The following is a 57,671-nucleotide window of genomic DNA, read 5'->3' on the forward strand; positions in this document are numbered from 1 at the left end:
GGTGAGTTCGCAATCGGCGTAAACCCATACATCTTACATCCAATGGGAGACATTCTATTCGATGAAAAAATCGATGGCAGCTTCCACTTCACACCTGGACAAGCTTATGATGATGCATGGAACGGCAACAATTCTAACATCCACTGGGATTTAGTATGCATTCAGCGCCCTGAATACGGCGGCGGTGAAATTTACTTCGACGACGTATTAATCCGTAAAGACGGACGATTCGTTGTAACTGAACTAGAAGCTTTAAACCCAGAGAACTTAAAATAATATGAAAAGCGCTCGGAATTCTATCCGAGCGCTTTTTCATTCATACTCTAATAATTTTTTAGCTACATCTTCTGGTACTTTAAAGCTATTTTTATTTTTTATTTTATTAATTTTCAATTCAACCTCAACATAAGGGACATCTTTATATACTGTCATAGTACCAATTTCATATAACTCTTTTTTATCTTTACCCGATTCCAATAATTTTGGTGTATCCTCTTGATACATTTTAAACGTTTTCCCTTGCGGAGTATCCACAGAAGCCGATTCCATTTCCCACGTATCCATTTTCATTGCTTCAAACAACTTTTTAATTTCTTTCTTATCAGTAATTGTTTTTTTATCACTCGAATCAGTAAGCGATTCAATCTCAATTTTTTGTGCTTTTTCTAAGTTCATATCTGCCTTTTCCTTCTTCGTACTACATCCTATTAAAAGAATAGATGTGGTTAGCAGAAATAAAAACAACATACAAATTTTTTTCATTTCTAATCCCCCTGCACTATATAGAGCTATTTTTCTCGCTTTTTGTTTGCCGAAAATGAAAATAAAATAAAAGCGTCACTGCGATAGTACCTATTAATATTGGAACATATACGGGCAGATCCCATTTAATATATACTCTAGTGCAACCAACAAGCACAAACAAAATAAAGGTTTTACATATTTCATCTCTTACCTACCATTTCTATTTTCACATGTGGATTTTCTCTCTCAACAAGCGATAAAAACTGATCCATATCTTGCGGCATCGCAACCATATGTACTTTATATGCATTCGTCGTAATTTCAAGAGACTTCCCAACTTGACGAATTATTCTTATCTCTTTCAATACGATATCATCATTTAAAACACCGTACTTTAATACACCATTTTCTACTTTATGTTTTTTTATAAATATTTCCCAAACGAGAGGAACATTTACAATGAGACATAATCCCATTCCAATTAGAGCTGAAACCCAATCCCCTTTTCTTGTAAAAAACATTACAATTGGATATACAACCATAAAAGCTAACGTTATACTAACGAAAATTATTCCTGACTTACTTCTTTGAATTGGAAAGTTCATACCTACACCACCTAACCAAATTATACCACAATTTCCATTTTAACTCATAAAAAAGACCATTTATGAATGGCCTTTTAAACAATGTACCTATAAAACTTCTTATCTACCTCTAACACTGGAAAACTTTTTGGCAACCCTTCTATACTCACGCTTTGAAAACCGTTCTTTTCATAGAAACGGTGTGCTGCTAGAAATTTAACTGTTGTTCCTAAATAAATGTCTTCTAAGTTCTGTTCCTTCGCCCAAGAAATCGCTGTTTGAAGTAGCATACTTGATGCACCCCATTCTTTTCCGCGGAACTCTTTCTTCACGAACATTTTTCTTAGCGCTACTTGATGCTTCCCTATATCTAATAAAGCTATCGTTCCAACTACTTTACCATCATAAGTTGCTACCCAAAAGCTTCCGTGATCCCTTTGATAGAACGTTTCTATTTCTAGTAAGTCCGGCTGCTCTTCTTTCGTAATGGGGACATTGTACTCTTTTTGCTGAATATGAACAATGAGCTCTACTACTTCATCTTGAAACTTACTTTCATATGGAATGATACAAATCTTCTCGTTCATCGAATCTCCTTCCATTCTGAAGCTAGTAAACTATAGACAGCGATATCTTGAAAATGATCATATAACCATTCATCATCTCTTAAAATACCATCTAACTTAAACCCTAAGCGTTCTGGAATTGCACGGCTTTTCGCATTTTCAACACCGCAACGAATTTCAATTTTATTCAGTTTCAAATTATCAAATGCATATTGAAGCACAGCCTTCACACTACGCGTCATAACACCTTTTCCTCCAGCATCTTCTGCAAGATAATATCCAAGACTCGTCGCTTTCTTCCCCCAGCTCACCGGATGAATGCCCACCATTCCAACCAGTTTTCCTTTATAACGTATACCACTTTCAAAACCGTCTCCCTCTGCAAATTTCTTTAACCACATCGGAAAAATCTCATCATAAGCATTAGCAGATTTCGTCCCGTCTACCCAAGGAAGCCATCTTCTTAAATGATTACGGTTTTGATCTAATAATTCATATAGTTCCTCTTTATGATGTTTTTCTAATAGTTGTAGTTCGATTTCATCATCTACTCGGAGTGTGAACATGTTTTTAGCTCCTTTTATTTTTCTTATTATTCTAACATTTTTAGATAGAAAATGTTAAATATTCACACTTTCTTTCGAATTTATCTTAATAAGGCCAGAAGAATATAGTACTCCCGTAATCACTAATATCATACCTACACATTGTGCGACAGTTATATTTACTCCTTCTATAAAAGAAATAATTATAGTAACAACAGGCACTAAATTAAAAAACAATGATGTTCTCGCTGCACCAATTTGAGCGATTCCATTATTCCACCATAAGTAACCAAGCACACTCATTCCAATTGCCATAAAGATGATAGATATCCAAGCTAATAGAGGAATTTCTAACACTGGTACTACACTCCTTTGCGTGAAAGATATCATAATAAAAGCAAGTGCCCCAATAGTCATCGTATATGTCGTCGTTTGTATTGGACTACCAGTTTTAATAAATCTTCTACTTAATACGCCGTATAGCGCCCAGCAAATATTCCCTAACAAAATATAAAAATCTCCTTTTGAAAATGATAAATTTTGCAGTATCGCAAACGAACCTTGTGTAAGAACGAAAACAACACCAAGTAGTGCAAGTAGCATTCCGATTGCTTGGCGTTTCACTATTTTCTCTCGCAAAATTACGCTTGCTAATAGCGTCGTAACAAGTGGATTTGTCGCCATAATAAGTGATCCATTAATAGCCTCCGTATTTTTCATTCCTAAAAAGAAAAATACATTAAAGCCGAACACACCAACTATGCCAAGCAAGAGATAATAAACAAAATTTTGTTTCCATACTTCTTTCTCGAAATCTTTTCGTATTTTCAAAAGACATAACATCACAAGTGCAGCAATTCCAAAACGCCATGCCGCTATATGAATCACTTCGAAATATTGTACAGCATATTTCGAAGCGTTAAATGTTCCACCAGTGAAAATCGCAAACCCTAATAACTGAGCATACACTTTATTTTTCATTGGCACCCTCCACATCTTTTCCTTCCAGAAAACCGTAATAAATTTCTAATTTCTCCTCTGTTAATTCGACGACTTTTTGCAATTGCTCCTGCTGTTCCCTTAAACGATCTAAGTGTGTTGTTAAAATTGAAATCCTCTTTTTTACTTTTGCAGGTACTTCCTCTTTCCGCTGTCTAATCTCCTCTATAATACATCCGTCACTTGCAAACTCAGCCATCTCTTCTAAAGACATTCCTGTTTGCTTTAATGAATATAAAAATTTTAATAGGCGCACATCACCTTCTGTATACTGACGAATACCACTATTTCGCGTTGGTGGTGGTAATAAGCCTAATTTCTCATAATAGCGCAAAGTGTGAATACCCATCCCCGTTAATTCTGCTACTTCACCGATTTTATACATATTCTCTCCCCCTTGTTTTTACATTTTCATCTTACAACCTAGAGTTAACTCTAGGTCAATACATAAATAAAAATCGAGCACAACAAAAAGACGCACAGCCATAGCTATGCGTCTTTCTTCTTACTTCTCTGCAACTTGAACTTCTTTTACGTAAGCTGCTTCGAATTTTTGGATGTCACCTGCGCCCATGAAAATAAGAACGCCGTTTTTATGTTTCTTTAATACCTCTGTTGTTGTATCTGTAATTAGTTCTGCACCGTCAATACGCTTTTGCAGATCTTCAATTGTTAATTCACCTTTGTTTTCACGTGCTGATCCGAAAATATCACATAAGTATACTTGGTCAGCTTTACTTAGGCTTTCTGCGAACTCATTTAAAAATTTCTCTGTGCGTGAAAATGTATGCGGCTGGAATACAGCGACAACTTCACGCTCTGGATGTTTTTGACGAGCTGCTTCAATCGTTGCATTAATTTCTGTCGGATGGTGTGCATAGTCATCAATGATAACTTGCTCTCCCATCGGTTTTTCATTAAAGCGACGTTTAACACCTTCAAATGTTGTTAGTTGATGTTTAACTGCTTCTACATCAACGTTTTCGTAGTGGCAAAGCGCGATAACTGCTAATGCATTTAATACGCTGTGATCGCCGTATCCTGTAATTTTGAACGTGTCATAATACGTATTACGAACGAATACATCGAATATAGTACCATCAGTTCTCTTTTGAATGTTACGTGCTTGGAAATCATTATCTTCTCCAAATCCATAGAAAATAACAGGTACTTTCGCTTGAATTTTTTGGAGTTCTTCATCATCACCACATGCAATAATACCTTTTTTCACTTGCAATGCCATCTCTTGGAATGCATTAAATACATCATTGATGTCTGTAAAATAATCTGGATGATCGAAATCGATATTTGTCATAATTGCATAGTCTGGATAGTAAGACAAGAAATGACGACGATACTCACAAGCTTCAAATACAAAATACTTACTATTTTCTACCCCATGCCCAGTTCCATCTCCAATAAGGTAAGATGTTGGGTGTGCACCTTGCATTACATGGGCTAACAAACCTGTAGTTGATGTTTTTCCATGTGCACCAGTTACAGCAACACTTGTGTACTGATTCATAAGGTCACCTAAGAAGTGATGATAACGATGTACTGGGATATTTAATTCTTTTGCTGCTACGATTTCTTCATGCGTATCAGGAAATGCGTTTCCCGCGATAATCACTTGTCCTTCTTTAATATTATTTTTATCAAAAGGAAGGATGGAAATACCACGCTTTTCCAATGCTGTTTGTGTAAAGAAACGCTTTTCATAATCAGACCCTTGAACAGTATGCTTCATGTCATGAAGAATTTGTGCTAATGAACTCATTCCTGTTCCTTTAATTCCTACAAAATGGTAAACTGTCATCTTAAAGAACCTCCAACATTTCGAACTAATACAACGGCCTATCTATAAAGACAGTATATGAATCTTTTCTTATTTTGGTAATCATCATACATTCCTGATGCAGTGAATTTCTTTTTATATTCACTTATCAGTGATAAACTCGTACGTACTTCTTTTATGTCCATAACACATTTATTATAGCAAAAAACAAGCCGCTATACTATGATAACAGAAAAACTGATAGGGTCAATCACCTATCAGTTTTTCTCACTTTTACATATCTTCTTTTGTTTCTAATTGAACACGCTCTAGATGTGGATTTGGACGGTATTTACGACCAGCTTTTGCTTCTGGTTTTCCATTTAATTCTACGTTATCACCAGTAAAACCAATATTCATTTTTAATAAGCTACTTCCTACTCCGTATATATCGACAGGAACATTTTGAGCTTCAAATTCACGAATACGCTTCTCATCAAACCCACCAGTCACAACGATATCTACATGTTGGAACCCTTCCTGATCAAGAGCCTTACGAAGTGCAAATACAAGTGATGGATTTACACCACGTGGATCGAATGTTCCAAGTACTTCTGGGTGACGAATGAAGTATTGATCAATCATTGTACGAGACGTATCGACACGTACACCTTTTAATGTTGATCCAAATTCACGCGCTACGCGAAGTGCATCTGTAATGACATCATTGTTATAATCAATTAGTACGACTAATTCATCTTTTGGGAATTTTTTATGATATGCTTTTGCTGCTTCAACAACATCACCATTAAACATTTGAATTAAAGCGTGAGGCATCGTCCCCATACCACTTCTGCCCCACCATTCATTCATTGCATGCGTCGCTTGCGCGCTCATACCTCCGATGTATGCCGCATAACCGTCACCAGCTTGTTGAGTATAATGATCGTCACGATCTCCCATGAAAATAACCGGTTTTTCTTTATCTACACTACGTGCAGCTTGGACAACGTTATATACGTTTGTCGCAACTGATGTACGACGAGCTAAAATCCCATCAATTACACCTTCTAAAAAGCCGAAGTATTCATAAGGACCATGAATTGTTAAAACTGTTTCAAACGGACTAATATTATCGCCATCCTTTAAAGAATGAATTTCTAATTCCTCAGGATTTTTGGCGAATGTTTGTAGCAATGCGATTACCTCATCTGCTCCGCAAAGAACTGCATGTTCTTTTTGAAAAAACTGCATTGTTACAACACTTTTCGGGCGAAATTCTTCAATGATTTCTCTAGTTTTCAAAAAGTAAACGGCAGAGAACCAGCCTTCTCCAACACGTTCATCAAATTTAAATGTTTTATTTGTTAGTCGATTTATTTCACCTTTTAATTTTAATTCAATTTCTTTCATGTCGCTTTACTCCCTACTTTACTATCCAACATTTTCTCTTAGTATACAGCAAAACCGTTTACTATACATTTGTTTCCTGCATAGCAGCGAATTCATCCTCAGAAATAAGGACATCTCTCGGTTTCGTTCCTCTTCCTTCAGAAATAATCCCTTGCGATTCCATCTCTTCAATTAGACGTGCCGCGCGATTATAGCCAATGCGGAATTTTCTCTGTACAGAAGATGTGGACGCTCCCCCTTGCTCTACAACAAATTGACATGCATCAAAAAACAGTTCATCTTCCGACTCAGCCTGCTCTGATTTTGCTAATAAATCCTCTTGCTTAAATAAGTAGTTTGGCTTCATTTGCTTTTTCACATGATCCACTGTTCTTTCAATCTCATCATCTGATACGTATACACCTTGTACACGAACTGGTTTAGACGTGCCGTTTCCTAGAAATAGCATATCACCACGGCCAAGTAATTTCTCCGCGCCCCCAATATCGATAATCGTACGCGAATCAACTTGAGATGATACAGTAAACGCAATACGCGTTGGAATGTTTGATTTAATTAAACCTGTAATAACGTCTACAGATGGACGCTGCGTCGCAACTAATAAGTGAATACCACAAGCACGAGCTTTTTGTGCAATACGACAAATCGCTTCCTCAACATCACCAGGAGCAACCATCATTAAGTCCGCTAACTCGTCAATGACGATTACAATATAAGGTAATGTCTCACCTGGGATTTCTCTCCCACTTACAATCGTATTGTAACGAGTTAAATCACGAGCGCCAGCATGAGCAAACAATTCATAACGACGTTCCATCTCTTCAACCGCCCACTTTAACGCAGCTGTAGCTGCTTTTACGTCAGTAATAACAGGTGCTACAAGATGTGGAACAGAATTATATGGTGCCAGCTCAACCATCTTCGGATCAATTAGTATCAACTTCACTTCATGCGGCTTCGCTTTATATAAAATACTCGTTAAAATCGCGTTAATGCACACACTTTTCCCTGAACCAGTGGCACCCGCAATAAGTCCATGTGGCATTTTTCGAATATCCGTTACAATTGGATCACCTGAAATATCAAGCCCCAGCGCAACTGTAAGCGGTGATTCACTCTTTGTAAATACAGGACTTCTTAAAATTTCACGCAGGAATACTGCTTTACTCTCTTTATTTGGCACTTCAATTCCGATTGCGCTCTTCCCTGGAATTGGCGCTTCAATTCGAATATCTTTCGCAGCTAAACTTAGCTTAATATCATCACTTAAATTTGTAATTTTATTTACTTTCACACCTGGGTCTGGTTGCACTTCAAAACGAGTTACCGCCGGCCCTTGTGACACATTAATAACATGTGCTCCAACATGGAAATTATTAAATGTCGTATTTAATAATTCTTCCTGTTCTTCTAGCCACTCTCTATTATCTAATGCTGCCTGTTGTGGAATCGACAACAACGTTAATGACGGAAGTTCATACTTCGGTGGCGTTTGTAGTACGTTGCGCACATCGTTCTCTCTTTGATTTACAACATATGCTTTCTCTTGTACTTCCTTACTTGAAATTGGCTCTTGTACTTGTTCAGCCACCACTACTTGCTGCATCGGCTTTTCTTCCACTCGCGGTTCTACCACTACTTGCTGCATTGGTTTTTCTTCCACTCGCGGTTCTACCACTACTTGCTGCATTGGTTTTTCTTCCACTCGCGGTTCTACCACTACTTGCTGCATTGGTTTTTCTTCCACTCGCGGTTCTACCACTACTTGCTGCATTGATTTTTCTTCCACTCGCGGTTCTACCACCACTTGCTGCATTGGTTTTTCTTCCACTCGCGGTTCTACCACTACTTGCTGCATTGGTTTTTCCGTTACTCGTTCACCGACAGTAGATTGCGTTACGTTCGTTCTTACCGCATGTCTTTCCATTAACTTCTTTCTGTCTTGTTTTAACATGACAACGTTAAATGGGACATGACGCTTTTTCTCACGTTTCGGCTCTTCTTTTTGTGCAGCAGGCTGTTCTTCAACAACTTGTTTCTTTTCTTCAACTTCTTCAATTAAAACATTCGCAAAGCTTTGAACATCTTTCTTCGTTTGCTCATCTGCTTCTGAAACTGGTACGAATACTTCACTTTCTTCCATGAACTCAATTGTTTCTTGCTGAGAAATCACTGGTTGCTCTTCAACTGCTATATTTTCTAACGACTCTGTATTCATCGTTTCTTCAATTACTTCTTCTTGCGGAGTTTCCTCTAATGCGAATTCCGTAACTGATTCTATTCCCTTAGATTCCTCTAATTCCACAACCTCTTCTGCTTCCTTAGATTCCTCTAATTCCACAACTTCTTCCGCTTCCTTAGATTCTTCTAATTCCACAACCTCTGCTACTTCCTCAGATTCTTCTAACTCCGCAACTTCTTCTGCTTCCTCAGATTCTTCTAATTCCACAACCTCTTCTGCTTCCTTAGATTCCTCTAATTCCACAACTTCTTCCGCTTCCTTAGATTCTTCTAATTCCACAACCTCTGCTACTTCCTCAGATTCTTCTAACTCCACAACTTCTTCTGCTTCCTCAGATTCTTCTAATTCCACAACTTCTTCTGCTTCCTTAGATTCCTCTAATTCCACAACTTCTTCCGCTTCCTTAGATTCTTCTAATTCCACAACCTCTGCTACTTCCTCAGATTCCTCTAACTCCGCAACTTCTTCTGCTTCCTCAGATTCTTCTAATTCCGCAACTTCTTCCGCTTCCTCAGATTCTTCTAACTCCACAACTTCTTCTGCTTCCTTAGATTCCTCTAATTCCACAACCTCTTCCGCTTCCTTAGATTCTTCTAATTCCACAACCTCTGCTACTTCCTCAGATTCTTCTAACTCCGCAACCTCTTCTGCTTCCTCAGATTCTTCTAACTCCACAACTTCTTCTGCTTCCTCAGATTCTTCTAACTCCGCAACTTCTGCTACTTCCTCAGATTCTTCTAATTCCACAACCTCTTCTGCTTCCTCAGATTCTTCTAACTCCGCAACTCCTGCTTCTTCCTTAGATTCTTCTTCAAAAGCATCTGGTATTTCTATAGTAATTGTTTCTTCAAGCTTTTCATCTGCTTCTACAATCACTACATCTTCTAAGGATTCTTCTTCGACTTGATTTGCTGCAACTTCAGCAACAGTTTCTTCTATTTCTGTATTACATTCATTTTCTTCTGTTAATATCGAATACACGTGCTCTACTTTAGAATCTATTGACTCTTCTTGTAAAGTTTCTTCGTTATCTTCTGTAGATGATAACGCCACTACATCTTGCTCCTGCTTCAAGGCTTGTACAATTGTAGCCTCTTCTTCCACATGCTGTCCTACTGTTTTATGAAGCAAATCATCACTTAGGCTTTCTTCTAATGAAGGGGCTTGACGTTCAACTTCGTAACCGTTTTTCTCTAACCATGCATCCACAACCGATTTTTCTTCTACTTTATTACTTCGTTCGTTCACTCCGTTCTTAACAGATGAACTTCCTTGTAGAACTCCCGAAAAGTCAGATAATGTATATCCCTTTTTCTCTAACCATGCGTCAACAACAGCTTTTCCTTCAACAGATATTTCAAGATCGTCTCTTTCCTTTTCTTCCTCCTGCACAACCTTCGTTTCTACTGAAGGACGGTTATATCCATAAATCGGAGAAATCATTTCTGTTGGACGAAATGGTCTACGGTTACTTTCTTGCGACGGTACGAATGCTTTTTTTACGACAGGCTCTGGTTCCGGTTCATATTGCAATTCCGGTTCCTCATATGTAGGTGCTTCTGTTTCCACATACGGTCGTCTGCTTCTTTCCACTTTTATTCCTCTTTGAGTAGGCTGTTCTTCATATGCTCTTCTTTGAATAGGTTGTTCTTCAAAGTTAGGCAGTTCTCTTACATCCTCCTCATCGAAGCCATTATCTGGTATTAATGGAAAACGACATTTCCCTGCATTCCGACTTACCATTTGTGCTTCTCTTGCTTCAGTATAGTGGTTTACACGAGGAATTTTCGGCTGACTTGCAATTTGCTTTGGTACTTCTTTATTCATCGCTGTTTTTTCTTCCTCTTTGTTAAACAGCTTTTTCATCCAATCTAACATGCTTACCACTCTTTCTACTAAATAGTAACAACCTTTATTGTATCAGCATTCGGCAAAAAGTGCAGGTAAAATTAAGCATATTAACTTTATCCATAATATTCTAATTTACGAGTGTTTTGTATATAGAAAAAAGCAGCCTTCCATATAAGACTGCTTTTTAAGCTTTATTTTTCCGATATTCATCTACACTATCCGTCACGCTTTGTAATAAAGAATTTACATACTGTGGATCAGATAATTTTATGTCTTCTTCTGGGTTTGACATAAATCCGAGTTCTAATAGTACTCCAGGTACTTTCGACCAATTAAATCCAGAAAGGTCATCTCGAAATTTAATTCCATTTACTTTCACCTGATGATTTCCCCTCATTTTGTTTACAATTGTTTGGGAGACTTGAAGACTTTCAGCATAGATTTCTTTCGTATATTGATTTCCTTCTGCTGGCGTCAATACAGCGAACCCACTTTGGTTTGGATTTTCAGAACCGTCCGCGTGAAGACGTAAAAATAAATTCGCCTTATGATCATTCGCGAATGTCGCTCGTTCCTTATTACTTATATCAACCTCATGTGACGTTCTCGTCATCAATACTTGTATACCTTTTGCTTCCAGTTTTTCTTTCAATATAAAAGCCATCTCTAATACAAGAACTGATTCCCTCTTTTTCGTTACAACTCCCGCTGTTCCGTCTGTTACTTTATATTTTTGCGTAGTTGCTCCTGGACCAATTGGCTCTAAATTTAAATTCGCTTTTTGTTGATGCCCTGGATCAATAACGACGAGAAACTTTTCTTGTTTCTCCTTACTCTCTACTTTTTGTTCATTATTTTGTACAGGCTGTTCAGTTGTCTGCGCCGGCGGGATTTCCTCTGTCTTTTCTTTGGCCGACACTTCCTCCTGCTTAAGTTCAGCTTGCTCACTCGTTTGAATTGCTTGCGGTTCTTCTTTCTTTTCTTGTTCTTCTTGCTGCTTTTCTACCGGTGCGTTTTCTTTTTTATCGTTGTTTTTTTCTTGTACAGAAGATGTTGTTTCTTTTTTCGGTTGTTCTTGTGAACAACCTCCCATATATATCCCAATGGCTGCAATAGCGCTCATTATTTTTATATACTTCATTTTTCTCTCCTATCACTTTGCACCGGACTCAAAGCATTTTCTTATAGTATTTTTATAATATCATCCATATTCCCGATATAAATCGGTTGCCACGTTTCCGTACCGCGCTCAGCTGTATAAACAGGGTAAGTATCTTCATCTACATTAACGAAAACAGGATCTCCCATATCCGTTTCATATCCAATAACAATCCATCCTTCTTGCCATTTTCCGCTTTCATTGCTTATTAATGAATTTTTATGTTTATCATATCGGTAACCGATTTGCCCTTTTTCTAATTCACTTTCACTAAACACATATATTTCATAGGAACCTAACTCGATATCTTGCTGTTTTGAAGTTTCAATTCGTTTCAGAAGTTCTGCAATTTTTGGTTGTTGTTTCATACGTCTATCCCCTTCTTTTTTCTAAATTTTACCTAATCTATTTTTAAAATACAATATAGGTTTTGAGAGGAAACGTTACAATCCTAGGAATTTCGCACAAAAAAATAGCCTCACGTATGCGAGACTACTTTTCTAATATCAATTAAAATTTAAATTCTTGTCCAACTTCAAAGCTGTCTTCTAATACAAGAATGCCTTTTTCTTGTGGAGCATCTGGAAGCTCTAACTCACGTGCAGAGCAAATCATTCCAGAAGAAGGAACACCGCGAAGTTCAGCTGGTTTAATTAACATACCGCTTGGCATTACAGCACCGATTTTTGCAACAACAACTTTTTGTCCTGCATCAACGTTTGGTGCACCACATACGATTTGTAATGTTTCTGTACCGATTTCTACTGTACAAATGTTTAATTTATCAGCATTTGGATGCTTTTCTTTCTCAGCAACATAGCCTACAACAAATTTCGGCGTGAAATCAGCTTCTACTTTTTCTTCAAAGCCGTTCTTCGCTAAAATCCCGTTAATTTTTTCAACAAATTCTTTCGTTAATGTAACGTTTCCGTTGTCTGTTACTTCTACATAAGAAGACGCATTAAAGATGTTGAATCCTCCTGTTACGTTGCTTTCACGATCATAAACGCGAGCAACATCTCCTTTGCGGTCAAATGTACGGTTTTCTAAAGTAATATCTTGTAAGGTAACAATTAAAGTGTCACCAATTCCTTCAAGGTTGTAAAAAACGTTCACTTCGTTCATCCTTTCTCTTTTCCATCTGTCTTCTTCCGATTCTTCGCTAAAATAAAGATTGGTTCAAAGTCCCCATCTTCATATACGAATGAAAGTGATGTAATCGGAACATGCCCTTCGGCAAAAAATTTCATTGTCATTTGTGCAATAATATCATAACCGATTTCGTTGACGATATCAGCAATAATTAATACATCTTGGTGAGGAACAGCAACAACCATGTCACCAGAAATCTTTTCACGCATCGATTGTAGTAACGATTCGTTTAAAATACGAGTCGCATCATACCCATCATTTGTGTTTAAAAAGTAGAATGTATTACCTGCTACTGTTTCTTGTTTAAATTCATAACCTAATGAGCGAGCGTTGAATAATGCCATTTCACGCACTTGCTGCTCTGTAAGCTCTAATTTTTGCAATAAGCGCTCATCAATCAATCGATACGTTTTATTAGAATCTAGCGCATAGTAAATACGTGTTTCCGCCGTATGGTCCGTCATAATAAACGGATTTCCTTCTTCTGATTGTTTCGGGAAAGAAGTAGAGCGAATAACAGGTAAAATTTTCGCCGTGCTATTTTCTTCTTTATGCATTGCAATTAACGCTTCTTGTACGTAATAAGCGACCTCTTCAATCGCTTTTTCTTTGTTTACTTCCCATTTTGCCACTACCCCTGGAAGTGATACGTTAATACCTTTTTTCGAGTCTGTTTGTTCAATACGTAGAACTTCTTTCTCGCTATCATAATGAAAGTCCCATTCTGGTCGAGATAATTTCTTCATTAACTCGTCTTTCATTTTTTTACTTGTCATCTTCATCTCTTTTTCCTCCCTTCCAAAAAAATAACCTCCCCCGCGAAGGTAGAGGTTGTTTTACAATTCAATTGGCAAATTGCCTTATTTTAAACCTTCAATAAACTCTTCGATTTGCTCTTGTGTTTTACGATCTTTATTTACATAGCGACCTGTTTCTTCACCTTTATTGTACGCTACAAAGCTTGGAATGCCAAATACGTCTACTTTCACGCATAGATCAATAAATTCATCACGATCTACATAGTAAAATGAAAAATCACTATATTTCTCTTCTACTTCTGGCATAAACGGATCAATAAAACGGCAGTCTGGGCACCATTCTGCTGAGAACATGAAGACTACATTCTCTTCATTTTTTAATTCTTGGAATTGTTCCATGCTTTCTAATGATTTCATCTATATTTCCTCCTCTAACGAGTGCACTTTTTCACACTATAATCTTTTCTTTATACTACCATACATCGCGCATGGTGCAAGGTTTATGCTTGCTTTTCATCATACTTATATTGCCCAACAAGTAACTTAACAACGTGTACAAATAATTCCGTTCGGTCGACATAATCATCTGTAAAAATACCGATAGCACCTTCGTGACTACGAATATCTTTTCGCTCTACAAACTCTTCCATCACTTCACTTAGCTCTTTTCCTTCTTCAAGTGGTGCTAAAAAATCGTCTGGTAACTTAATACGTGCCCCGCCTGCAACAAATGTTTTACCGTCAATCGTCGCTAAAGCACCCCAGTTACACATAAATAACCCATGTTCCGTTTTCATAACGCCGCCTTCTAGCCCAATACCGATATGAGCTGCACCTTCCTGCAATGCTCTCTTCGCTCTATTTACTGCTCCTTGCATCGTCTCTTCATCTGAGAAAGGCTGGTTTGCCACTCCTGACGGAACAGAAAGAGATGTAATTTCAGCATCTTTCCAAACCTTCTCCACAGCCCCAACTTTCGTTTTATTCTTCGATCCAACTACTACCTTCATTTCATTCACCTCTATGTAAATTCACACTCATATTCCTTCTACATTCAAACTTTTCACTTTCACAACTTCGGGCCTCGAACGTTAAAATAGATCATACTCACTATCTATTCGGAGTGAGCAACAATTAAGCACTAACCGCTACGACTCATCGCTGGGCCATCTCTCCTACCTAAAAAAAGAAAAGGTTTTCCAAAAACAGGCTTCTCTCTTCCTATCCGGGGTTTAAATACATCGCTCGAGCACCAATTAAGCACTGACCGCTACGACTCATCGCTGGGCCATCTCTCCCACCTAAAAAAAGAAAGGCTCTTCAGCCCTTCTTCCTCTCTACGCGTTATTCTTAATCGTCTCTAACGTCGTTTTGTCCGTCGCTCTCACAAGCTTCGTAATTAATTCCTTCGCTGCCGCATAATCATCAACATGTAAAATTGAAGCATGTGTATGAATGTAGCGTGCACAAACACCAATTACTGCTGATGGAATACCAGAGTTACTTGTATGTACACGGCCCGCATCTGTACCACCTTGTGAAATAAAGTATTGGTACGGAATGTTATGTGTTTCTGCTGTATCTAAAATAAATTCGCGCATTCCTCTATGAGTTACCATTGTGCGGTCATAAATACGAAGAAGAGCGCCTTTTCCTAATTGACCGAACTGCGTCGTATCACCAGATGCGTCATTTGCCGGACTTGCATCAAGCGCATAGAAAATATCTGGTTGAATCATATTTGCAGCAGTTTGTGCTCCGCGAAGACCTACTTCTTCTTGTACAGTCGCACCAGAGTATAATGTATTTGGCAATGTTTCATCTTTTAATTCTTTTAGTAATTCAATAGCAAGGCCACATCCATAGCGGTTGTCCCAAGCCTTCGCCATAATTTTCTTTTCGTTTGCCATCGGTGTAAACGGGCAAATTGGAACAATCTGTTGTCCTGGTTTTACACCAATTTCAAGTGCTTGTTCATAACTATCTGCACCTATATCAATTAACATATTTTTTATATCCATCGGTTTTGCACGTTGCGCATCACTTAATAAATGAGGAGGAATAGAGCCAACAACCCCAACAACAGGACCATTCTTCGTCATAACTTGTACACGCTGAGCTAATAGCACTTGGCTCCACCAGCCACCTAACGTTTGAAAACGAATCATTCCGTTTTTCGTAATTTGCGTAACCATGAAACCTACTTCATCCATATGACCTGCTACAAGAACGCGTGGTCCAGTTTCGTCCCCTTTTTTCAGACCAAATACACTACCTAAACCATCTTGCACAATCTCATCAGCATATTTACTTAATTCTTGCTTCATAAAACGGCGCACATCATGTTCAAAACCTGATGCACCTTGTAATTCTGTTAACGTACGAAATAATTGTAATGTCTCTTTATTCACGAAGTCCCCTTCTTTCAAACCTTAGTAGAATACCTCTTTTATTGTAACGAAATTTTCGAAATGTTTCTAGTTTCTTCTTTTTTAGTTGCATTTGCATTATAATTATTATTGGTACACTATTTTTATTTTACAGAATTGAGGTGAATATATGAGCTGGAAAGGTTTAGTCACAGGTCTTGGCGTTGGGTTCGCAGCTGGTTATTTCGTTGCAAACAAAGTACAAGAACAATCCCATATTTCTTCAGAAAAAGCATTGAAAATGGTGAAACAAGCATTAAGTCATAAAGGTGAAATTACTGGCTCTTGGGTACATATGGTTCCAGAGACGTTTGAAAAATACGATGTCGCATATGAAGTTTATCGCGGTGGTCTTACAACAATGTTAGATGATATACAAGAACGATTTGAATTTTTGGTTGATGCTAAAACAGGTACTGTTTTAGAAGTTATAGCAGCATAAAAAAAAGCTAGTAATTACTAGCTTTTTTACGCTTCTACAATCGTTTTTCTCTCTATCTTTTCCACTATATGCCCTTCCTCATTCCACTTTACTGCACGGTAATATGCATCATGATAAAAAGTAAACCACGCCTCTTTTTCAGCACCATACTTCATCCACCTTTGTTTATGTTCAATCGATGTCATCGGATAATCATCGTATGCCATTACCCATAATACATTTTGATGTGCATGCGTTGGTAAAATGTCCGCTAAATGAAGCATCGTTTCACCCTGACTTTCAAGACTGACAACGGCATGTCCATCGCTATGACCACCCGTATGCACCATCTTTATTTCATCCGTAATTTCTATTTCTTGCTGAAAGGTAACAACTTTATCTATAATTGGCTCCCAATTTCCCTTCCAATATGTATTACGCGACCTAATATTCGGATTTCTCATTTCATTCCACTCGGTTTCACTTACGTAAACTTTCGCATTCGGAAACGCCGGAACAAGGTGATCTCCCTCCCACTTTGTTAAACCAGATGCATGGTCAAAGTGAAGATGTGTCATTAAGACATAATGAATATCTTCAGTACGCAGTCCCAGTTTTTCTAAAGATTCCTCAACTGATGATTCTTCTGTTACACCTTGATTCCGCTTCATTTTCTCATTCAATTTACCATTCCCTATCCCTGAATCAATAAGCATGTTTCCTTCTTTCGTTTGCAAGAGTAACGGATCTGTTCGTAAATAAATATGATTTGTATCATTATGTTTATATTTGCGTGACCAAAGTACTTTCGGCACAACTCCAAACATTGCCCCTCCATCTAAATGCGTGTTCCCGCCTTTTAGCCACGTCACTTTTATATCACCAATTTGTAACTGTTCCATATCCCAGCCCCCTTTTCCATTTAATTTTAACACAAAATTCTGATTATTTTACATATAAAAAACCTATACATTACTGCATAGGCTCCGTACGATATTTTGCTTCAACACGGTAAATACGATGACCTTTACTAGAGAATTTCTCTTCATATTCTGTCATAATATTCCCTTCAAAATCACTGTTATGAAGATCTAAGCTAAGGTAAGTTAATAACATACCATACTCAGCCATACTCATAATAGAGTATTCAAATAAGCCTTGGTTATCAGTTTTGAAGTGAATTTCTCCGCCCTCTACTAACACTTCTTCATAATTACGTAAAAATGTTTTATACGTTAAACGACGCTTTATATGACGATTCTTTGGCCATGGATCTGAGAAGTTTAAATAAACGCGGTCAATTTCACCTTTCGCAAAGAAAACTGTTAAATCTTCAGCATCTTTATTAATTAACTTTAAGTTCGGTACTTCTTCTTCAATTAATTTATCAAGTGCATCCACAACAACACTTGTGAATTTTTCAATTCCAATATAGTTTATATGCGGATTTGCTTTTGCCATATCATACATAAAGCGGCCACGTCCTGTACCTACTTCAATATGAATTGGCTGTTCATTCCCAAATACTTCTTTCCAGTTACCAGCGCGCTCCTCTGGGTTCCCAATTACGATATGTGAATACTCATTAATTCGATCCATTGCATAAGGCTTATGTCTTAAACGCATAGATGTCTCCCTCTCTTTACAAAACTATTTTAAAGGAAAAATTCCTTCTTTCTGTTTTAATCAATCTATCAAACAAAAAACCAAGTACGTACGAGCACTCGGTCCGTTTCTTTCAAGTATAAGATGTACCATTTTGATAAAAACTACATAAAGCATTAAACATTCCATGACGAAACAGCTTTTTCTCTTACATTTCCAGAGCGAGAAAAACACTCGAAAGGATGATCCGTTCATGCCAATTAATCAACAGCATCAATTAGAAGTGTTAAAAGATATTTTAATCAATCATCAAAGTGATTGCTGCGGGACAGTTTCTGAATGCGAGCAATTAGAGCGCCTCATTCAATCGTTACTCGCAAACGATAGTATAAGTAGTGACGCTAAAGCAATGCTAAACGATGTATATTATTATAGTCAATCGGGTAAATCTTCCTCTAATTTGGACAACCATATTTCCAATAATCAAGAACAACTTACTCAGTGGATTGCTGGAATGGACAATTTTTCTTAAGTATTACTCTGAAGCAAGTAGTTGCTGTAAATATTGATGCCAATATTCAGCTTCTGCTTGCTGCTTTTTTGTTGTGTGCCATTGAATAGATAAAATCGTTTGTGCTATCACATACCATCTCATACGCCTAAGCAATGATTCATCTAGTTCAACCTCATAATATCCGAGCCACTCACTCCATTCATGGCGCGGAACATACCAATATAATAACATACCAAGATCTAAAGCTGGGTCAGCAATAACAGCTCCATCCCAATCAATTAAAAACAATTCGTCTTCATCCGACAATATCCAATTGTTATGGTTTACATCACAATGGCATACAACGAATTCATCGTACTCAATATCTTTTAATGACTCAGTTAAATATTGAAGACCTTGCTGAATTGTTTCATCAACTCTTATATCTCCTCTTAAAACGAGCTGTAATTGTTGTAATAACTCTTGCGCATGAAGCGGCTGCTTTCCTAACCTTTGAATCATCTGCACAAGCGCTTTAGAGGAGTGTATTTTCTTCAAAAGTTTTGCAACACGTTCTAGTTTCATATCCTCTTGCTCTAACTTCTGTCCCGGAAGCCATTTTTGAGCAGAAATTACATCACCGTTCGTTACCCTTCTTGTCCAAAGTAATTTTGGAACAATTCCTTCTGCTGACAATACCGCTAAAAAGGGCGATGTATTCCGCTTTAAAAATAACTTTTGTTGTCCGTTTTGCGCAATATATGCATCGCCCGTTACTCCACCAGCCGGTATAAGACTCCACTCTTTTCCTAATAATTGTTCCAACCATTCCATATTCATTACCCGTTAACAAATCCTTATCTTTTATAGTTATGAAAAGAAAAACCGCAACATTTCTACACATGTTGTGGATTCATATATTTTACTGTATTTGAATGAAAAAACTTGGCATACGCCGAAAACAGGACAAATCACCTGTTCTTCTAGTTTATTTTACAAAATCACTCATAGAATGACAACTTATCAAAATCGTCACCTTTGTCAATTCTACATTTATTACATTCTCATCGTCAAGTAGCGATTTGTCACATTATCGTCAATATATACGTGCTAGTTGGAGCCAATTGAAGTTCCTTTCCTCTAAATGAAGAAATTGGCTGTGTTTTTGCTTGCTTTTCGTTTACTAGTACATGCCACGTTTCTTCTTTTGGGAGCTGAACTATTTCATTTTGCAAACCGCTATTGAATAGCACAACAATCTCTTTCCATGGTCCGAAAGATTCTACATTTCGCAAATGGTATGCAAGTGCTTCTTTTGATGTTTGCAAAAAAGTTATATGCTTTTTTATAAGGTCAGCGCTTTTTAACCGGAATGCCCCATGCTCCTTCCGAATCGCAATTAAACCTTTTATATAGTTAACTGTCTCCATCTCTTTTTCTTTTTGATCCCAATCTAATCGATTGATTTCATCATTTGCATTATAACTGTTTTCATTTCCTTGCTTCGTACGATAAAACTCTTGCCCCGCATGTAAGAAAGGAATCCCTTGTGAAAGAATAACCATTGCAGTTGCTAAACGATGACGCCTTTTCAGAATTTCTTCTGATTCTGGATTACTTTGCACTAGTTTATCCCACATCGTCATATTGTCATGACATTCTACATAGTTGATGCTTTGTACTGGCTCTAGGAACAATCCTGTTTCTTTCATACTTAAAAGGCTACCAGCTACTATATACTGCAAATGATTACAGTCTACATGCCCACCAAATGCAAAGCCACGTTTATTTATATTAAAAGTACTTCCTTTTATTCCATCACGAAATTGATCATTAAACTGTGCGATACATGGCATTTTATTCGCATTATTTAACGTCGCTTTCTCTTCAAGAGGAAGCGGTGTTTGTAAATCCCATCCTTCACCTAGTAACAGCGCATCCTGCTTTATTTTTCGCACTTTTTTTTCTAACGCATTCATCGTTTCAACATCTAAAATTCCCATTAAATCAAATCGGAATCCATCAACATTGTATTCAGTAAGCCAATATAAAACAGATTCTATAATAAATTTCCTCATCATTTTCCGTTCAGATGCTATATCATTTCCAACTCCCGTCCCATTAGACGGCATGCCATCCTTACCGTGTCGGAAATAATATCCAGGAACCAATTTTTCAAATGACGATGTTTCTCTTTCAAATACGTGGTTATACACAACATCTACAACAACTCGGATGCCCTGCGCATGAAATGTTTCAATAAGCTGTTTACACTCTGATATGCTGTTATACGGGTCAGAAAGGTTTGTAGCATAAAATCCTGTTGGCGCATTGTAATATAATGGATTGTAACCCCAATTATATGCGGAGGAAGGATTCGCCTCATCTATGCCACCGAAACAAAATAAAGGCAATAGTTCAACATGTGTAACACCTAAATCTTTTATATGAGACAATCCCGTTAACGTCCCATTTCGTCCCGTTGTCTCCTCTTCCATCAATCCTTTATATGTTCCCTTTTTATTCACTCCACTGTTTGGATGAATAGTAGCGTCACGAATATGCAGTTCATACAATATGGCATCTGTCATTGACTGTAATGGTGATAATTCTACTCGTTTTGTCACATTCGTTTTTTCCAAATCGATAACAACGCCGTATTTTCCATTTATCGTCGCAGACTTTGCATAAGGGTCAACCGCTTCGTTCCATATTAAATTAATACAAACAAGGAATGTATATCGTGCTCCATCATGATCACCTTGTAATGTATGAATCCACACTCCGTTTTCTTCTCTGTACATTTCATAATCAATATATTCTTTATCACTTTTATAAATCCGTACTTTCGCAAGCCTTGCAGTCGGAGCCCATACTTTAAATATTGTTTCTTCTTTTTTATACACAGCACCTAAGTCGGTACCTTCATAATAATATTTTTCATCGAAAACTACTGTTCGAATCACAGCGCCTATTTGTAAATCTGTTTCTTCATTCCGTTCATCCCGTACTGTATAATACTTCCCCACATCTAGCGGCTCTTCTATAAAACATTCATACTTCGTTGCATCTGGAAGAGCAATAGTATGAACAATCGGTAACTCTTTCACATTGCTTCCTTCTTGTAAACGAAATGTCCGGCTTGTTCCATACGCATGCGGGAGCAAAATTGTAATTTTATTCATTTCATCTAAATAGGCATCAAATGGACGTTTTACTTTCAACATAAAAAATCACCATCATTCTCAAAATTAAAATGAAACGAGCTGCAAATGATAAGGCTTTTCTTATCAGCGAAGCTCTATACAGTAACACATTAATCCCTATAGTATATTCACCTGTATAAAAAACGTTTTCATACATTCTATTTTTGTAGTTTTATTTCAGCAATCGATTTATATTTCGGCGTTTCCTTCACGTGAGATTCGTATAAAGTAATCGTATCCGCTTGAAATGATATTTCAGGCACTTCTTTTATATTTTCCAAATCAAACTTTTCTTCTCCTACCCATTTACGAGCAACAGTAATATGTGGATGATAAGGACGTGTCTCTAGAGAGAAGCCATTTTCTTCACAAATTGTATGCACTTGTTTTTGCAACTGAAACAAGTCGTGATTCTCACTTACCTTCGCCCAAAAAATACGCGGCTCTTCTTCTAGGCCAAACGTAGAAAATCCTTGTAACGTGAACGATAGTTCTTTTGTTTCTGTAAGTGTTTGTAATCCATTCTTTATTCCTTCTAATTGTTCCTGCGCCGCACTTCCTAAAAAGGAAAGTGTAATATGATAGTCTTCCTCATGTACCCACGAGCGAAATGGTAATTCATCCTTCATTTCCTCTTTATAATTAGACAACAATTCTTTTATATGACTTGGTAAAGTGATTGCGACAAAATAATGCGGCTCCATGTGCATCGTCTCCTTCTTGTTATTGTTGCTTTTCTTTCTTATCTCATTCAGCTAAAAAGAAGCGAACCGTCCCAAAAGTCTAACCTTTGAATAGATTTATTTTCTTATTAAGTTAAGATCGCAATAGTAAATGAAATTATGTCGACGCAAATTGAAATATATCGACGTTTCGACAAGAAATATCGACTTAACAACAAAATACGACAATACAAGCAACCTATTCTTAATAGAAAACCGTCCCAAAAAACCTTTTGGGACGGCCTCTCATTATTTTGCTAATTCATGAATCGCCTGAGCATAAATTGCTGTTGCTTTTAATAAATCTTCAATTTCAATGTACTCATCTTTTTGATGCGCAAGTTCTTCTTTTCCTGGGAATAACGGACCAAATGCAACGCCAGCTTTCAATGAACGAGCATACGTACCACCGCCAATTGCTAACAATTCAGCTTTTTCACCAGTTTGTTCTTCATATACGCGTTGCAAAGTACGAATTAACGTATGATCTTTGTCAACGTGATGCGGGCGAGAGTTAGAATAATCCGCTACTTCAAATCCATGAGTACCAACATATTCTTTTAACTTTGCAATCGTTTCTTCAAAGTTAGTTGTAACTGGATAGCGTACATTTAATCCTAAATTACCACCGTTTTCTTGCGAGTAAGACAGGCGACCAACATTCACTGTTAACGGCCCGCTAATATCGTCTTTATAAGAAATACCAGCTTTTTCTCCAATAATATCACCTGTAAATGTTTCTGTTACAAACGATGCAAATGAAGCCCCTTTTCCATCAAGAGAAACTTTCGTTAAGAAGTTTGCCAATAATAAACCCGCATTTTCTCCCTTTTCCGGAGTAGATCCGTGAGCTGAAATCCCTTTGATTTGCAACTTCACCGTATTTCCTTCTACAATTACTTTACCTATTTTTTTAGCAGTTTGTAAATACTCTTCATATGCTCCTGTAAGTGCATTTACATCTTCTCCTGTAATAACTGCTTCTGCAAAATCAGGAACCATATTTAAACGACGACCTGACTCAAATGAAATAAGCTTAAATGTGCCTTCTTTCTCTTCGCCACCACTTTGCACAACTTGTATGTCAGAAATTCCTTTTTCCGCATTAATAATTGGAAAATCTGCATCCGGCGCAAAACCGATTGTTGGCATTTCTTCATTTTTAAAATAATGATCTACACACTTCCAATTACTTTCCTCATCTGTTCCTAAAATCATACGAACACGTTTTGAAAGAGGTAAGCCTAATTCTTTAACGATTTTCATCGCATAATAAGCTGCCATCGTCGGCCCTTTATCATCAATTGCACCGCGTGCAAAAATCTTCCCGTCGCGAATATCCGCACTATACGCAGGAGTTGTCCAGCCATCTCCTTCTGGTACAACATCAACGTGACAAAGAATACCTACTAACTCTTCTCCTTGTCCCATTTCAAGATGACCTGCATATCCTTCTAAATTTTTAGAAGCGAAACCTTCTGCGTATCCTTTATGTAACATGAAAGATAAGGCTTTTTCTACACCTTCACCGAATGGTGCGCCCTCTTTCGCAGATTCTTCTTCCCATACACTTTTAATTTGTAAAAATTGTTGTGTATCACGAATTAAATCATCTTTTCGTTTTGTAACTTCTTCTGTCCAATTAATCGTTGACATCACGCATCCATCCTTCTTTTATATTCTCTCTTTCATCATAGCAAACGAAAATCTCTTATGCCATACACGAAAACCTAATAACAAACAATTGTAATATTTCAGATATTTCTTATTAGTTTTTCTTTTATTTTCTCAAAAAAATTTGCAGGAATTTGGCGTTTTACGTAGAAATTTATGAGTTAGTTGACTGACCAAATATACAATGTCAACTACCAATATTTTTCTATATGAATATTTGTTAAACTTTTGTAAAATTTAAGTAGATTAAAGCATGAATTTTATCATGTAGAGTACAATGGTAGTAACGACCTTCTTTCCTGAATGGGGTCAAAAAAACTAGTAGAGGAGTGGTTTTCTCTTGAAACCTACAACTACTCGTATGCTAACACGCATTAAGTCAATTTATATGTACATCAATGAAAACGGTACGGTAACGACGAAAGACCTTGTAGATGAGTTCGGGATCACACCACGAACGATACAACGTGATCTAAATGTGTTGCAGTTTAATGAACTCGTGTATAGCCCTTGCCGCGGCAAGTGGACAACGACAGGAAAGAAAGTGAGAATGACCTCATAACAAAAAAACAATTGTATGTAAAATAAATACATACCCCTTTCTATCTCATTAGAAAGGGGTCTTTTCTATGCTTTGAAATTGGCGTTACTTTTCGTTATCTACTTGATACGACTTTAACATTTCTACTTCTTCATCTGTTAGTTCACGATACTGTCCAAGCTCTAATTCTTCATCTAATACTAAAGGTCCCATTTCTGTTCTCTTTAAGTAAACAACTTTTTTCCCTACCGCTTCAAACATACGCTTCACTTGATGGAATTTACCTTCTGTAATAACAAGCTCAATTTCGGAAATATCATCACTTTTTAAAATTGTAAGTTCGCCTGGCTTCGTTTCATAGCCATCTTCTAAAATAACACCTTTAGCGAATTCTATTACATCCTCTTCCGTTACAACGCCTGAAATGTGTGCATAATATTTTTTCGGCACATGCTTTTTCGGAGATAATAGTTGATGCGTTAACTTTCCATCATTTGTGATTAATAAGAAACCTTCTGTATCAATATCGAGCCTTCCAACAGGGAATGGATCGAAAATCGCATCTTCTAATTCTAATAAATCTATTACTGTTTCGTGGTTATCATCTTCTGTCGCTGAAATAACACCTTGTGGTTTATGCATCATTAAATAAACAAACTCTTTATATTCCACAACTTCACCGTGAATCATAACCTCTTGCTCTTCTACATTCACATGAAACTTCGCATCTTTCACTGGCGTTCCATCAATTTTCACAACGCCGTCTTTCAGTAATTTCTTTACTTCTTTTCTACTTCCGTGTCCCATATTCGCTAATAATTTATCTAATCTCATGTTCTTCACCTTCTTTATTTATCATAGAAAAGGGGACGTATTTACGCCCCTTTTGATTTCAACTTTATTTTGAATCTACTACCAAGTTTACGCTGGATTTTCTCTAAAGCTTCTCCGCCAAATACTCTTTCTAGTACTCCTGTGCGAATCGCTAATAATCCGTAAACAAGGCCACCAATACCTGCACAAATCGCAACTGTAATAAGAGCACCAATACGGCCATCAGGCGAAATCATGAAGGATAGAAGCCATTGTGATAGTTTTACAGAAATAACCATTACAAGTGTTAAGACTGCAATTTGGAATGTTCTCTTATATACAACACCAAATGAATAGTTTGTGTGTTTTTTGATTTGTCTATTCGTATACCATACGGAAGCTAAGAAGCCGACTGCAGTAGCCAGAATCGCCCCAACTGTACCGAAATAACGAATAAAGATTACGTTACATACAAATTTCAAAATAACACCCATCACAAGCGCAATAACCGCATGTTTCTGCTGGTTAATCCCTTGCAGAATAGCTGCTGTCACTGTGAATAAAGCGAATAACAATGCAACTGGCGCATACCACATTAATACTTGTCCACCTAGTGGGTCTGAATCGTAGAAAGCAGTGTAAATCGGATATGCAAGTGTAGAAATACCGATAACTGCTGGCAATGTTAAAAACATATTCGCCTGGAATGTTTGCGTAATTTGTAATTTCAAATAACGGTATTGCTTTTCAGTAAACGACTTTGTAATCGCTGGCACGAGCGTTAAACTAAACGCTGTTGCAAGTGATACTGGAATCATAATTAATTTATGCGTCCACATCGTGAAAATACCGAGTGCTCGCTCTGCGATATCTCCTTGACCAATCGCCTGCATAATAGAGTTAAATGTCAATGTATCAATTTGTTGATATAAAGGAATTGTTAATCCAATTACAACGTAAGGAATTGCATATGCAAACAACTCTTTAAACAATTGAGCGGTACTTACCGTCGATTCTGGTACAGTTTGCTCAATTAAATATTGGTCCAAATATTTTTTACGTTTTAGCCAGTACCAAATTAATACGCCAAGTGCTCCAACTGCTGAAACAAACGCAGCGAATGTCGCAACCCCAACTGCCGTTGCTACTGTACCGCCAAGTACTTTAATAACGATGAAACTACCCGCTAATAAAAAGACGATACGAATAATTTGCTCAATAATTTGTGAAACCGTAGTCGGTCCCATCGATTGGTGGCCTTGGAAATAACCACGAATCAAACTTGCTGCCGGTACAACAATAAGCGCAAAACTTACGAGGCGAATAATCATCGTAACTTCTTCTATCTTATTTTGTAAACTTTGTTTACCAAGCATTGCTTCTGCAAATAATGGTGCGGTCATGTACAGCACTAAGAAGGAAAGAACTCCTGTTACTATCATCATAACCATTCCCGAGCGGAACATTCTCCGGCTCGTTTTATAATCTCCAAGTGCATTATATTTGGAAACAAACTTCGAAACAGCAAGCGGCACCCCTGCCGTTGCAATACTTAAAAATATCGTATATGGAATGTATCCATATGTATAGAGCGTTCCGCCTTCTGTGCCTACTAATGCATGAAATGGAAAGACGTAAATCATGCCTAAGAACTTTACTAAAAATGTCCCTAACGTCACAATAAGCGTTCCGCGCAGAAATTTTGAATCGGACATACAAAAATCCTCCTACATTTACATAAAGTGAAACTATAACTAGCGGGAGATTCCACTCCTACTGATTATTAGTTGAACCATTCGAGCATTTACGAGCAAGTGACCCCTCTCCCCTTCTGCTAAAGCTGGAGATCGTAGTCTTATTGCCCACAAATCAGGGATAGTACTGAACTCTAACTTTTGTATTGTACCACAATTCTCCTCTTAAGCAGTACTTCACTCTATTTTTCTTTTAAGAGAAAACATGCTATTCTTTTAGGCAGGAAATGTAGAAAATGAGGTCGATATATTATGCATTATGATGTTATTGTCATCGGCGGCGGTCCTTCAGGACTAATGGCTGCAATCGGTGCTGCTGAAGAAGGCGCAAGCGTCTTACTTCTTGATAAAGGAAATAAACTAGGACGTAAACTTGCGATTTCTGGTGGTGGTCGTTGTAACGTAACGAACCGTCTACCACTTGATGAAATCGTTAAACATATACCTGGAAATGGTCGCTTCTTATACAGTGCTTTTTCTATTTTCAGTAATGAAGATATTATTACATTCTTCGAAAATCTCGGTGTACAACTGAAAGAAGAGGATCATGGCCGCATGTTCCCAGTATCAAATAAAGCGCAATCTGTTGTAGATGCACTGTTAACACGATTAAAAGACTTAGGTGTGAAAATACGTACGAATACGCCTGTTGAAACGATTGAATATGAAAGCGGTCAAACGAAGGCTGTTATTCTGCAAACAGGTGAAGTGTTAGAAACGAATCACGTCGTTATCGCTGTTGGCGGAAAATCTGTTCCTCAAACTGGTTCTACTGGAGACGGATACGCTTGGGCTGAAAAAGCTGGGCATACAATTACAGAACTTTTCCCAACAGAAGTACCAATTCTTTCAAACGAACCGTTTATTCGTGACCGCACATTACAAGGTCTTGCTTTACGAGATGTAAACTTAAGTGTATTGAACCCGAAAGGAAAAGTTATCATTTCTCATAAAATGGACATGCTTTTCACTCACTTCGGCCTATCTGGTCCTGCTGCTCTTCGCTGTAGCCAATTCGTTGTGAAAGCGCTGAAAAAGTTTAAAACGAACACAGTGCACATGAGTATCGATGCATTGCCAGAAGAAAATAGTGAGCAACTGTTCCAGCGCATGCTGAAACAAATGAAAGAAGATCCGAAAAAAGGAATTAAAAACGTTTTAAAAGGCTATGTTCCTGAACGTTACTTCCTATTCTTATTAGAAAAAAATGAAATTGACGGTAGCGAACAAGCTGGACAAGTTTCTCACGAGAAGATTCGTGCACTTGTGAAAGACCTTAAAGAATTTACTGTGAACGTAAATGGTACGCAGTCAATTGAAAAAGCATTCGTTACTGGCGGAGGGGTATCCGTTAAAGAAATTAATCCGAAAGAAATGGCTTCGAAATTCACGAATGGTTTATACTTCTGCGGAGAAGTTCTTGATATTCACGGTTATACTGGCGGCTATAACATTACATCTGCCCTTGTTACTGGCCGAATTGCCGGAACAACAGCTGGACAAAATGCGAAAATGCAATATTAAAAAAAGAAACAGGGACTCCTGTTTCTTTTTTTAGTATGTTGGAATAGCAAAGCAGTACACGAAATTATATCGGCGATACTTTAAATATATCGACCGTTTCTTCAAAAATATCCCTTCCTCCTAACTTCCCATTGCTTTTTTGTTGCTTTATATACCTTAGTACCTTTATATTTTATATTGTTGAATATTCGAAAAAGGGTAAGGGGAAAACAAATGAGAAAAAAAGTCATGATGTCTTTAATGCTAATGACGTTTCTTTCTGCGGTAGAAGGAACGATTGTTAGTACAGCAATCCCTCGTATAACGAGTGATTTGTCAGGCGTCGAACTTGTTAGTTGGGTATATGCAATCTATATGCTTGCAACAGCTGTTTCGACTCCAATATACGGAAAACTTGCTGATTTATTCGGCCGTAAAAAAGTTCTGCTCATCGGAGCAACAATCTTCTTAATCGGTTCTGCACTTTGCGGAGTCGTTACATCAATGGAACAATTAATCTTCTTCCGTGCTCTTCAAGGTATAGGGGCTGGTGCTGTTATGCCGATCACAATGACGATTATTGGAGACCTATATAGCGAAGCGAAAGACCGCGCGAAAGCACAGGGCTGGATGAGTGCCGTTTGGGGTGTATCTGGTGTTATTGGGCCGTTAGTAGGTGGATTTTTAGTTGATTCTCTTTCTTGGCGCTATATTTTCTTCTTAAACGTTCCTTTTGGAATTATCGCTTGCTTAATGTTTGCCACTTCTTATAAGGAATCTGTTAAGTCCGCCGCTAAGCAACATATCGACTATCTTGGTGCGACAGTCTTCTCATTAAGTACAATTGCTTTACTATACGCATTATTAACAGGTAGCAGTAAGCAAAACTGGGGAGACATTTCAATTATCGGCCTATTAATCTTTGCCGCTGTTTCATTCATTATTTTCTTATACATCGAGAAAAAATCTCCGGAACCATTAATTCCGCTAGCACTTTTCTCTAACCGTACATTGTCTACAATAAACATACTAACACTTATTGCTGGCGCAATGATTATTAGTATTACAGTGTATCTTCCAATTTGGAGCCAAGGTGTTTTAGGAAAAAATGCGACAGAAGCTGGACTCATTTTAATGCCGATTCCTGTTATGTGGACATTCGGTGCTATGTTCTCTGGTAACTTAGTTGGCAAGTTACAAACGAAACAAATTATTTTACTTGGAGCTAGCATTTTATCAGTTGCTACTTTCTTATTATTTACATTATCAACAGATTCACCATCATTCCTTATTTATGTTGCAGTCGGATTATTCGGCTTAGGAATGGGGCTTGTTACACCAATTTACATGGTAACAATTCAAGCAGCTGTACCGACCCATACGCGCGGAACGGCAGTTGGTTTAAACACATTTATTAATACATTTAGTCAAACACTAGGCGCTGCAATCTTCGGAACAATCTTCAATACGATGATTCATGCACGTGGCATTAAAAACCTTGATCTTGTTTCTTCTGGCGGACATGGAGGAGCTACAGCAAACGTAGCAACCGAGTCTCAAGACGCATTAGCAGCAAGTGTACACGTCATTTATATGAGCACTTTCGTATTAGCAGTATTCACATTAATTATCGCTTGGATCCTATTAAAGCCAGCTAAGCAAACAAGTGAACAATAAAAAGAGGATGACCATTTTGGTCATCCTCTTTGCATAAAATCTACTCTTCATTCTCCACAATATGTTTAAGCATGGACAATTTATTATCCCAAAATCGTTCATAATACGAGAGCCACTGCTGTAATTCCTCTAATGGTTCTGGATGCAAACGGTATATCTTTTCTCTTCCACTTTTTCTTCCACTCACTAAATTCGCTTCTGAAAGAATATGAAGATGCTTTACAACTGCAGTACGGCTCATCGGAAAATGATCTGTTATTTTTGAAATTGGTAACTCTTTATCACTTAATAACCGTAATACTTCTCGGCGGGTTGGATCAGCAATTGCTTGAAACACATCATATTTCGCTGCTGATGAGGACATTTAATCTTCGACAACCTTTTTCAGTTTTTCATTTACAATCGCTACCCAGCCACCACTCATTCTATCGCGAATAATAGAGCTCTTCGCATTCGCTTTCGGAAGAATTTCATCAGGATGTTTCCAGCCGCCGTGAATTAACGTGAATTCTGTTTTATCTCCTAAGTCTTTCAAAATGAATGAAACAATCCAACCATCTGTATCCCATGAGAAAGATAAATGATTTGGTTCATCAATCTCTAACACTTTACATGGTGATGGTCCAAAAGGTGATTGCACATGAAACTCATGTCCTACCTCTAATTCGAAATCATTTGGCATAAACCATGACGCAATTCCTTCTGCAGTTGATACTACATTCCATACTTTTTGAATAGACGCGTTAAAAACGATTGTTTGTTTAATATCGTTTAATGTATTTTGTTGGTTCATTTTATATCTCCTTTATTCGGCATTAAAACATAACACCTTTTGGTTGTATTTAAATAATATAACACCTTTTAGTTTCATGTCAACGACGATTCTTTTCACTGTTGAGAAATTCTCAACATTTTTTCAACAGGACAAACACCCTCTCACCATTCCTTCATAATATACTCACAAAGGCAATGAAAAATAGAAAATTCCCTCAACATGAAACTCCATCACTCATATTGAGAGAAGCGCCTAACGTATCTCATCTGTACTTCGTCTCTCCTCCTTCCCTCTGAGGCAATACGCGAGATATGAAAAACTAGAAGGAGTGTGCCCGCCATTTGGGTAGGTAGTTATTTCTCTTCTCCTCAATATTTCCTTAGAAGTGAAATGACTACCCACTCACTTTTTTTAACAAAATAAAAAGGAGATGAAAGCTATGTTCTATTGCATTAACTGTTCTGAAATTCACCATGAAAAACATCCGAATGATAAAGTATTCAAAAATGGTTTTTATATTGATCCATTTTTAGGTGATCGTTATCACCTCGGTATGTGCACTGATGCTCAGGAGCATGAAACAGGAGAAATTCTTTTAACGGCAAAGAAAACAGGCGCAACACAATCTATTATGAATATTTTACCGACACACGTTGTCCCAACATAAAACATAAAAAAGAGCTGGCTCCCCAGCTCTTTTTTATGTTTTATAAACAATCATCGCTGAAAAACAATAAATTTGATTTTCATCATCGTTAATTGAAACACCAACTTGATACTTTATATCTACAAAATTTCCATCATCAATTTTTTTCAAAAATACATTTACAGCGTCTTCTAAGTCTTTTTCATGACTTTCATCAAACACTTTCACACGAATCATGTTAACACCATCCTAGATCGCAGCCCTCCGCCGCTTGTTTATTGCCACGGTGCGTATCTATGATGCGATAAAACTTTCCATCTTCATATATATATCCGTCTTCTAGCACATATTGTTTATCTTCAGTATAGACATAAAACTTACCTATCATAAACTTACTCGTATATAATTCTAAATAATCTTGCCTAAATTTAGCTACAACTTTATTTGTAATATCAATTCTAATTGTACGCCCCACCTTCTCTCCCTCCCTTGCAAAGAACGGATTTAGGTATATTGTATTAGCGATTTTATATTTTATGCTTAAAAATAAGTGGATATGCCTTCTTTCTGCGCCTATACTGTTTTTCTAAAAAATCCCCCCTATTTATTCAACTTATAAGAGCAAAAAAACAAATAAAAAAAAATGACTTTTATATATTGACTACAGCATATCAGATGTGATATTATATAAAATTTGACATTTTTATCCTTGTATGTTATCATTAAAAGTGGTTACCACATATGGAGGTGGATGATTTGTTTCAAATTGGTGATAAAATCGTTTATCCAATGCACGGTGCAGGAATCATCGAAGCAATTGAAGAGAAAGAAATATTAGGCACTACGCGTCAATATTGTGTTATACGCATCATTAGTAAAGATATGCAAGTAATGCTTCCGATGAATCAATTACAAAAATCAGGTATACGTTATATCGTCGATAAAGGTACGTTAGATGGTATACTTCTTGAATTTCATCATGGGGAATCAGACCCATCACTCTCTTGGAAACAAAGATATACAATGAATATGGAAAAAATGAAGAACGGCAATCTTCAAGATAGTGCAGAAGTTGTTCGTGATTTACTTCGTCGCAATAAAGAAAGAGCATTAAATGCGAGCGAAAAACAAATGCTAGATAATGCGCGTAAAATGGTTATTAGTGAAGTTGCACTTGTACAGAATGTTTCAGAACATCAAGCAACAGAATTTCTTCAAGATACAATCAATCATTAATTTTAAAAATAGCCAACCGCTATTTTTTTTTGCGTAAAAAAGGCTAAAGAGTTAAATCTCTTTGGCCTTTCACATTACCCACGCCCCGCTTGAAACGATGGGTATAAAGTCATTCCACCATCTGCAAATAACGTAATTCCAGTTACGTAACTCGCCTCTGATGAAGCGAGCCAAGTTGCTACTGCTGCGATTTCTTCAGGATTTCCAATGTAGCCCATCGGTATCATACTTTCTACGTCAGCACGCTTTTTAGGATCAGCAAACTTTTCAGCATTGATTGGCGTATTAATTGCACCTGGTCCAATATTATTTACTCGAATACCTTTTGGCGCATATTCTAACGCTAACGTTTCTGTCATAAGTTTAATACCGCCCTTACTTGCTGCATAGTGCACGAATAGTGGCCACGGAATTTTCTCATGAACACTAGACATATTAATGACAGATCCTTTAATGTCGTGTTCCACAAAATATTTAATCGCTTCACGACTTCCTAAAAATGCGCCTGTTAAATTTGTATTGATTACTTTATTCCAATCTTCTAACGGCATTTCATGCGACGGTACGGCGTTTTCTATTCCTGCATTATTAATCATAACGTCGAGCGTACCAAACTCTTTCACAGCAGATTGAATGAGATTCGCAACATCTGATTCAATCGTTACATCACCTTTTACAGCAATCGCTTCTCCGCCCACCTTTTTAATTTCTTCTAACACATCATTTGCTTCTGACTCTCGTGAGCGATAGTTAATAACAACTTTCGCCTTCTCTTTAGCAAATCGTACTCCCATCGCTCTTCCGAGACCAGTCGCTGATCCCGTAATAACTACAACTTTTCCTTCTAAATCGCTATACATTTCAATACCCCCTTTAACTTTTTGCAATCCCTAACATAATTCCGGCTGCGATAATAAAAACGATTCCAACAACAATCCCTGTTAATTGGCGTTTCGTTTTTCTTTCACCTAATATAAGAATCCCGCCAAGCGTCGAAATAATAATTCCCATTTGTGAAAGGGAAAAGCTTGTTGCGACCCCGACTCTTGGCTGCGAAATGAATAAAAACATATTCCCAGCTGCCCAAATTAATCCTGGAATAATATTTCGTATCGCATATTTATTAAATGGATGATGTTTAAACGTAAGTAAAATGCCTCCTAACACCATACCAACTGCTTGTGGTAATAAAGCCGACCAGCCATCTACGTTAAATAGCCTAATAACTACTACGTAAACTAAATAACCGACTGTTGAAATTAATAAAATAATAATTCCTTTTTTGAAATTCCCTGCTTGCTCTGCACTCTTCTCTTCTTTACTTTGAAGCGATGTTAAAATAACCCCGATAATAATACAAACGAGCGCCAAAACTCCAAGGACGACCGATATCGTCGTTGACCATTCATGAAACACGATAACCCCAAATAATGTTGTCGCGACTAATTGAAGCCCTGTTGAAATCGGCATCGTTCTGGAAACACCCATTAAATCAATACTTTTTAATTGATTCGCTTGACCAAGTGCCCAAAATAAGCCGGATACAATTCCAACTCCAATAACGGTCGGAGTTAATACCGGCTTCGTAAAAATATAAACAACAATTGAGAAGATAAGTGCACCGAACGTTGTACCGAGCGTTTGACTATACGGTCCCCCGCCCAGTTTCACGTTAAATAGCACAATACTCCCCCAAAATATAGCTGGTAAAATCGCTAAAAGTATATCCATCGCTCATTACCTTTCTCTACAAAATGTCATAGGTTACCGCTCTAAATCATTAGAATGAGCTTTTATTTTTTCGTTTTTCCGTGCACAAATCTTTTCTACAATAGCACCAGAAACATTCTTTTCTCGCTCCACTTTCTTTATCTTTACGTGATCTAAATTATCTTCCAAAGTAAGTGTAACTTTATCATTCGGCGGATTATGTGCACCCTGAAACGTAAGAAATTGTAGCGTCACTTCAAATCTAGGAATGAACTCATCTTTCTTGCCTAGACGCTTTATGTTTGTAACGGATTCACATTCATGTTGATCTTCTGTCACTTGCCTTATAACCGAGTAATATCGATTCAGTAACGCACTTTCTAAAAGCTGTTCCGTCGATTCTTTTGCCAAAGAATTGCTTGGAGAAAAGAAAAAAACAGAACATATCATTGAAATCATTACACATATCTTTTTCATAACTTCCTCCTTTTCCTATAAGATAGTATTCTCCAAAACGCCATAAAAAAACGACTTTCCCTATGTAGGAAAGTCGTTTTTTATAGCAAAAATCCAATATTAACCACCACTCACTGGTGGTATTAGTGCAACTACATCACCGGATTGTATCGTATCATCTTCATTTGCGTACTCTTCATTAATCGCAACCATAATTGGCGCTGACACTGGTACATTATATTCTTTCGCAACAATTTCTTTTAACTCTGCTACCGTAATATTTTCTTTCTCTATTTGTAATTCACTCGTCCCTGCTTCTTCTTGCAAGTTCGCAAATAACAATACTCGAATCATATTTATAACTCCTTCCCAGGCTCTCCTGCTGGATATGGTGTTTTTTCTAATTGGTCACCAATCCATGAGTCACCATCTTCCCAAAACTCCTTTTTCCAAATCGGAACAATTTGCTTAATACGCTCCATAATATATTCATTCGCTTCATAAGCCTCTTTGCGATGAGGCGTTGATACAGCAACAACAACCGCTATATCAGAAATTTGCAGCGTGCCGATGCGATGCGTAATCGCAACATGTGTACCGGGCCACTTCTCCTTCACTTCTGACCCAATTTTCTGTAGCATCTTTTCTGCCATCGTCTTATAAGCTACATACTCTAAGTATAGTGTACGACGCCCTTTCGTAAACTCCCTAACTGTTCCGATAAATGTTGTGACAGCACCACATTCACGGCGAACTACTTTCTTTGTCACCTCTTCAATCGAGATTTCTGTATCAATTACTTCATAATACGTATTTATCATTTTGCACCCCTAGCCGTTTGTAAAAACCAGTCTATATACAATTTTTCTTCTGTTATATGAAATACTTTATATTCTTCTCGTACATTTGACGGAGCATCATACCACGTAATAACCGCCGCTATATTTTCTACTTTATGTAAAAGTTCAGCGTCTTCCGCAGAACGAAGTAACACTATTTTGGGATATCCCTCAGCTTTATAGCCCTCTATTAAAATCGTATCCACTTCAAAAAATTCGTACAAGCGGATAATTTCTTGCAAGGACCATTCATCTCGCAGTGAGGACAGAGATAGTAATCCAGCGCCTTCTACACTACTTACTACAGCACCAGCTTTTCGGTGTCTTTCACTATCTTTTTGCGCTACTTCAGGAAAGCCCCCGTGACCATGATGTTTAATTGTAGCAACCTTCATTTCTCTTTCAGCTAATGCATGTACCATTTTCTCTACAAGCGTTGTTTTCCCGCTATTTTGATATCCTACTATTTGTAAGATTGAAGAGGCTTTGCCCACGGCCAATCACTTCCCTCAGAGCATTCTAACAATAATATAGACACTTTCATTCCTGCTTCAAATCCTCTCGTTCCTCCAGGCAGCACGATAAAAGCATTTGCATCCGCAAGTGAAGAGACTGCACTCGATTTATCTAAACCGACTGGCGCCACTTGTAGTGCCCCATTAACAATGCTCGCTTTCGCTCTTACAAAACGAGTAAACGGATTTGGTTTCGGAAAATCTTTTTGCAAAATAGCGTCTGCCCTATATATGTGAGGCTCTTTCGCATGCAAATACGTTTTCATAATTGGATGCACAAATAATTCGAAACCTACATAACAAGCTGATGGATTACCTGATAAACCGAAGAGTAGCTTTCCATCAACTTCAGCTACTGTCGTTACACTCCCTGGCCTCATCGCTATTTTATTAAAGAGTACATTCGCCTGTAACCTTTCATAAATAGCTGGTAAATAGTCGTAATCTCCTACTGAAACACCGCCCGTTGTAATTAAAATATCAACCTCATCCATCGCTGATTTAACGGCTGTAAAACATGCATCTAACTCATCGGCAAGTTGTCCATAGTAACGCACTTTCCCGCCAGCTTTCATAATTTGAGCGGCAATCATATAAGAGTTACTATTTCTAATTTTCCCTGGCTCTAACGCCTCATGCACTTCTAGTAATTCGCTTCCTGTCGTTACAATACCGACAACAGGCTGTTTTACAACTTTCACAGTGCTATATCCAAACGTCGCTAATAGCGCGGCAACACCTGGATTGATTACAACACCTTTCTTAACAAGGACTTGATTTTGTTTTATATCTTCCCCTTTAAATGACACATTGTCACCGTTTTGGAAAGAACGTTTTAACTTCATATATGTACTTTTGTTCTTCTCGAATCCTTCCGTCAACTCTAGCATTACGACTGCATTGCAACCTTTTGGAATAGCTGCTCCTGTCATAATACGAACCGCCTGAAAAGCTCCTACTTCTTCTGTAAAAACAGATCCTGCTCCGATCCCTCCTATTACTTCAAATTCAACCGGCTGCTCTTGACTCGCTTCCTTCGTATCTTCTGCTCGAATTGCGAAACCATCGTAAGGAGAACGATCAAAGTGAGGAACGTCGTGATCTGAGACAACATCCTCCCCAAGAACCCTCCCGTAACTTTCTGTAATAGAAACTTCTTCTACTTCACCATGCTTAGCGTACTTCATAACCCGCTCTACTGCCTCAGCAACTTGAATCGGGATTCGTTTTTCTACCATTGTTTCTCACCTCATATTTGCAAAATATCTAATCTCGATTACACTTTATATATTAAATCGCAATTACTTCAAGGAGGAATTCCATGTCTTCATTCACACATTTCAACGACCAAGGACGCGCTAAAATGGTTGATATAAGTGACAAAAAAATAACCGTTCGAACAGCAATAGCATGCTCTAGCATTCTCGTTACGAAAGAAATTTTTGATAAAATCTCTCACAATGAAATTGGTAAAGGTGACGTATTAGCCGTCGCACAAATCGCAGGTATTATGGCTGCAAAACGTACTTCTGATATTATCCCAATGTGCCATCCTTTATTATTAAAAGGTGTTGACGTCTCTTTCGATTGGAAACAGTCAGAAGAACAATATCGACTACTTATTGAAGTAAAAGTTAAAACAGAAGGTAGTACCGGCGTTGAGATGGAAGCTTTAACAGCTGCTTCCGCTACCGCTCTTACTGTATATGACATGTGTAAAGCCGTTGATAAGGGTATGATTATTGGCGAAACGTACTTACTTGAAAAAACGGGTGGAAAAAATGGAGATTATATTAGAAATTCTTAATCCTACCTTTTCCATTTGAACCTAAAGGATTTCCCTTTAGGTTCAACCTATATATCTTGCATATAGTCGTTTCGCAACATTCATATCATTCGTACCATGAATAAACGCCCTGCCATCTGTAAATAAAACAAAACGATATTCTTCCACAGGAAATGATAATAAATACGGCGTTGCTTTTACATCCACACTTTTTTGTAAGCGCTTTTTAATTTCTTCTAAATTAAAACCCTGACGCACACCTGGACGGATTTGAACTGTATTTCGCCCACATAATACTTCTGTTTTCGTTTGTGCTTCAAATGTTAAACTCGGATATGTACGTAATTTTCCACAAGATAAACATGTATCCTTTTTCTGCCTATTCACTTTAAATGCCATCTGTTGATTATTCCAAAGATCAAATGATAGCATCGTTTCACGAAGTGCCTCAAAATCTTCTACTAATATTTTCAGGGCCTCCGTTATTTGATGTGCAACTACTAATTGCACTGCTGGCTGTATAATACCGGCCGTATCACATGTCGCTCCGCTCGCCGGATGTTCCATTAAACATCGAAAACACGGCGTTTTTCCTGGCAAGATTGTATAAGTTACTCCGTAGCTTCCAACACACCCTCCGTATATCCACGGAACGTTATACATCTGGGATATATCATTAATAAGAAGGCGCGTTTCAAAATTATCCGTCGCATCTAATATTAAATCTACACCTTTAATTAACTCTTCCATTTCTTGCACTGTTACATCAGTCACAACCGGTACAATTTCTACTTCGGAATTAATTGCCTTCAAATGTTCTGCTGCTGCTATCGCTTTCGGCTTATAATGCGTTGCATCTTCTTCTGTATATAATTGTTGCCTTTGTAAATTACTCCATTCTACATAATCACGATCAGCAATTGTTATTTTTCCAACACCTGCTCTAACAATCGCTTCTGCATTCGCTGCTCCGAGCGCACCAGCACCGATGACGAGCACGTGCTTCTCTCTTATTTTCCGCTGCCCTTCTTCCCCAACACCAGAAAATAACATTTGTCTTGAATATCGCTCTTGCATACGACATCCCCCTTTCTTATCCTCCTATATAAGACATTTCAATTTTCGGACGATTTTTCGCGCTTTCTTCTGTCCGTTCATCTGAATATCTATCTTTTCTATTCCCCCATATACCTTGTATAACATTTAACAAATCATCATCTGAAAGATTTTCTCTAAGAAGTTTCCTTAAATCCATTCCTTCTGTCGCAAACAGGCAAGTATAAAACTTTCCATCTGCTGAAATTCTTGCTCTCGTACAAGAAGAACAAAATGACTCAGAAACAGAGGTAATAAAACCAACCTCTACATTTGTTCCAACGTATCGATACCGCTTCGCAACCTCCCCAAAATAATGAGCTTCAGCTGGCTCAATTGGATACACCCCATGAATCATATCAATTAATTCTCGTTTCGTAATAACTTGATCAAAATTCCATCCATTCGTACTGCCAACATCCATAAACTCAATAAATCTAAGTGAAATTCCTTGTTCTTTAAAATACGCAGCAACCGGAAGTACTTGATGATCGTTCATCCCTTTTTTCACAACCATATTTACCTTCACTTCAAGGCCTGCTTCTTTCGCTGCCATAATTCCTTTTAACACTGGCTTCGTATCCATATTCCGGCCATTAATTGCGCGGAACACATTATCATCTATCGCATCCAAACTAACATTTACTCGGTGTAACCCAGCTTCTTTTAACGCCTTCGCTTGCTTCGTTAAATGAATCGCATTTGTCGTTAATCCTATATCTACTAAACCGTCAATTTTCACGAGACGTTCGATAAGTTTTGTTAAATCCTTACGGAGCAATGGCTCACCGCCAGTAAGTCTAATTTTCCGTACACCGATGCTAACAAATACTTTTGCTAATCGCTCGATTTCATCAAATGTCAGTAAAAACTCCTCTTTCAAAAAAGCATAATCAGGACCAAACACTTCCGCTGGCATACAATACGTACACCGTAAATTACAACGATCAATGACAGAGATGCGCAAATCTTGAAGTGGACGTCCGAAAAAATCTTTAACCTTCTCCTGCATCGCCACTCTCCCTTTCTGCCAAATTTATCCCTCTCCTCATTCTATTATAATATATTTTTGAAACGTGATGTTTTTGCTCAAACAAATAAAAAGCCTTGAAGCATAAAAGCTTCAAGGCTCCCTTTCTTATTAACTTAAGCGAATAATTGTTAATACCGCTCCCGGCGTAGTCGTTGACAATGTCGTAATAGAAATCACACCAAACAACTGTAAACTCACAGTCGCTCCCGCTGGAATATTAGCAATAACCGTAGCACTAAAACTAGTTGTAGCTATCACCGGAGAATTAATAGTTCCGGACAAAGCCGTTCCATTAACAATAACTTGCGAACTTACTAATAGCGCAGCCGTTATATTAAGCGTATATGAAATATAGTAATTACCTGCATTTGCCACTGTAAATACCGTATTAGCACCATTTACCGTAATTCCCGGTCCAATATTTTGGTTGTTTGGTAAAGGGATATTCGTTCCCCCTAAAATAACCGATATAGATGTTCCAGATGTATTATTGGCAAAAGCATACGTAGCCGTCGTACTAACTCCTGTTGTCCCCGTACTTCCCGTTGCTCCTGTACTTCCGGTTGCTCCCGTACTTCCCGTTTCTCCTGTACTTCCGGTTGCTCCCGTACTTCCCGCTGCTCCTGTACTTCCGGTTGCTCCCGTACTTCCCGTTGCTCCTGTACTTCCGGTTGCTCCTGTACTTCCGGTTGCTCCCGTACTTCCTGTCGCTCCCGTACTTCCCGTTGCTCCTGTTGCTCCCGTACTTCCTGTCGCTCCTGTTTCCCCTGTTACTCCTGTACTTCCGGTTGCTCCCGTACTTCCTGTTGCTCCCGTACTTCCCGTTGCTCCTGTACTTCCTGTTGCTCCTGTACTTCCGGTTGCTCCCGTACTTCCTGTCGCTCCTGTTTCCCCTGTTACTCCTGTTGCTCCTGTACTTCCGGTTGCTCCCGTACTTCCTGTCGCTCCTGTTTCCCCTGTTACTCCTGTTGCTCCCGTACTTCCGGTTGCTCCCGTACTTCCTGTCGCTCCTGTTTCCCCTGTTACTCCTGTTGCTCCCGTACTTCCGGTTGCTCCCGTACTTCCTGTCGCTCCCGTGCTTCCCGTTTCTCCGGTTGCTCCCGTACTTCCGGTTACTCCCGTACTTCCTGTTGCTCCCGTACTTCCGGTTACTCCCGTACTTCCTGTTGCTCCCGTACTTCCTGTTGATCCCGTACTTCCTGTTGATCCCGTACTTCCTGTTGATCCTGTACTTCCGGTTGCTCCTGTACTTCCTGTTGATCCCGTTTCTCCCGTACTTCCGGTTGCTCCTGTACTTCCTGTCGCTCCCGTACTTCCTGTTGATCCGGTTGCTCCTGTACTTCCTGTTGATCCTGTACTTCCCGTTTCCCCTGTACTTCCTGTTGCTCCCGTACTTCCGGTTACTCCCGTACTTCCGGTTGCTCCCGTACTTCCTGTTGCTCCCGTACTTCCCGTTGCTCCTGTACTTCCTGTCGCTCCCGTACTTCCTGTTGCTCCCGTACTTCCCGTTGCTCCTGTACTTCCTGTCGCTCCCGTACTTCCGGTTACTCCCGTACTTCCGGTTACTCCCGTACTTCCTGTTGCTCCCGTACTTCCTGTTGCTCCTGTACTTCCTGTTGATCCTGTACTTCCCGTTTCCCCCGTACTTCCTGTCGCTCCCGTACTTCCGGTTGCTCCCGTTTCCCCTGTTACTCCGGTTGCTCCCGTACTTCCTGTTGCTCCCGTACTTCCTGTCGCTCCTGTACTTCCTGTCGCTCCTGTACTTCCTGTTGATCCCGTTTCTCCCGTACTTCCTGTTGCTCCTGTACTTCCCGTTTCTCCCGTACTTCCTGTTGCTCCCGTACTTCCTGTTACTCCTGTACTTCCTGTTACTCCCGTACTTCCGGTTACTCCTGTACTTCCTGTTACTCCCGTACTTCCCGTTGCCCCCGTTGCTCCTGTACTTCCTGTTACTCCCGTACTCCCTGTTGATCCTGTACTTCCCGTTGATCCTGTTTCCCCTGTTACTCCTGTTGATCCCCTACTTCCTGTTCCCCCTGTTGCTCCCGTACTTCCTGTTGCTCCCGTGCTTCCCGTTTCTCCGTTTACTCCTGTTTCCCCTGTACTTCCCGTTGCCCCCGTTACTCCTGTACTTCCTGTTACTCCCGTCGCTCCCGTACTTCCCGTTGACCCTGTTGCACCTGTCGCTCCCGTATTTCCTGTTACTCCTGTTGATCCCGTGACTCCTGTTATCCCTGTCATTCCAGTTGGTACTGGAGGTAAAGTCGGGCCAATAAGTTCTGGTGGTATTTTCAAATTAGAATTTATCGCCCTTTGTATTTGTGGTTTTCTATCATTTTCTTCCACTATTTCCACCCCTCAAAAACAAATTGCACCTATGAAATATGTTCAGGATAAAAATATGTTCAGAATGAAAAATTCCCCTCCCATTTGAATTGTATTTTCCAAAACCGTTTCCAATACTTCTTTTAAATAAAAACTCCCCTAATTTCTTAGGGGAGTCCAGTTGTTGAATCCATATTATCTGTATTAGGAACACTTTGTACTATACTTGATACATTTGCACCTTGACCCGTATTTGTTCCTGTTAGATTACTAGCAGGAGTACCTCGTGTATATGTTGTCGTCACAGAATCTCCCGGCTGTAAACAAAGCTTCGTCTCCGTTCCTATTACTGTAACAACATCAATCCAAGTGCAACCTGTTGAACCACTATACGATTTCGAAGCAGTAAACGATGTATCACGCAAATTATCACCGGTAAATATATTCCCCGTATTATTAACAATAATAAACTCTTTTATATGCGCAGGCATACTTACACTCTACCTTTCCTTTATCCACCTAATGTACGTGTACTCGTCGCTAATGGCGGTAAAAATACTGATGTTCTAATCACCGCTTCTGGCTGCCGCTTCCCATTTAAAAAAATAGCCGCACTTGACCCTCCAGCACCCGCATATATTTTCGCTACAGCTAAAGGTGAGATATCATAACAGTCACCAACATTAACAGCTCCTGTATTATTTATAATTTTTACTTTACGCATGTTAATCCCCATTTACCTATCCCCCTTTTATACACTGTATGCAAAAGAAAAAAACTTGAAACAAACACGTTTCAAGTTTTTACAGCTACTTATTTAGTTTCGCCTTCATATTGAAGCATACCGCCAACCATGTTCACCGTTTTAAATCCTTGCTCATTTAAATAATGGCATACATTTTCACTACGCATTCCCGAACGGCAAATAAAGATATATTCATTCTCTTTCTCAAAGAAATCTACTTTATTTGGAATATCGCCCATTTTAATATGTACAGCTTCCGGAATTTTCCCTGCCGCTACTTCTTCATCTTCCCTTACGTCTACTAAAAATAACGTTTCTCCATTTTCTAAACGCTCTTGCACTTCTTCTGTAGTAATTGTGTTAACTTCTGTCATATGTCGTTCCTCCTTATATACAATAAAACCTTTAATTTCTTCTTCAAACAACTATTTCTAATCAATTTTAGCATGCGAAAGAAAGAACGCAAAGAATGGAACATTTATTTCTCAATTTCCCCGCAAAACTTATTCTTTACAAACATAACTAGCGCATTGTATCCTCAATATACTTGTTTTATGAAAGGAGCCAGTTAAAATGACACTTTTTCTTTTCATTACGGGCATCATTTTCTTAATCGCTGCAATTATTGCTCTTAGTATGAAAAATAATAAAAAGATAAAATCGCCACAAGAAATGTCATTCTTATTTCTATTACTTAGTATAGCTTTCTTCGGTTTATCAATCGCTACATATATTTTCCGTCTGCAAATCATGTAAAAAAGGTGCCTATTCCAAACAATGCACCTTTTCCACATCATCTATTTCCTACACAAAACTAGATACCTTCCGATTTAAAAACTCGTAAACTTTCTTTTCAAACAAATGAATATCTAACGCTCCAGCCATATGTCCATTTATACTTTCTATCTCATACACTTCCGCATACTTTCCTTGTTTTTGCAAAATGTCTACCATTTTATAATTGTAACGAGGCGGCTGAAGTAAATCTTGTTTGCACGGAATCATAAGTACATTCGCTTCTATCTTAGAAAGAGCCTCTTCTAAAGAAGAAAATCCATGCGCAATATCATGCAATAAGACTGCTTTCGCAGTGTACATCCATGAATTTGCATCTACTAAATCTATACTTTTGCATGTCACTTTATTTATCTCTTTCTCAAATGATGTTAATGCAGAAAATTCCTGATAAGGTGCCATTTCTATACTGTTCCGCGGGAATGCCATTTCATAAAAATGTTCATCGAACGCGTTCATAAACATCATTTTATTTGCTAAATGAAGTCCCTTCGTTGGCTGCTCCTCTCCGTATTTTCCACCTTTCCAGTTTGGATCAAGCTGAATTGCTTCAATCGCATTTTGCGCTACATTGCCCGACGTTATAATTGGGTTTTGCGGATTCGTAATGACTCCAATCATTCGTTCTACCATATGCGGATAGTGGACAGCCCATTGCTGCGCAATCATCCCTCCTGCTGATGGCCCCATTACAGCATGCAATCTAGCAATCCCCATATCTTTTATTAACTCATATTGCATACGTGCTACATCTAAAAATGTGAAAACTGGAAAATCCATCACATACTCAAAACCAGTCATCGGATTTATCGATTTCGGTCCCGTTGTAATCACGTCGGGGTTCTTCACCTGTACATTACAAAGGTTATCAGTGCATATAACGAAATATTTATTTGTATCAATTGCTTTCCCAGGTCCAATTAATCCATCCCACCAACCAGCTTCCTCATCATGCTCTGTATATTTTCCTGCCGCATGACTTGTTGCACTAAAATAGTGACAAACCAAAATCGCATTTGATTTTTCTCTATTTAAAACACCATACGTCTCATACCCCATTTGAACAGGAATCTCCCTACCATTTTCAAACACAAACTCTTTTAAAACAAAATTCTCCTTTTTTACAATTTGCACAGACTCGCCTTCTTCCCGTCATATTATGAACTGCTTACTAAAGGATTTTTTCTATGCAAACCATTCTCCTTCTTCTTTTCATAAATAAATGAATAATATACAAAATTAGCCACAAAATAGCACTATATTACACAATCAAAGAGGGCATACATATGATTTGGAATTGGTTACGTAAGAAAAAAAACTCAAATACAGCAGAAGCAAAAGAGACAAATGAATCGGAACAACAGCCTAACGATCAAGAGACCAATAACACAAAGCAAACTAGAAGCATGAAACAGAGCAAAGATAAGAATAACCAGCAAAAAAATATGGAACAAACTGAGGAACCTTCTAAGCAAGATGATTCTTCTCAAGACAAGCAGCAAAATTCTAAGCAAGATGATTCTTCTCAAAACAAGCAACAAAATTCTAAACAAGGTGATTCTTCTCAAAACAAACAACAAAATTCTAAGCAAGATGATTCTTCTCAAAACAAGCAACAAGATTCTAAGCAAGATGATTCTTCTCAAGACAAGCAGCAAAGTTCTAAACAAGAGGATAATTCTCAAAACAAACAGCAAAGTTCTAAACAAGGTGATTCTTCTCAAAACAAACAGCAAAGCTCTAAACAAGAGGATAATTCTCAAAACAAACAGCAAAGTTCTAAACAAGGTGATTCTTCTCAAGACAAACAGCAAAGTTCTAAACAAGAGGATAATTCTCAAAACAAACAGCAAAGTTCTAAACAAGAGGATAATTCTCAAAACAAACAGCAAAGTTCTAAACAAGGTGATTCTTCTCAAAACAAACAGCAAAGCTCTAAACAAGAGGATAATTCTCAAAACAAACAGCAAAGTTCTGGAAGTAACAGCATTTATGACTTTAGTAAACCAAAAAGGGACCACATTCATTCTCTACAAGACTTAATAACGAAACTAAAAGAGTCTAGTGATTTTGTTAATTATCATACATCTGACAATGAAACGATGCCTTATTGGATCTCTTACTATCGCCCTTCACTTGACGGGGAGAAATTACAAAAGTATTTAATGCCTACTCTTTTAGAACGACCTTGCGCTTCACTCGAAGAATTAAAAGAACATATTCCGATAAGCGGCATTACAATTACGAGCGACTTACAAAAAATTGAGGATATGGTTTTAAAGGGACATGCAATTATTCAATTGAACCAGCAAGATCAAAAATGTATGCTTGCAAACATTGCAATTGATACTTACCGGGCGCCCAGTCCTCCATTAAATGAATCAACAGTTATTGGTCCTCAGGAAGGTTTCGTAGAAGCTATTGATACGAATATTAATTTAGTACGAAAACGCCTTCCTGTTTTAGAGTTACAAACAAAAGAGATGATTGTTGGAGAGTTTTCAAAAACAAAGGTTGTGATGATGTATTTAGACAACCTTGCAGAAAAAGATAATGTAGAGTTTCTAGAAGAATCATTACGTGCTCTCGAATACGATCAAATTAACGATAGTGCTTATATACAAGAATTAATGGGTGAAAAATCAATTTTCCCTCTCTATATCAATACAGAACGCACTGATAGGGTTACAAAAGCACTTATTGATGGGAAAATTGCTATTTTTGTTGATGGTTCTCCAAGTGTCCTATTAACACCTGTATCCTATTTCGACTTTTTCATTTCACCAGAAGACTATAACGTTTCCTGGTTATACGCTACATTCTCAAGGATTTTACGGTTAATCGCTGTTCTATTCTCAATTTGTGCAACTCCATTATACGTTGCAGTTTTGAATTATCATTATGAATTAGTTCCGAGTGACTTACTTGAAACATTGATTTTATCAAGGGCTCAAGTACCATTTCCCCCTTTAATAGAAGCACTTTTCTTGGAACTTGCAATTGATTTATTAAGAGAAGCTGGCGCGCGATTACCTATGAAGGTCGGACAAACACTCGGTATTGTAGGCGGTATCGTAATTGGGCAAGCGTCCGTGCAAGCTGGTTTAACGAGTAACATTTTATTAATTATCGTTGCCTTATCAGCACTCGCTTCCTTCATTACACCAATTTATAAAATGGGGAATGCCGTTCGACTACTACGTTTTCCATTTCTCGCATTTGCAGAAATAGGTGGACTCTTCGGTATATCTCTTGGATTTCTCTTTTTATTTACCCATTTGTTTAGACTTACTTCTTTACGTAAGCCGTACGCTCTCTTTTATCCAACGAGACAACAATCCTTTAAAGACTCTTGGATTCGTTTTCCATTAACAATGATTGATACACGAGATGTTCAAGCAAGACCGCAACACGTAAAGAAAGCAACTAATGGAATTTCTACGAAACATACGTCAGATTTTGATGATTAAGAAATGAGGTGCATCGATGAGTAAAATTAAAGCAGAACACCAAATATCACCCGTCTTCGTTTTCTTTTTAATTCACGGTGCACAATTCGGTGCCGGCGTCCTTGGGTTTGCCCGTATTATTGCTAAGGCTGCTGGATATGACGGTTGGATAGGAGTTCTCATCACAGGAATCATCATTCATATTCTCCTATGGATGATGTATTTCTTGTTAAAAGAAACAAACGGAAATTTAATTGATTTACAGCGACAAACGTTTGGAAAATGGCTAGGAAACGGCATTAATCTCATCTTTATAGCCTATTTTTTAACCGTCAGCATTTCTGTCATTCGAACATACGTTGAAATTATTCAAGTGTGGATGTTTCCTACCGCTTCAACTTGGATGTTAACACTCTTTTTATGCTTAGTTAGCTATTACATTATTTCTTCTGGATTTCGTGTAATTACTGGTATTTGCGTCATCTCTATTGGTGGTACATTGGGATATTTATTTCTTAGCCTATTCGTTTTGAAATACTCACATTGGCCTAATTTACTACCTATTTTCACACATTCTTTTTCAGATATTTTAAAAGCCGCCCAGCTGTCAATCTACAGTATGACAGGGTTTGAGATTTATCTTATGATTTATCCATTTGTGAAAAATCCTAAGCAGTCTCATAAATTCGCTCAATACGGAGCACTATTTTCAAACCTTCTATATTTATTTAGTACACTTTTAGCCTTTTCGTTTTTTAGTGAAAAACAATTATCAAAAACAATATGGTCACAACTTTCCATGACCCAAGTAATCCAACTTCCTTTCATAGAAAGGCTAGAGTACATTGCAATCTCAGCTTACGCTCTCGTTATTGTTACAAGCTCTATCCTTCCTTTATGGGCTGCGACAAGAGGAACACACGAAATATTTCGTGTAAAACAAAGAGGTGTTTTAATCGCTTTTATGCTTATTACCCTTGTTGTTTCACAGCTTTTAACGAACAGACATGATATTAATGACTTTATTAGTAATGCATCAAGGGTTAGTTTTTGGCTTATATACATATACATCCCAATCTTATTTATTATTGTGTGGGTGAAAAGAAAATGGAAAAAATCAAAAGAAAATTAATTCTTCTTTCTTGTATTAGCATCTTCAGTCTAACTGGTTGCTTACAAAAAAATATTATCGATGATGTCAACCTAATTCAAGGGACTGTTTTTGATACAGCAAAAGATAATAAAGTAAAAGTCACATTCGTTTGTCCTATACAGAAAAAAGGTAATAAAGTTCAAGTTTTTGAAGGAGTAGGAAACGCAGTAAAACAAGTAAAGGCGGATACTTCTTTAGAATCCGCTCAACCGTTTGCAAGTGGACAAATGCGTTTTGCTTTATTTACTACAAAAATCGCAAAAAAAGGGTTATCAACTTCCTTTGACACGTTAATTCGTGATGTGAATATCGGGAACTCTATGTATGTCGGTTTATTAGAGGGAACAGGGCTAGACTTACTAAAAGGTAAATATACAACATCATCTAACGTTGCCATTTATATAAAGAAAATGTTAGACCATAATATGAAAACGGGTCCTTTACCTACTGACAATCTACATTTAGGAGCCTATCGATATTATCGTAAAGGCCAAGATTCCTATTTACCAATTCTCAAAAAAGATAAAGATAAAATAAAAATTACTGGCATCGGCCTTTTAAAAGGAGATAAATATATTGGTAAAATTAGTTATCATGATATGTTTGTCTTTAAAGGCTTATTGGAAAAACACCGATTAGATTCACATGAATTTAAAGCAAACTCCGGATACACAATCATTAATAATATTCGCTCTGTCCCTACTTACCAAGTAAATATTAAAGACGGAAAACCATCATTTTTTATACACGTCAAACTAGAAGCGCGTATTCAAGAAATATCTAAACAGTTCAACTTGGATAATAAAAAGAACACAAAAAAAATAGAAAAATCAGTTGAAAAGCAATTAGATGCAACAGCTAACAAATTAATTAAACAGTTTAAATCGTTAAATGTGGATCCACTTGGCCTTGGTGCAAGGTATAAAGAACATTATCGCCCATTCAAATTAGAAGAGTGGAGAAAAATGTACAAAGATGTTCCCATTACAATAAAATACACAGTTAACATTACAAATTCTGGTGTAATTGAATAAGTTAATGATTGAACTCCCCTCTCTGACATGGTACAACGGAGAGGGGAGTTTTTATTTTTAAATAGAGAAAAGGGATATTTACGGGGGAGCTTATGTCTAAAAAATTAGTAAAGCCTATTTTAAATGGTATTTTATTTCTCGGCGTCTTTTTATTTGCTCATACATACTTAAAAAATGTTTCTTTCACACGTTATTTACTTGTCGTTATACCAATGCTACTCATCGGAATATTTGGCATCGATCTTATTTTATCCATTTTAATTAAGAAAGAAGAATAACGAGCGAACATCTTATTTCTCATAAGATGTTTTTTTATTAAATAACTACCTTATGTTACAATAAACTTCGGCATAACGTAAGAAAGGATGAAACAACATGACAAACGAAAAAGGTTTAGATAAAGGATACGAGCTTGTTGCAAAAATGCATGAAGAGTTCGGACATCCTGTGACAAGTACTCCAACAAAACTAACAGAAGAGCGTGCAAAAATTCGTGCTAGCTTTATGCAAGAAGAGTTAGAAGAATTTCTAGAAGCAACAACTGTTGAAGATCAATACGATGCACTTATTGACCTTATTTACTTTGCATTCGGAACGTTTGCAGAAATGGGCGTACGTCCAGATAAAGGATTTGAAATCGTAAACAACGCCAACATGGCAAAATTATTCCCTGATGGAAAACCACGCTTCCGTGAAGGCGATGGCAAAATTTTAAAACCAGAAGGCTGGGAAGCACCAGAACCACAACTTCGTGCGGAAATTGAACGTCAACGTCAAGAGGCATTAGCAAAAGAAGGTAAATAATGTAAGAGAAACTGCTAGGAATATTCTTAGCAGTTTTTTTGTACTATCATTCACAAATCGTGAACTTCGTATTTTACTACTCCATATCACATTTCAAAATGGAAATATACTTTCCCTCAAAATAAAAAATCCCCTTGCGCACAAGAGAATTTTTCATGTAATTCATTAATGTCCCGCTGCAGTTCCAGCTCCTCCACCGTACCAAGTCTATTGTTGTTGATACTGCTGATGCTGGTGTTGTCCTTGATGATGTTGCTGTCCTTGGTGGTGATGCTGTCCTTGATGATGTTGCTGTCCTTGGTGGTGATGCTGTCCTTGGTGGTGATGCTGTCCTTGGTGGTGATGTTGTCCTTGGTGGTGATGTTGGCCTTGGTGGTGATGTTGTCCTTGGTGGTGATGTTGTCCTTGGTGGTGATGTTGGCCTTGATGGTGGTGATGTTGGCCTTGATGACCTTGCTGATGTGTTTGATATAGAACGGCTTGTGGGTGAATTTGATGATGACCATGGTGATGTACTTGTTGCTGATGGCCATGTTGAGCATGTTGGCCGTGATGTACGTGATGGCCTTGCTGACCATGATGTACGTGATGTACGTGATGACCTTGCTGACCATGATGGCCATGATGTACGTGATGGCCTTGCTGACCTTGCTGACCATGATGGCCATGATGTACGTGATGACCTTGCTGACCATGATGGCCATGATGTACGTGATGTACGTGATGGCCTTGCTGATAGCCTCCTACTCCACCAGCTACAACGCCAACGCCTGGTACAGGAAATCCCGTTTGTACGCCTCCAACGAAAGATGGAAAAGTTGTTGGCACACCTACAGGAACTCCGCCCTGTGCTCCCCCTACAAATGTTGGGAAGCCTGTTTGTGCTCCTGCTACCGATGTTGGAAATCCTCCCATTCCTCCTGGAAATCCTGTTTGTGCTCCGGCTACCGGTGTTTGAAATCCTCCCATTCCTCCTGGAAATCCTGTTTGTGCTCCGGCTACCGGTGTTTGAAACCCTCCCATTCCCCCCGGAAAGCCTGTTTGTGCTCCAGCTACTGATGTTGGAAATCCTCCCATTCCCCCTGGAAAGCCTCCTCCTGCTCCTCCCATCCACGTTGGGATTTCTCCATATCCTTGCTGTCCAGCGCCCCCCATTAGCATCATCTGTGCATAACCATCTTCCTCACCTACCATAAAGCCATGCGGTGCATTATTGTCCATCCCTTTCATTCCTTTCACCTCTTCTTCTCATTTTGCCTACCTTTTTTATCATATTTCATATAGAAGAATAGGTGTTTGTCTCTGCATGAATTCCGCTCTTTTTTCCGTTGTCTCAAAAAAAGCTCAGAGCGTAAACGCTCTGAGCTGTTATTTATTTAAGATTAGTTTGCAACAACGTTAACAAGTTTGCCAGGAACGACAATTACTTTACGAACTGTTTTTCCTTCAATTTGTTCTTTGATTTCCTCAAGTGCAAGTTGTTCCATTTCTTCTTTTGATGCGTCTTTACTCATTGTTAATTTTGCGCGAACTTTGCCCATAATTTGAACAACAATTTCAACTTCATCTTCTACAAGTTTAGACTCATCAAATGTTGGCCAGCTTGCATATGTGATTGTTTCATTGTATCCAAGCTTGCTCCATAGTTCTTCCCCGATGTGAGGTGCAACTGGTGCAATCATTTTTACGAAACCTTCTACATATTCTTTCGGAAGTGTTTCAGCTTTGTATGCATCATTGATGAATACCATCATTTGAGAAATCGCTGTGTTGAAGCGAAGCTCTGCATAGTCTTCTGTTACTTTCTTCACTGTTTGGTGGTAAGCTTTTTCAAGCTCTTTGTTTGGTGCATCAGTGATTTTCTCACTTAATTCACCATTATCTTGAATGAATAGGCGCCATACACGGTCTAGGAAACGACGAGCTCCGTCAAGACCATTTTCAGACCAAGCGATTGAAGCATCTAATGGTCCCATGAACATTTCGTATAGACGAAGTGTATCTGCACCGTGGCTTGCTACAATATCATCAGGATTTACAACGTTACCTTTTGATTTACTCATTTTCTCGTTATTTTCACCTAAGATCATACCTTGGTTGAATAATTGTTGGAATGGCTCTTTCGTTGGAACTACACCGATATCGTATAATACTTTATGCCAGAAACGAGCATATAGTAAGTGAAGTACAGCATGCTCTGCACCGCCGATATAAATATCAACTGGAAGCCATTGTTTTACCTTTTCAGGATCTACAAGTGCTTCGCTATTGTTTGGATCTATGTAGCGTAAGTAGTACCAGCAGCTACCAGCCCATTGTGGCATTGTATTTGTTTCACGACGACCTTTTTTACCAGTTTCAGGATCAACAACATTTACCCATTCTTCAATGTTTGCAAGTGGTGATTCACCTGTACCTGAAGGACGAATGTTTTCTGTTTTCGGAAGAACTAATGGCAATTCTTCTTCTTTCACAGCTGTCATTGTGCCATCTTCCCAATGGATTACTGGAATTGGCTCACCCCAGTAACGTTGGCGGCTAAATAACCAGTCACGTAGACGGTACGTTACTTTTTGATTTCCTGCGCTTGTTACTTCAAGCCACTCAATCATTTTTACAATTGCTTCTTCTTTATTTAAACCATCAAGGAATGCTGAGTTTACGTGCGCACCATCACCTGTATACGCTTCTTTCGAAATGTCTCCGCCTTTTACAACTTCCTTCATTGGAAGATTGAATACTGATGCGAATTCATAGTCACGCTCATCGTGAGCTGGAACTGCCATTACAGCACCTGTTCCGTAAGTTGCAAGAACATAGTCAGCGATCCAGATTGGTAATTTCTCACCATTTACTGGGTTAACTGCGTAAGCACCAGTGAATACACCAGTTTTCTCTTTCGCAAGTTCTGTACGCTCTAGGTCACTCTTCATTTTTACAGAATTAATGTAAGCTTCTACAGCTTCTTTTTGTTCTGTTGTTGTAATGTTAGCAACAAGTGCATGTTCCGGAGCAAGTACACAGTAGCTTGCACCAAATAGTGTATCAGGACGCGTTGTGAAAACTGTGAATTTCTCGTCTGTACCATCGATGTTGAAGTGTACTTCTGCACCTTCAGAACGACCAATCCAGTTACGCTGCATATCTTTTAAGCTTTCTGGCCAATCAAGCTCATCTAGATCTTCTAATAGACGATCTCCGTAAGCTGTAATTTTTAACATCCACTGTCTCATCGGACGACGCTCAACTGGATGTCCACCACGCTCACTCTTACCGTCAATTATTTCTTCATTCGCAAGTACTGTACCAAGTGCTGGGCACCAGTTTACAGGTACTTCATCAACGTAAGCTAAACCTTTTTCAAATAGTTTTAGGAAGATCCATTGTGTCCACTTGTAGTAGGTTGGATCTGTTGTATTTACTTCACGATCCCAATCGTAAGAGAAACCTAATGCTTTAATTTGATTACGGAACGTATTAATATTAAGCTCTGTAAATTCTGCTGGGCTGTTTCCAGTATCAAGTGCATATTGCTCTGCTGGAAGACCGAATGCATCCCATCCCATTGGATGAAGAACGTTATACCCTTGCATACGCTTCATACGAGATAAAATATCTGTCGCTGTATATCCTTCTGGATGCCCTACGTGTAAGCCTGCACCTGATGGATATGGGAACATATCTAATGCATAAAATTTTGGTTTTTCCGTCTCATCTGGCGTACGGAATGTTTTATTCTCTTCCCAATGACCTTGCCACTTCTTCTCAATTTCTTGATGATTAAAGCTCATGAGATACCCTCCTTGAAATTCCATTTATTTTCACCGCCCAAAATACAAAAAACCTCTCATCCCTAGAAAGGGACGAGAGGTTATAGATTCCCGCGGTACCACCCTAAATTAATGTAATATATACATTCGCTTAGATCCGTAACGTGGATTAACGGCAATTGCTACTAAATGTTCACAACTGCAACTCAAAGGCGAGTTCATAACGAAACGTGGATTGACTTGCACCGACCGTCAACTCTCTAAACCAGCTTCTATTACTACTACTCCTTCTCACTGTTATTACACATATGAGTTAATGTGAACTACCCACCACTTAGTATCTCTTAAGAGCTTACTTGAAGCGAGGGCTTCTCGGTTAATCGTTATTCTTGATAACTAACGAATTCGTCTTAGGACAGCCGAGCTATCTCCCTTGTTCCAAAGGTTATTTTATTACTATTTATTTAAATATATTCTAAAACATGTTGCATGTTCCGTCAAACTAAACTGCAATTTTTTCTTCAACTGTTTCTTCTACTTTTACTCGTCTATCATAAATACTCGTTGCTATAAGCGCTACTACAAGCATTACCATGATCGCAATAAACAATACTTCCATATTGTATAAGTCAACAATCGCTCCGCCAACGACCGGTCCGAACATTTTCCCTACAGTCGCTGCGCTATTTACAACACCTTGATAAAATCCTAGCTTATCTTTCGGCGCAAGTATATTTGCGATGGTCGGAACTGCCGGCCATACGAATAACTCACCAATCGTTAATGTCACCATCGCAACAAGAAACATCGTAAATTGCTGCGCTTGACTTAATACAATAAATGACGCCGCAAAAATGACGATTCCAATCATAATTTGTTGTTTTAAAGAACGCTTCATCCAGCGAATTAGCATACTAACAAGCGGCTGCGCACAAACAATCATCGCTCCGTTTATCGTCCATAATAAACTGTAGTGACGAAGGCTAATATTTAACTCTTGCATATGTGTTGCAATTGCCCCTTGCCACTGTACGTATGTAACCCAGCATAAAGCATATGCTACACATACGATTAGAAGCGCTTTGAAGCCAGGTGTAAGTGACCAACCTTTTTTCGTTTCGGCTTCTTTTTGTACCCCTTGCTCTTTTTTTGCTTCCATACCACGAAATCCGATAAAGGCGATTAAGAAGAAAATAAAGTATAAAATAAAGTTCGCTAAGAAAATATAATCAAAACGATAAGACGCAACTAATCCACCGCACGCTGTTCCAATCGCAATCCCAACGTTTTGTCCAACATACATCGCATTGAACGCTCGTCTCCCGCCTTCTGGCCAAACCGTACCAACCATCGCATACATCGATGGAAACACCATTCCAGAACCGAATCCGATTAATGCTAGCCACACAACATATAATGGCCAACCGTGGAAGAACACAAGACCTAAAATCGATACGAGTGTAATGACAATCCCTACTAAAATTGATTTATAACCGCCCCATTTATCAAATAAAACACCACCGAGCAAGTTTCCGATTACACCAGTAAGCGAGTTGATCATTAATACCATTCCGGCCACTGATAAAGATTTCCCTAAACTATCATGTAAGTAAATTGTATTAAAAGGCCATAAAAAAGAAGCACCCGTGACATTAATAATCATCCCAGCTACTAATAGCCATACTTTCCTTGGCATAGTCTCCCCTCCTATTCTCTTTTTTTTCGCTCATATATATAACAGTAAAATTGTAGTCGTTTTTAAATAGGAAGGCAACTGATTAATAGTTGATGAAATTCAGATAATAGCACAAAGACGATTAGAATATATTCTAATCGTCTTTGTAAAATATTAATCTATAAATAATGGAATCGTTCCCTCGCGAAAGGTTATCCAACTTCCTTTTTACGTTTTGCACTTTCTTTAGCACTCCATTTAAATATTTTGTCTAGTAGAGAATATATTCTCCCAGACTCCTTCGTTAATAATGGCCCTAACGACGCCAATATTAAAACATATAAAGCTGAGAATGGTTTAATCGTTGCCATTAAGCCACCCGCTATTCCGAGATTCGCGACAATAATGGAGAATTCTCCACGTGATATAAGTGTTAAACCGATATTCGTAGATGCCTTATGCGATAACCCGGCTTTACGCCCTGCAATCATTCCAGCTGTAAAATTACCGATGAGAGTAATGAAAACTGCTCCTAATGCCAACCACACTGCTCCTCCAAGCGAAAACGGATCTATACTTAAACCGAAGCTGAAGAAAAATATAGCTCCAAAGAAATCACGAAACGGGACGACGAGATGCTCGATTCGATCACTATGCTCTGTTTCTGAAAAGACGAGTCCTAACAATAAAGCCCCAATCGCTTCCGCAACATGAATTGTTTCTGAAAATCCTGCTACAAAGAATAAAATAGCGAATATTACGATAATAAAAATTTCGTTTGACGAAATATCTAATACTTTATTTAGGAACGGCGTAGCTTTTCTAGCAATTATAAAGAATAGTAACATATATCCTACTGCGATTAACACCGATGTAAGAGCACCTACAAATGACGTTGCACCCCCGAGTACTAATCCTGAAACAACTGATAAATATACAGCTAAAAAGATATCATCAAACATAATGATTCCTAAAATTAGTTCTGTCTCTTTATTACCCGTTCTTCTTAAATCAACGATTACTTTCGCTACAATTGCACTCGATGAGATTGTAATAATTCCAGCAATAATTAATGTTTCTAGTAAGGGGAAGCCCATTATATATCCATAAAGTAAACCTAATATGAAATTAAGCGATATATGAACACTCCCCCCAAAAGCAATCGACTTTCCTGATTTAATTAATTTTTTTATTGAGAATTCTAA

61 protein-coding genes and 1 other annotated feature (2 of these 62 cut by a window edge) are annotated in these 57,671 nt (G+C 38.1%); of the genes, 15 read left to right on the top strand and 46 right to left on the bottom strand.

The features are described 5' to 3' along the window. Positions 1–276, top strand: the final stretch of a protein-coding gene (locus FT637_RS05440; RefSeq protein WP_002034367.1) for an aminopeptidase. Its footprint begins 840 nt before the window's first position; the window shows 276 of its 1,116 coding nt (coding positions 841–1,116); its start codon lies off the left edge, out of view; it ends in the stop codon at positions 274–276. A gap of 36 nt (positions 277–312) precedes the next feature. On the opposite strand, the gene FT637_RS05445 is transcribed toward FT637_RS05440, so the two are convergent. From FT637_RS05445 to FT637_RS05520, 16 genes are all read right to left on the bottom strand, one after another. Continuing rightward, on the bottom strand, positions 313–762 hold the full coding sequence (locus FT637_RS05445; RefSeq protein ID WP_193645421.1) for a hypothetical protein: 450 nt from the start codon (positions 760–762) through the stop codon (positions 313–315). Positions 763–944: 182 nt separating this feature from the next. Continuing rightward, entirely contained in the window at positions 945–1,349 is a 405-nt protein-coding gene (locus tag FT637_RS05450; protein ID WP_193645422.1) for a PH domain-containing protein, read from the bottom strand. A gap of 74 nt (positions 1,350–1,423) precedes the next feature. Beyond that, positions 1,424–1,915: a GNAT family N-acetyltransferase gene (locus FT637_RS05455; protein WP_193645423.1), complete on the bottom strand. Its 492-nt coding sequence runs from the start codon at positions 1,913–1,915 to the stop codon at positions 1,424–1,426. Beyond that, positions 1,912–2,460 carry a GNAT family N-acetyltransferase gene (locus FT637_RS05460; RefSeq protein WP_193645424.1) on the bottom strand — a complete coding sequence of 183 codons (549 nt, stop codon included), beginning with the start codon at positions 2,458–2,460 and terminating at the stop codon, positions 1,912–1,914. Before FT637_RS05460 ends, FT637_RS05455 begins: the two co-directional genes overlap by 4 nt. A gap of 54 nt (positions 2,461–2,514) precedes the next feature. Further along, positions 2,515–3,420 (bottom strand): DMT family transporter, encoded by a 906-nt coding sequence (locus tag FT637_RS05465; RefSeq protein ID WP_193645425.1) that lies wholly within the window; start codon positions 3,418–3,420, stop codon positions 2,515–2,517. Further along, positions 3,410–3,823, bottom strand: a complete 414-nt coding sequence (locus tag FT637_RS05470; RefSeq protein WP_193645426.1) for a MerR family transcriptional regulator — start codon at positions 3,821–3,823, stop codon at positions 3,410–3,412. Before FT637_RS05470 ends, FT637_RS05465 begins: the two co-directional genes overlap by 11 nt. A gap of 120 nt (positions 3,824–3,943) precedes the next feature. Next, positions 3,944–5,254, bottom strand: a complete 1,311-nt coding sequence (gene murC / locus FT637_RS05475; RefSeq protein WP_193645427.1) for a UDP-N-acetylmuramate--L-alanine ligase — start codon at positions 5,252–5,254, stop codon at positions 3,944–3,946. A 252-nt stretch (positions 5,255–5,506) separates the two neighbouring features. Then, positions 5,507–6,625, bottom strand: coding sequence for a nicotinate phosphoribosyltransferase (locus FT637_RS05480; protein ID WP_193645428.1), 1,119 nt, complete (start codon positions 6,623–6,625; stop codon positions 5,507–5,509). Positions 6,626–6,686: 61 nt separating this feature from the next. Beyond that, positions 6,687–10,745: a DNA translocase FtsK gene (locus tag FT637_RS05485; protein WP_193645429.1), complete on the bottom strand. Its 4,059-nt coding sequence runs from the start codon at positions 10,743–10,745 to the stop codon at positions 6,687–6,689. 157 nt (positions 10,746–10,902) lie between these two features. Continuing rightward, the gene (locus tag FT637_RS05490) at positions 10,903–11,859 is read right to left on the bottom strand and encodes an N-acetylmuramoyl-L-alanine amidase (protein WP_193645430.1); all 957 of its coding nucleotides are present in this window, start codon (positions 11,857–11,859) and stop codon (positions 10,903–10,905) included. 41 nt (positions 11,860–11,900) lie between these two features. Beyond that, entirely contained in the window at positions 11,901–12,245 is a 345-nt protein-coding gene (locus tag FT637_RS05495; protein WP_193645431.1) for a thiamine transporter, read from the bottom strand. Between the two features lie 142 nt (positions 12,246–12,387). After that, positions 12,388–13,002: a YtpR family tRNA-binding protein gene (ytpR, locus tag FT637_RS05500; protein WP_193645432.1), complete on the bottom strand. Its 615-nt coding sequence runs from the start codon at positions 13,000–13,002 to the stop codon at positions 12,388–12,390. Continuing rightward, positions 12,999–13,811 carry a DUF1444 domain-containing protein gene (locus tag FT637_RS05505; RefSeq protein WP_071748363.1) on the bottom strand — a complete coding sequence of 271 codons (813 nt, stop codon included), beginning with the start codon at positions 13,809–13,811 and terminating at the stop codon, positions 12,999–13,001. Before FT637_RS05505 ends, ytpR begins: the two co-directional genes overlap by 4 nt. A gap of 78 nt (positions 13,812–13,889) precedes the next feature. Continuing rightward, positions 13,890–14,204, bottom strand: coding sequence for a thioredoxin family protein (locus FT637_RS05510; RefSeq protein WP_193645433.1), 315 nt, complete (start codon positions 14,202–14,204; stop codon positions 13,890–13,892). Between the two features lie 83 nt (positions 14,205–14,287). Continuing rightward, positions 14,288–14,797 (bottom strand): DUF84 family protein, encoded by a 510-nt coding sequence (locus FT637_RS05515; RefSeq protein WP_002145339.1) that lies wholly within the window; start codon positions 14,795–14,797, stop codon positions 14,288–14,290. A gap of 327 nt (positions 14,798–15,124) precedes the next feature. Then, positions 15,125–16,198, bottom strand: a complete 1,074-nt coding sequence (locus FT637_RS05520; RefSeq protein ID WP_193645434.1) for a M42 family metallopeptidase — start codon at positions 16,196–16,198, stop codon at positions 15,125–15,127. A gap of 148 nt (positions 16,199–16,346) precedes the next feature. Between FT637_RS05520 and FT637_RS05525 the strand changes: the two genes are divergently transcribed. Continuing rightward, positions 16,347–16,658 carry a PepSY domain-containing protein gene (locus FT637_RS05525; protein WP_002145337.1) on the top strand — a complete coding sequence of 104 codons (312 nt, stop codon included), beginning with the start codon at positions 16,347–16,349 and terminating at the stop codon, positions 16,656–16,658. Positions 16,659–16,684: 26 nt separating this feature from the next. On the opposite strand, the gene FT637_RS05530 is transcribed toward FT637_RS05525, so the two are convergent. Both FT637_RS05530 and trmB read right to left on the bottom strand, forming a co-directional pair. Beyond that, the gene (locus tag FT637_RS05530) at positions 16,685–17,539 is read right to left on the bottom strand and encodes a YtnP family quorum-quenching lactonase (protein WP_193645435.1); all 855 of its coding nucleotides are present in this window, start codon (positions 17,537–17,539) and stop codon (positions 16,685–16,687) included. A gap of 70 nt (positions 17,540–17,609) precedes the next feature. After that, positions 17,610–18,263, bottom strand: coding sequence for a tRNA (guanosine(46)-N7)-methyltransferase TrmB (gene trmB / locus FT637_RS05535; RefSeq protein ID WP_193645436.1), 654 nt, complete (start codon positions 18,261–18,263; stop codon positions 17,610–17,612). Between the two features lie 232 nt (positions 18,264–18,495). On the opposite strand from trmB, the gene FT637_RS05540 reads away from it, so the two are divergent. Then, positions 18,496–18,774 carry a YtzH-like family protein gene (locus FT637_RS05540; protein WP_193645437.1) on the top strand — a complete coding sequence of 93 codons (279 nt, stop codon included), beginning with the start codon at positions 18,496–18,498 and terminating at the stop codon, positions 18,772–18,774. A gap of 3 nt (positions 18,775–18,777) precedes the next feature. Here the strand turns inward: FT637_RS05540 and FT637_RS05545 are convergent, their stop codons facing one another. The 4 genes from FT637_RS05545 to pepV all read right to left on the bottom strand — a co-directional run bounded on the left by FT637_RS05545 (position 18,778) and on the right by pepV (position 24,319). After that, complete coding sequence (locus tag FT637_RS05545) at positions 18,778–19,575, bottom strand: phosphotransferase (RefSeq protein WP_193645438.1); 798 nt, start codon at positions 19,573–19,575, stop codon at positions 18,778–18,780. A 245-nt stretch (positions 19,576–19,820) separates the two neighbouring features. Further along, the gene (pulA, locus tag FT637_RS05550) at positions 19,821–21,962 is read right to left on the bottom strand and encodes a type I pullulanase (protein WP_227493670.1); all 2,142 of its coding nucleotides are present in this window, start codon (positions 21,960–21,962) and stop codon (positions 19,821–19,823) included. Between the two features lie 137 nt (positions 21,963–22,099). After that, complete coding sequence (thpR, locus tag FT637_RS05555; protein WP_193645439.1) at positions 22,100–22,645, bottom strand: RNA 2',3'-cyclic phosphodiesterase; 546 nt, start codon at positions 22,643–22,645, stop codon at positions 22,100–22,102. A 267-nt stretch (positions 22,646–22,912) separates the two neighbouring features. Next, the gene (gene pepV / locus FT637_RS05560; RefSeq protein WP_193645440.1) at positions 22,913–24,319 is read right to left on the bottom strand and encodes a dipeptidase PepV; all 1,407 of its coding nucleotides are present in this window, start codon (positions 24,317–24,319) and stop codon (positions 22,913–22,915) included. A gap of 358 nt (positions 24,320–24,677) precedes the next feature. Between pepV and FT637_RS05565 the strand changes: the two genes are divergently transcribed. Then, the gene (locus tag FT637_RS05565) at positions 24,678–24,899 is read left to right on the top strand and encodes a DeoR family transcriptional regulator (RefSeq protein WP_000805512.1); all 222 of its coding nucleotides are present in this window, start codon (positions 24,678–24,680) and stop codon (positions 24,897–24,899) included. An 84-nt stretch (positions 24,900–24,983) separates the two neighbouring features. On the opposite strand, the gene FT637_RS05570 is transcribed toward FT637_RS05565, so the two are convergent. Together FT637_RS05570 and FT637_RS05575 are read right to left on the bottom strand one after the other, a co-directional pair. Further along, on the bottom strand, positions 24,984–25,712 hold the full coding sequence (locus FT637_RS05570; RefSeq protein WP_193645441.1) for a pseudouridine synthase: 729 nt from the start codon (positions 25,710–25,712) through the stop codon (positions 24,984–24,986). Between the two features lie 41 nt (positions 25,713–25,753). Continuing rightward, a complete protein-coding gene (locus tag FT637_RS05575) occupies positions 25,754–27,406 on the bottom strand; it encodes an oligosaccharide flippase family protein (protein WP_193645442.1) in 1,653 nt (550 codons plus the stop codon). A 291-nt stretch (positions 27,407–27,697) separates the two neighbouring features. Between FT637_RS05575 and FT637_RS05580 the strand changes: the two genes are divergently transcribed. Together FT637_RS05580 and FT637_RS05585 are read left to right on the top strand one after the other, a co-directional pair. Beyond that, positions 27,698–28,969 carry an NAD(P)/FAD-dependent oxidoreductase gene (locus FT637_RS05580; protein WP_193645443.1) on the top strand — a complete coding sequence of 424 codons (1,272 nt, stop codon included), beginning with the start codon at positions 27,698–27,700 and terminating at the stop codon, positions 28,967–28,969. 213 nt (positions 28,970–29,182) lie between these two features. Next, the gene (locus tag FT637_RS05585) at positions 29,183–30,625 is read left to right on the top strand and encodes an MDR family MFS transporter (RefSeq protein ID WP_193645444.1); all 1,443 of its coding nucleotides are present in this window, start codon (positions 29,183–29,185) and stop codon (positions 30,623–30,625) included. 40 nt (positions 30,626–30,665) lie between these two features. Here FT637_RS05585 and FT637_RS05590 read toward each other — a convergent pair whose 3' ends face one another. Both FT637_RS05590 and FT637_RS05595 read right to left on the bottom strand, forming a co-directional pair. Then, positions 30,666–30,989, bottom strand: a complete 324-nt coding sequence (locus FT637_RS05590; RefSeq protein ID WP_002138687.1) for an ArsR/SmtB family transcription factor — start codon at positions 30,987–30,989, stop codon at positions 30,666–30,668. Further along, positions 30,990–31,418, bottom strand: coding sequence for an SRPBCC family protein (locus FT637_RS05595; protein ID WP_193645445.1), 429 nt, complete (start codon positions 31,416–31,418; stop codon positions 30,990–30,992). It lies immediately after the preceding gene. A gap of 421 nt (positions 31,419–31,839) precedes the next feature. Between FT637_RS05595 and FT637_RS05600 the strand changes: the two genes are divergently transcribed. Beyond that, complete coding sequence (locus FT637_RS05600) at positions 31,840–32,067, top strand: DUF3973 domain-containing protein (protein ID WP_000498999.1); 228 nt, start codon at positions 31,840–31,842, stop codon at positions 32,065–32,067. Positions 32,068–32,100: 33 nt separating this feature from the next. Here the strand turns inward: FT637_RS05600 and FT637_RS05605 are convergent, their stop codons facing one another. Both FT637_RS05605 and FT637_RS05610 read right to left on the bottom strand, forming a co-directional pair. Then, a complete protein-coding gene (locus FT637_RS05605) occupies positions 32,101–32,283 on the bottom strand; it encodes a sporulation protein Cse60 (RefSeq protein ID WP_098542874.1) in 183 nt (60 codons plus the stop codon). A 1-nt stretch (position 32,284) separates the two neighbouring features. Next, complete coding sequence (locus FT637_RS05610) at positions 32,285–32,521, bottom strand: DUF2553 family protein (protein WP_002089059.1); 237 nt, start codon at positions 32,519–32,521, stop codon at positions 32,285–32,287. A gap of 266 nt (positions 32,522–32,787) precedes the next feature. On the opposite strand from FT637_RS05610, the gene FT637_RS05615 reads away from it, so the two are divergent. Then, a complete protein-coding gene (locus FT637_RS05615) occupies positions 32,788–33,282 on the top strand; it encodes a CarD family transcriptional regulator (protein ID WP_087947353.1) in 495 nt (164 codons plus the stop codon). Between the two features lie 74 nt (positions 33,283–33,356). Here FT637_RS05615 and FT637_RS05620 read toward each other — a convergent pair whose 3' ends face one another. The 7 genes from FT637_RS05620 to glp all read right to left on the bottom strand — a co-directional run bounded on the left by FT637_RS05620 (position 33,357) and on the right by glp (position 38,040). Continuing rightward, the gene (locus tag FT637_RS05620) at positions 33,357–34,142 is read right to left on the bottom strand and encodes a glucose 1-dehydrogenase (protein ID WP_193645446.1); all 786 of its coding nucleotides are present in this window, start codon (positions 34,140–34,142) and stop codon (positions 33,357–33,359) included. Positions 34,143–34,155: 13 nt separating this feature from the next. Then, positions 34,156–35,013 (bottom strand): glucose uptake protein GlcU, encoded by an 858-nt coding sequence (glcU, locus tag FT637_RS05625; RefSeq protein WP_193645447.1) that lies wholly within the window; start codon positions 35,011–35,013, stop codon positions 34,156–34,158. Between the two features lie 33 nt (positions 35,014–35,046). After that, positions 35,047–35,469 carry a DUF3888 domain-containing protein gene (locus FT637_RS05630; protein ID WP_193645448.1) on the bottom strand — a complete coding sequence of 141 codons (423 nt, stop codon included), beginning with the start codon at positions 35,467–35,469 and terminating at the stop codon, positions 35,047–35,049. Between the two features lie 99 nt (positions 35,470–35,568). Continuing rightward, positions 35,569–35,802, bottom strand: a complete 234-nt coding sequence (gene moaD / locus FT637_RS05635) for a molybdopterin converting factor subunit 1 (RefSeq protein WP_098990111.1) — start codon at positions 35,800–35,802, stop codon at positions 35,569–35,571. Between the two features lie 2 nt (positions 35,803–35,804). Beyond that, entirely contained in the window at positions 35,805–36,269 is a 465-nt protein-coding gene (gene moaE, locus FT637_RS05640) for a molybdopterin synthase catalytic subunit MoaE (RefSeq protein WP_002129479.1), read from the bottom strand. Next, a complete protein-coding gene (gene mobB, locus FT637_RS05645) occupies positions 36,266–36,787 on the bottom strand; it encodes a molybdopterin-guanine dinucleotide biosynthesis protein B (protein ID WP_193645449.1) in 522 nt (173 codons plus the stop codon). Before mobB ends, moaE begins: the two co-directional genes overlap by 4 nt. Next, positions 36,751–38,040: a gephyrin-like molybdotransferase Glp gene (glp, locus tag FT637_RS05650; protein ID WP_193645450.1), complete on the bottom strand. Its 1,290-nt coding sequence runs from the start codon at positions 38,038–38,040 to the stop codon at positions 36,751–36,753. Before glp ends, mobB begins: the two co-directional genes overlap by 37 nt. 83 nt (positions 38,041–38,123) lie before the next feature. Here glp and moaC point away from each other — a divergent pair, with 83 nt between their 5' ends. Further along, positions 38,124–38,609 carry a cyclic pyranopterin monophosphate synthase MoaC gene (moaC, locus tag FT637_RS05655; RefSeq protein ID WP_002112363.1) on the top strand — a complete coding sequence of 162 codons (486 nt, stop codon included), beginning with the start codon at positions 38,124–38,126 and terminating at the stop codon, positions 38,607–38,609. Between the two features lie 42 nt (positions 38,610–38,651). Here moaC and FT637_RS05660 read toward each other — a convergent pair whose 3' ends face one another. The 6 genes from FT637_RS05660 to FT637_RS05685 all read right to left on the bottom strand — a co-directional run bounded on the left by FT637_RS05660 (position 38,652) and on the right by FT637_RS05685 (position 44,160). Further along, positions 38,652–39,665 (bottom strand): molybdopterin-synthase adenylyltransferase MoeB, encoded by a 1,014-nt coding sequence (locus tag FT637_RS05660; protein ID WP_193645451.1) that lies wholly within the window; start codon positions 39,663–39,665, stop codon positions 38,652–38,654. A gap of 16 nt (positions 39,666–39,681) precedes the next feature. Further along, the gene (gene moaA, locus FT637_RS05665) at positions 39,682–40,695 is read right to left on the bottom strand and encodes a GTP 3',8-cyclase MoaA (protein WP_193645452.1); all 1,014 of its coding nucleotides are present in this window, start codon (positions 40,693–40,695) and stop codon (positions 39,682–39,684) included. A gap of 129 nt (positions 40,696–40,824) precedes the next feature. Then, positions 40,825–43,062: a BclA C-terminal domain-containing protein gene (locus FT637_RS05670; RefSeq protein ID WP_193645453.1), complete on the bottom strand. Its 2,238-nt coding sequence runs from the start codon at positions 43,060–43,062 to the stop codon at positions 40,825–40,827. A gap of 146 nt (positions 43,063–43,208) precedes the next feature. Continuing rightward, positions 43,209–43,532, bottom strand: coding sequence for a hypothetical protein (locus tag FT637_RS05675; protein WP_193645454.1), 324 nt, complete (start codon positions 43,530–43,532; stop codon positions 43,209–43,211). Between the two features lie 20 nt (positions 43,533–43,552). Beyond that, positions 43,553–43,777 carry a spore germination protein gene (locus FT637_RS05680; protein ID WP_193645455.1) on the bottom strand — a complete coding sequence of 75 codons (225 nt, stop codon included), beginning with the start codon at positions 43,775–43,777 and terminating at the stop codon, positions 43,553–43,555. A gap of 77 nt (positions 43,778–43,854) precedes the next feature. Then, on the bottom strand, positions 43,855–44,160 hold the full coding sequence (locus tag FT637_RS05685; protein WP_002123173.1) for a rhodanese-like domain-containing protein: 306 nt from the start codon (positions 44,158–44,160) through the stop codon (positions 43,855–43,857). A 199-nt stretch (positions 44,161–44,359) separates the two neighbouring features. On the opposite strand from FT637_RS05685, the gene FT637_RS05690 reads away from it, so the two are divergent. Further along, on the top strand, positions 44,360–44,542 hold the full coding sequence (locus FT637_RS05690) for a hypothetical protein (RefSeq protein WP_016106395.1): 183 nt from the start codon (positions 44,360–44,362) through the stop codon (positions 44,540–44,542). Between the two features lie 48 nt (positions 44,543–44,590). Here FT637_RS05690 and FT637_RS05695 read toward each other — a convergent pair whose 3' ends face one another. Next, positions 44,591–45,715 carry an alpha/beta fold hydrolase gene (locus tag FT637_RS05695; RefSeq protein ID WP_193645456.1) on the bottom strand — a complete coding sequence of 375 codons (1,125 nt, stop codon included), beginning with the start codon at positions 45,713–45,715 and terminating at the stop codon, positions 44,591–44,593. A gap of 152 nt (positions 45,716–45,867) precedes the next feature. Between FT637_RS05695 and FT637_RS05700 the strand changes: the two genes are divergently transcribed. From FT637_RS05700 to FT637_RS05720, 5 genes are all read left to right on the top strand, one after another. Continuing rightward, a complete protein-coding gene (locus tag FT637_RS05700) occupies positions 45,868–48,051 on the top strand; it encodes a spore germination protein (protein WP_193645457.1) in 2,184 nt (727 codons plus the stop codon). A 16-nt stretch (positions 48,052–48,067) separates the two neighbouring features. Continuing rightward, positions 48,068–49,162, top strand: coding sequence for a spore germination protein (locus tag FT637_RS05705; protein ID WP_193645458.1), 1,095 nt, complete (start codon positions 48,068–48,070; stop codon positions 49,160–49,162). Beyond that, the gene (locus tag FT637_RS05710; RefSeq protein WP_193645459.1) at positions 49,138–50,217 is read left to right on the top strand and encodes a Ger(x)C family spore germination protein; all 1,080 of its coding nucleotides are present in this window, start codon (positions 49,138–49,140) and stop codon (positions 50,215–50,217) included. The genes FT637_RS05705 and FT637_RS05710 overlap by 25 nt, the downstream gene beginning before the upstream one ends. Positions 50,218–50,309: 92 nt before the next feature. Beyond that, positions 50,310–50,495: a hypothetical protein gene (locus FT637_RS05715; protein ID WP_193645460.1), complete on the top strand. Its 186-nt coding sequence runs from the start codon at positions 50,310–50,312 to the stop codon at positions 50,493–50,495. Between the two features lie 97 nt (positions 50,496–50,592). Beyond that, entirely contained in the window at positions 50,593–51,021 is a 429-nt protein-coding gene (locus FT637_RS05720) for an HAD family hydrolase (RefSeq protein WP_193645461.1), read from the top strand. A 207-nt stretch (positions 51,022–51,228) separates the two neighbouring features. Here the strand turns inward: FT637_RS05720 and FT637_RS05725 are convergent, their stop codons facing one another. The 4 genes from FT637_RS05725 to FT637_RS05740 all read right to left on the bottom strand — a co-directional run. Next, the gene (locus FT637_RS05725) at positions 51,229–52,251 is read right to left on the bottom strand and encodes a VrrB protein (protein WP_227493671.1); all 1,023 of its coding nucleotides are present in this window, start codon (positions 52,249–52,251) and stop codon (positions 51,229–51,231) included. Between the two features lie 152 nt (positions 52,252–52,403). Further along, the gene (gene leuS, locus FT637_RS05730; protein WP_193645462.1) at positions 52,404–54,812 is read right to left on the bottom strand and encodes a leucine--tRNA ligase; all 2,409 of its coding nucleotides are present in this window, start codon (positions 54,810–54,812) and stop codon (positions 52,404–52,406) included. A 65-nt stretch (positions 54,813–54,877) separates the two neighbouring features. Beyond that, positions 54,878–55,095: a binding site (T-box leader), on the bottom strand. Positions 55,096–55,293: 198 nt separating this feature from the next. Continuing rightward, positions 55,294–56,487 carry an MDR family MFS transporter gene (locus FT637_RS05735; RefSeq protein ID WP_193645463.1) on the bottom strand — a complete coding sequence of 398 codons (1,194 nt, stop codon included), beginning with the start codon at positions 56,485–56,487 and terminating at the stop codon, positions 55,294–55,296. A 191-nt stretch (positions 56,488–56,678) separates the two neighbouring features. After that, positions 56,679–57,671, bottom strand: the 3' portion of a protein-coding gene (locus FT637_RS05740) for a cation:proton antiporter (protein WP_193645464.1). It continues 231 nt past the right edge of the window; only the last 993 of its 1,224 coding nucleotides appear in the window; the start codon falls outside the window, past its right edge; the stop codon is at positions 56,679–56,681.

The sequence above is a fragment of the Bacillus cereus genome (genome assembly GCF_015071065.1).
GTDB lineage: Bacteria > Bacillota > Bacilli > Bacillales > Bacillaceae_G > Bacillus_A > Bacillus_A cereus_BA.

Excerpts from the sequence above, each read along its gene's own strand:
- moaD (WP_098990111.1), bottom strand. The coding sequence starts at position 35,802 with ATGATTCGAGTATTGTTATTTGCGAACTTGCAAGAAGAAGCAGGGACG.
- FT637_RS05530 (WP_193645435.1), bottom strand. The coding sequence starts at position 17,539 with ATGGAACAGTTACAAATTGGTGATATAAAAGTGACGTGGCTAAAAGGC.
- FT637_RS05485 (WP_193645429.1), bottom strand. The coding sequence starts at position 10,745 with ATGTTAGATTGGATGAAAAAGCTGTTTAACAAAGAGGAAGAAAAAACA.
- FT637_RS05720 (WP_193645461.1), top strand. The coding sequence starts at position 50,593 with ATGACAAACGAAAAAGGTTTAGATAAAGGATACGAGCTTGTTGCAAAA.
- FT637_RS05710 (WP_193645459.1), top strand. The coding sequence starts at position 49,138 with ATGGAAAAAATCAAAAGAAAATTAATTCTTCTTTCTTGTATTAGCATC.
- FT637_RS05540 (WP_193645437.1), top strand. The coding sequence starts at position 18,496 with ATGCCAATTAATCAACAGCATCAATTAGAAGTGTTAAAAGATATTTTA.
- FT637_RS05580 (WP_193645443.1), top strand. The coding sequence starts at position 27,698 with ATGCATTATGATGTTATTGTCATCGGCGGCGGTCCTTCAGGACTAATG.
- FT637_RS05715 (WP_193645460.1), top strand. The coding sequence starts at position 50,310 with ATGTCTAAAAAATTAGTAAAGCCTATTTTAAATGGTATTTTATTTCTC.
- FT637_RS05495 (WP_193645431.1), bottom strand. The coding sequence starts at position 12,245 with ATGAAACAACAACCAAAAATTGCAGAACTTCTGAAACGAATTGAAACT.
- FT637_RS05585 (WP_193645444.1), top strand. The coding sequence starts at position 29,183 with ATGAGAAAAAAAGTCATGATGTCTTTAATGCTAATGACGTTTCTTTCT.
- FT637_RS05620 (WP_193645446.1), bottom strand. The coding sequence starts at position 34,142 with ATGTATAGCGATTTAGAAGGAAAAGTTGTAGTTATTACGGGATCAGCG.
- FT637_RS05725 (WP_227493671.1), bottom strand. The coding sequence starts at position 52,251 with ATGAAAGGGATGGACAATAATGCACCGCATGGCTTTATGGTAGGTGAG.
- FT637_RS05600 (WP_000498999.1), top strand. The coding sequence starts at position 31,840 with ATGTTCTATTGCATTAACTGTTCTGAAATTCACCATGAAAAACATCCG.
- FT637_RS05505 (WP_071748363.1), bottom strand. The coding sequence starts at position 13,811 with ATGAAGATGACAAGTAAAAAAATGAAAGACGAGTTAATGAAGAAATTA.
- FT637_RS05680 (WP_193645455.1), bottom strand. The coding sequence starts at position 43,777 with ATGGGGATTAACATGCGTAAAGTAAAAATTATAAATAATACAGGAGCT.
- moaA (WP_193645452.1), bottom strand. The coding sequence starts at position 40,695 with ATGCAGGAGAAGGTTAAAGATTTTTTCGGACGTCCACTTCAAGATTTG.
- FT637_RS05460 (WP_193645424.1), bottom strand. The coding sequence starts at position 2,460 with ATGTTCACACTCCGAGTAGATGATGAAATCGAACTACAACTATTAGAA.
- FT637_RS05445 (WP_193645421.1), bottom strand. The coding sequence starts at position 762 with ATGAAAAAAATTTGTATGTTGTTTTTATTTCTGCTAACCACATCTATT.
- glp (WP_193645450.1), bottom strand. The coding sequence starts at position 38,040 with ATGGTAGAAAAACGAATCCCGATTCAAGTTGCTGAGGCAGTAGAGCGG.
- ytpR (WP_193645432.1), bottom strand. The coding sequence starts at position 13,002 with ATGAACGAAGTGAACGTTTTTTACAACCTTGAAGGAATTGGTGACACT.
- FT637_RS05630 (WP_193645448.1), bottom strand. The coding sequence starts at position 35,469 with ATGAAAAAGATATGTGTAATGATTTCAATGATATGTTCTGTTTTTTTC.
- trmB (WP_193645436.1), bottom strand. The coding sequence starts at position 18,263 with ATGCGTTTAAGACATAAGCCTTATGCAATGGATCGAATTAATGAGTAT.
- FT637_RS05705 (WP_193645458.1), top strand. The coding sequence starts at position 48,068 with ATGAGTAAAATTAAAGCAGAACACCAAATATCACCCGTCTTCGTTTTC.
- FT637_RS05465 (WP_193645425.1), bottom strand. The coding sequence starts at position 3,420 with ATGAAAAATAAAGTGTATGCTCAGTTATTAGGGTTTGCGATTTTCACT.
- FT637_RS05700 (WP_193645457.1), top strand. The coding sequence starts at position 45,868 with ATGATTTGGAATTGGTTACGTAAGAAAAAAAACTCAAATACAGCAGAA.
- leuS (WP_193645462.1), bottom strand. The coding sequence starts at position 54,812 with ATGAGCTTTAATCATCAAGAAATTGAGAAGAAGTGGCAAGGTCATTGG.
- thpR (WP_193645439.1), bottom strand. The coding sequence starts at position 22,645 with ATGGAGCCGCATTATTTTGTCGCAATCACTTTACCAAGTCATATAAAA.
- FT637_RS05450 (WP_193645422.1), bottom strand. The coding sequence starts at position 1,349 with ATGAACTTTCCAATTCAAAGAAGTAAGTCAGGAATAATTTTCGTTAGT.
- FT637_RS05455 (WP_193645423.1), bottom strand. The coding sequence starts at position 1,915 with ATGAACGAGAAGATTTGTATCATTCCATATGAAAGTAAGTTTCAAGAT.
- moaC (WP_002112363.1), top strand. The coding sequence starts at position 38,124 with ATGTCTTCATTCACACATTTCAACGACCAAGGACGCGCTAAAATGGTT.
- FT637_RS05490 (WP_193645430.1), bottom strand. The coding sequence starts at position 11,859 with ATGAAGTATATAAAAATAATGAGCGCTATTGCAGCCATTGGGATATAT.
- FT637_RS05570 (WP_193645441.1), bottom strand. The coding sequence starts at position 25,712 with ATGAGATTAGATAAATTATTAGCGAATATGGGACACGGAAGTAGAAAA.
- FT637_RS05605 (WP_098542874.1), bottom strand. The coding sequence starts at position 32,283 with ATGATTCGTGTGAAAGTGTTTGATGAAAGTCATGAAAAAGACTTAGAA.
- FT637_RS05545 (WP_193645438.1), bottom strand. The coding sequence starts at position 19,575 with ATGAATATGGAATGGTTGGAACAATTATTAGGAAAAGAGTGGAGTCTT.
- FT637_RS05735 (WP_193645463.1), bottom strand. The coding sequence starts at position 56,487 with ATGCCAAGGAAAGTATGGCTATTAGTAGCTGGGATGATTATTAATGTC.
- glcU (WP_193645447.1), bottom strand. The coding sequence starts at position 35,013 with ATGGATATACTTTTAGCGATTTTACCAGCTATATTTTGGGGGAGTATT.
- FT637_RS05675 (WP_193645454.1), bottom strand. The coding sequence starts at position 43,532 with ATGCCTGCGCATATAAAAGAGTTTATTATTGTTAATAATACGGGGAAT.
- FT637_RS05590 (WP_002138687.1), bottom strand. The coding sequence starts at position 30,989 with ATGTCCTCATCAGCAGCGAAATATGATGTGTTTCAAGCAATTGCTGAT.
- FT637_RS05480 (WP_193645428.1), bottom strand. The coding sequence starts at position 6,625 with ATGAAAGAAATTGAATTAAAATTAAAAGGTGAAATAAATCGACTAACA.
- pulA (WP_227493670.1), bottom strand. The coding sequence starts at position 21,962 with ATGTTGAAAGTAAAACGTCCATTTGATGCCTATTTAGATGAAATGAAT.
- pepV (WP_193645440.1), bottom strand. The coding sequence starts at position 24,319 with ATGTCAACGATTAATTGGACAGAAGAAGTTACAAAACGAAAAGATGAT.
- FT637_RS05510 (WP_193645433.1), bottom strand. The coding sequence starts at position 14,204 with ATGAAATCATTAGAAAGCATGGAACAATTCCAAGAATTAAAAAATGAA.
- moaE (WP_002129479.1), bottom strand. The coding sequence starts at position 36,269 with ATGATAAATACGTATTATGAAGTAATTGATACAGAAATCTCGATTGAA.
- FT637_RS05595 (WP_193645445.1), bottom strand. The coding sequence starts at position 31,418 with ATGAACCAACAAAATACATTAAACGATATTAAACAAACAATCGTTTTT.
- FT637_RS05615 (WP_087947353.1), top strand. The coding sequence starts at position 32,788 with ATGGAGGTGGATGATTTGTTTCAAATTGGTGATAAAATCGTTTATCCA.
- FT637_RS05660 (WP_193645451.1), bottom strand. The coding sequence starts at position 39,665 with ATGCAAGAGCGATATTCAAGACAAATGTTATTTTCTGGTGTTGGGGAA.
- FT637_RS05515 (WP_002145339.1), bottom strand. The coding sequence starts at position 14,797 with ATGAAGGTAGTAGTTGGATCGAAGAATAAAACGAAAGTTGGGGCTGTG.
- FT637_RS05685 (WP_002123173.1), bottom strand. The coding sequence starts at position 44,160 with ATGACAGAAGTTAACACAATTACTACAGAAGAAGTGCAAGAGCGTTTA.
- FT637_RS05525 (WP_002145337.1), top strand. The coding sequence starts at position 16,347 with ATGAGCTGGAAAGGTTTAGTCACAGGTCTTGGCGTTGGGTTCGCAGCT.
- FT637_RS05690 (WP_016106395.1), top strand. The coding sequence starts at position 44,360 with ATGACACTTTTTCTTTTCATTACGGGCATCATTTTCTTAATCGCTGCA.
- FT637_RS05575 (WP_193645442.1), bottom strand. The coding sequence starts at position 27,406 with ATGTCCGATTCAAAATTTCTGCGCGGAACGCTTATTGTGACGTTAGGG.
- murC (WP_193645427.1), bottom strand. The coding sequence starts at position 5,254 with ATGACAGTTTACCATTTTGTAGGAATTAAAGGAACAGGAATGAGTTCA.
- FT637_RS05470 (WP_193645426.1), bottom strand. The coding sequence starts at position 3,823 with ATGTATAAAATCGGTGAAGTAGCAGAATTAACGGGGATGGGTATTCAC.